Source organism: Ectopseudomonas oleovorans, assembly GCF_003052605.1.
GTDB classification, from domain to species: Bacteria; Pseudomonadota; Gammaproteobacteria; order Pseudomonadales; family Pseudomonadaceae; genus Aquipseudomonas; species Aquipseudomonas oleovorans_A.
Genome location: NZ_QASO01000048.1, coordinates 1 through 42,625, shown reverse-complemented (window position 1 = coordinate 42,625; position 42,625 = coordinate 1). Strand labels below are relative to the sequence as shown.

Here is a 42,625-nt window from a genome sequence, read left to right as displayed (position 1 = left end):
GTGGCTGGGTCGTGGAAATGCGACTACCTGGGGTATGGGATGAGTTGGCACTCGCAGCCTAGACTGCGAGTGGCAACCATGAGCCTGCGCCGTGTGCGCGACCGTCTCAGGGAACTGCTGCGAGGGGTGCGGGGCCACAAGATGGCGAATGTCATCGAGCGGGTAAACCCGGTGCTGCGAGGCTGGGCAGGCTACTTCAAGCTCAGCCAGAGCAAGCGTCCACTGGAAGAGCTGGATGGCTGGGTCAGGCACAAACTTCGCTGTGTCATCTGGCGGCAATGGAAGCAGCCCTCTACGAGGGCGCGCAACCTGATGCGCCTGGGATTGAGCGAGGAGCGTGCCTGCAAGTCGGCCTTCAATGGCCGAGGCCCGTGGTGGAACTCAGGAGCGCCGCATATGAATCAGGCGCTGCCGAAGAAGCTATGGGACAGACTTGGACTGGTCTCGATACTGGATACGATCAATCGGCTTAACCGCATGGCCTGAACCGCCGTGTACGGAACCGTACGCACGGTGGTGTGGGAGGACGGCGGCCGTGAGGCCGCCTCCTACCCGATCCTGCCATTCAAGGATGACTGCCGTAGGGTGCGTCGCGCGCGCCGCCGGTTGGTCTGCGTTACAGCTTCCACGCCCGGCGTAGCGTCTGCACCGCCTCGATGATTTGCGCCTCGGGCACCGCGGCAAAGCCCAGCACCAGTCCAGCGCGGGCCTCCTCGGCCGTTTCGCTGTCGGGCAGCCAGTAGTCGCTCAAGGGGGTCATCTCGATACCGGCTGCGCGGGCGGCGCCGATCAGCTCGCGTTCACGGGCCAGGCTCTCGACCCTGATGCTTAGATGCAGGCCGGCTTCCACGGCCGGCAACGGTGAGCATCCGGGAATCGCCTGCGGCCAGGCCTCGATCAGAGCGTCGCGGCGGCTGCGCGCCGCCTGGCGCATGCGCCGCACATGACGCTGGAAGTGTCCGGCAGCGACAAATTCGGCCATCACCGCCTGGGTGCCGACCTCCGAGTGGCGTATCTCCAGCGCCTGGCGCCTGGCGAAGGGCTCGGCCAGCGCGGGCGGCAGCACCAGATAGCCCAGGCGCAGCGCCGGGAAGGCGAGCTTGCCGAAGGTGCCGATGTAGATCACCCGCTGCTGCCCATCCAGCGCTGCCAGTGGCGCGAGCGGGGTGCCGCTGTAGCGGTACTCGCCGTCGTAGTCGTCCTCGATGATCCAGCCGTTGACGCGCTTGGCCCATTCCAGCAAGGCCAGGCGCCTGGGCAGCGACAGGGTGACGCCGGTGGGGTACTGGTGCGCGGGCGTGACATAGGCCAGCCGGCAGTCGTGCAGACGCTGCAGGGCGTCGACGTCCAGGCCGTCATGGTCCACCGCCACGCCGCACAGCTGCGCGCCGGCCACGGCGAAGGCATGGCCGGCCGCGCGGTAGCCGGGGTTTTCGATGGCCACGCGGTCGCCCGGTTGAATCAGCAACTGCGCGCAGAGGCTGATGGCCTGCTGCGAGCCGCAGGTGATCAATATCTGCTGCGTTTCGCAGGTCAGGCCGCGGCTGCTGCGCAGGTAGGCGGCGATCAGCTCGCGTAGCTGCAGGTCACCGGCCGGGTCGACATAGCCCAGCCGTGCCAGCGCGGGTTTGCGCCAGAAGCGCGCCTGCAGGCGTGACCAGGTCTCGAAGGGGAACAGATCGAAAGCCGGTACACCGATGCGAAAGGCGCGCGGCGCGCCGCTCGGCGGCAGCGGCAGGTGGTGCGTGTGCAGGCGCTGCAGTGCCGGGCTGGATGCCGCTGGCGTAACGGCTGGAGAGGGCGTGGGGCGACTGCGCGCCAGTTCGGCGACATAGGTGCCATCGCCGACCCGCCCGGCCACGTAGCCCTCGGCATACAGCTGGTCCAGCGCGCGGGTCACGGTGTTGCGCGAGATGCCCAGTAGCGCGGCCAGCTCACGGCTGGCCGGCAGGCGCGTGCCACTGGCCAGGCGGCCATCGAGGATGCGCACGCGCAAGGCCTGGTACAGCTGACGTGCCAAGCCCTGGCCGGGTTGCAGGCGAATACCGGAAAGGTCGAACGGCAATGAGGGCGAGCGGCTCATGAGGATTGCGATTGGCTCTATGAAAGTCATCCAAAATGGATCTTACATCAGGCCAATAGCCTGCCTAGCATGGCTTCATCACATCAGGAGATGCCGCCATGTACTGCCCCGCCGCCTTTCGTCAGGACGACCTGCCCAGCCTGCACGCGCAGATACAGTCCAGTGGACTGGCCATCGTGACCAGCACTGGCGCACAGGGCCTTCAAGCCAGCCATCTGCCGCTGTTGCTTGAACCTGGCGAAGGCGAGTTCGGCACCCTGTACGGCCACTTCGCCCGCGCCAATGGGCACTGGCGCGATCTGGCCGCTGGCGCCGAGGCACTGGTGGTATTCAGCGGTGCGGACGCCTACGTGCATCCCGGCTGGTACCCGGCCAAGGCCGAGCACGGCAAGGTGGTGCCGACCTGGAATTACATCGCCGTGCATGCCTGGGGCCAGGCCGAAGTGTTCGACGAGCCCGAGCGCCTGCTCGAGCTGGTCAGCCGCCTCAGCGACCGCCACGAACAAGGCCGCGCGCAGCCCTGGGCGGTCAGCGATGCGCCGCGCGAGTACATCGACGCCATGCTGCGCGCCATCGTCGGTTTCGCCCTGCCGATCCGCCGACTCGAAGGTAAATGGAAGCTCAGCCAGAACCGCTCAGCCAGCGACCAGGCCGGCGTGCGTACCGGCCTGGCAACGTCCAACAACCCGCGCGACCACGAATTGGCAGCGCAGATGAATCCCGCCGACTGATCACCAAAGGAAGGCCATCATGCTCGACATTCGCCCTGTCACCCCTGCCGATCACGCCGCCTGGATGCCGCTCTGGCAGGCTTACCAGCGCTTCTACCAGGCCGAGATCCCGGCAGAAACCAGCGCCCTCACCTGGCAGCGCTTTCTCGACCCGGCCGAGCCGATGCATGCCGCCCTGGCCTGGCGGGACGGCGAGGCAGTCGGCCTGGTGCATTTCATCTATCACCGCAGTTGCTGGACCACGGGGGACTACTGCTACCTGCAGGATCTGTTCGTCGCCGAGCACATTCGCGGTGGCGGCATCGGCCGCGCGCTGATCGAGCACGTTTACGCCGAGGCACGCGCTGCCGGTGCCAGTCGCGTGCATTGGCTGACTCAGGAAAGCAACTACCAGGGGCGTATGCTCTACGACCGCATCGGCGACCGCTCCGGTTTTATCCAATACAGAAAACTGCTCTGAGGCAGGCCTCACTCCATCTCGAACAATCCACCCCGCAGCTGCGCGCCGCCCAGGCGCTGGCGGATGTCGTCGTCGATGCGCGGGTCGTCGGGGGCGTAGAGCATCAACTGGCGATAGGCGTTGACCCGGTTGATCTCGTTGCCCAGGTACTGCCAGACCACGCGGGTGCAGGCCGGTGTACGCCGGTCGCCGCTGGAGACGCCGGTCTTGATGCCGTTGAGGCGGATGATGCGGCTCTTGAAGCTGGGAATCAGGATGGTCTGGCTCATCTCGTTGCCGGTGAGCGACTCGTAGTCCACCAGAAACAGGCGGTCCTGCAGGAAGAACGCCGTGCCCAGGTAGCGACAGCGCACCCAGTCCTCACTGCCGCCGCGTGTAGGTTCCTGGCGCTCCTGGCGTTCCTGGCGCTCGAACAGGTAGTTGCCGCGCTCCTCGCGCAGGTGCACCAGTGACAGCAGCACGTGCCCCGGCACCGACATGCAGTTGGAGTATTCGAAGTAGTAGCCGCAGTAGCGCTCCATCGGGCTGGCCTGACGGCGCAGTGGGGCGAACAGGTCCAGCAGTGGGTCGTTGCCGCTGTGCTGCTGCGCATCGCCGCTGCGGGCACCGATCAGGCGGGTGAACTGTTCGGCCGGCATGGCCAGCTCGAAGGGCTCTACGCCGAAGAAATCGCAGATGCGCTTGAGGTTGTGCGTGGTCGGCCGACTCTGCCCGGCCAGGTAGCGGTTGAACTGCGCACGGTTGATCGACAGCTTGCGACACACCTCGGCAATCGAGCGGTAATGGCTGCAGAGCAGTTTCAGGTTGCTGCCGAGGGAATCGGACATATGGCCGCTCCAGCTGATGCGAATGACGCGATTCTAGCATCAACTCGCATCAGGTCGCCGCGACCTGCGAAATTGTCCCGCGCGGCGCCTTCACCAAAGATTGCGCCACCCGCCCGGTGCGGCGCATTCCCATTCAGAACAACAAGAGAGAAAGCCTCCATGCTCGATCTTCTCAATGACCTCATCTGGAGCAAGCTGCTGATCGTGATGCTGATCGGCCTTGGTCTGTACTTCACCGTCGCCTCACGTTTCGTCCAGTTTCGCTACTTCAGCAGCATGTTCCGCATCTTCAGTGAGGCATTCAAACGCCAGCCGGGTCAGCTCAGCTCGTTCCAGGCACTGATGCTGTCGGTGGCTGGCCGCGTCGGCGCCGGCAACATCGCCGGTGTATCCGTGGCAATCATGCTCGGTGGCCCGGGCGCCATCTTCTGGATGTGGGTCGTGGCTCTGGTCGGCATGGCCACCAGCTACTTCGAGTGCTCCCTGGCGCAGCTGTACAAGCGGCGTGAACCGGATGGCACCTACCGTGGTGGCCCGGCCTTCTACATCCAGCACGGCCTCGGCCAGCGCTGGCTGGGTGTCGTCGTGTCGATCCTGCTGCTGGTGACCTTCGGCTTCGGCTTCAACGCCGTGCAGTCGTTCACCGTGGCCAGCTCGCTGCATGACACCTTCGGCCTGCCGACCATCGTCAGCGGCCTGATCCTGACCGGGGTGATCGGCGTGATCATCTTCGGCGGCATCAAGCGCATCGCCAGCATGGCCGACGTGCTGGTACCGATCATGGCGTTCTCCTACATCGGCATGGCGCTGGTGGTGATCGGCATGAACCTCAGTGAGGTGCCGGCTACCTTCGCCATGATCTTCAAAGCGGCCTTCGGCCTGGAGCCGGCCTTTGCCGGCGGCATCGGCGCGGCCATCATGATGGGCGTCAAGCGCGGCCTGTTCTCCAACGAAGCGGGGCTGGGCAGCGCGCCGAACGTGGCGGCGGTGGCCGAGGTCAAGCATCCGGCGGCGCAGGGCATCGTGCAGTCGCTGAGCGTGTTCATCGACACCCTGCTGGTGTGCACCAGCACCGCGCTGATCATCCTGCTCTCCGGCGTTTACCAGCCGGGCAGCGAAATGGCCGGTGTCGTCCTGACCCAGACCGCCCTGGCGGCCGAAGTCGGTGAGTGGGGCCGGGTGTTCGTCAGCATCGCCCTGCTGCTGTTCGTCTTCACCACCCTGATCTACAACTACTACCTGGGTGAAAACGCCCTGGGCTTCTTCAGCCAGAAGCGCGGCCCGGTGGTGATCTACCGCGTGCTGGTGGTGGCTCTGGTGCTGTGGGGCTCGGTGCAGGATCTGGGCACCGTGTTCGCCTTCGCCGACGTGACCATGGGCCTGCTGGCGATCTGCAACCTGATTGCCCTGGCACTGCTGTTCAAGGTGGGCCTGCGCCTGATGCGCGACTACGATGCTCAGATCAAGGCCGGGGTCGAGTCGCCGGTGTTCGATCCGCAGAAGTTCGCCGACCTGGATCTCGATCCCAAGGTCTGGCAGGCTCCGGCAGATGCTCCGGTAACCCACGCCGAACTGGGTGATCGCGTTTACCAGCGCTGATAGCCCCTGCTCGAAGAAGGGGGCGCTGCCTAATGCTGATCAGATAAGTTCGTCACCACCCCCTCCTACTTGCAGTAGAGGGGGCGCTTTTCGTAGGAGCCAGCTTGCTGGCGATGCTTTTTATGGCGGATCGCCGGCAAGCCGGCTCCTACAAAGATCGAGTGCAACGGCTTAACTGACTGACATTAGGGCGCTGCCCCCTTTTTTATCGCCCGCATTTCCCGAGGAGAGCCCATGGCGACCCCAGAAAAACTCCTGGTGCTGTACACCGGCGGCACCATCGGCATGCAGATGAGTGCAGACGGCCTGGCGCCGGCTTCGGGTTTCGAGGCGCGCATGCGCACCCAACAAGCCAGCGAGAACGCCAGCGAACTGCCGCAATGGACCTTCCGCGAGCTGCTGCCGCTGATCGACAGCGCCAACATGAACACCGGCCACTGGCTGGCGCTGCGTGACGAGATCGTCACCGCCGTGCAGACCGATGGCCACGACGCCGTGCTGGTACTGCATGGCACCGATACCCTGGCCTACAGCGCCGCCGCGCTGAGTTTTTTGCTCCTTGGCCTCGACGTACCGGTGGTGCTGACCGGCGCCATGCAGCCAGCCGGTGTCGATGGCGGCGATGCCTGGCCCAATCTGTTCGGTGCCATGCGTGCGCTGTACCGCGGCGTGAAGCCGGGCGTGCACCTGTACTTCAACGGGCAGCTACTGCATGGCGCACGTTGCTCGAAGTTGCGCAGCGATGCCTTCGACGCCTTCCAGGTGCTGCCGCGTCAGCGTCAGGCCGAGCGGGCAGAGGTCTCTGCACGGATCGACTATCGCCAAGCACGCAAGGCCGTGAACCTTGCCGTATTGCCGCTGCATCCGGCCATGCAGGCCGGGCATCTGCAAGCGCTGCTGACCAGCGGCGTGCAGGGGCTATTGCTGGAGTGTTACGGCAGCGGCACCGGCCCGGCCGGCGACGCGCAATTGATGAGCGTGCTGCGTGAAGCGCATCAGCGCGGCGTGGTATTGGCGGCGATCAGTCAGTGCCCGCAAGGCCATGTGCAGTTCGGCGTGTACGCGGCCGGCAGTCGTCTGGCCGAGGTGGGCCTGGTGTCCTGTGGCGGCATGACCCGCGAAGCCGCACTGGGCAAGCTGTTCGCCCTGCTCGGCGCCGGTTTGCCGCAAACGGAGGTTGAGCACTGGCTGGCGCGCGATCTCTGTGGTGAGATGAGCGACTGATCCACCTGCCCAAACAGAGGAAGGACGATGAGCATCGAAATTCGCCCTGTAGTCGCTGCCGATCACCAAGCCTGGTTGCCCTTGTGGCAGGGCTACCAGCGCTTCTACATGACCGAGATTCCAGCCGAGACCAGCGCCGTTACCTGGCAGCGCTTTCTCGACCCCGCCGAGCCCATGGGCGCCGCCCTGGCCTGGCGTGATGGGCAGGCTATTGGTTTGGTGCACTGGGTCATCCACCGCTCGACCTGGACCACCGGCGACTATTGCTACCTGCAGGACCTGTTCGTCGCCAAGGGTGAGCGCAGCGGTGGCATCGGGCGCAAGTTGATCCAGCATGTGTTTGAGCAGGCGAGCGCCGCCGGCTGCTCGCGGGTGCACTGGCTGACGCACGAGACCAACAGCCAGGCCAAGCTGCTGTACGAGCGCATCGGTGAGCGCTCGGGATTCGTGCAGTACCGCAAGCTGTTGTAAGGCCCCGCATCACGTGCGGGCGGCGATTGGCCGCGCTGGCCGCCCGACAGGACGCGCCATGCGCAGCAGCACTTATGCGCGGCTAAAAACACCGACCAGCCGATGCGCTCGCTGAGCAGCTCCAGCGCCTTGATCCCGGCCAGGGAGTTACCCGCAGCGTTCAACTCCGGTGACCACACGCACACACTGAACTGCCCGGGGACGACCGCGACGATGCCGCCGCCCACACCGCTCTTGCCCGGCAGGCCAACGCGGTAGGCGAAGTTGCCCGCTTCGTCATACAGGCCGCTGGTGGCCATGATGGCGTTGATCTGCTTGGTCTGGCGGGGCGACAGCACCTGCTCGCCGCTGTGCTGGCAGAAGCCTTCATTGGCCAGGAAGCCAAAGGCGCGCGCCAGGTCGACGCAGCTCATGCGCAGCGCGCAGCAGCTGAAGTAGCTGCGCAGCACGGCCTCGACTTCGTTATGAAAATTACCGAACGACTGCATCAGGTAGGCTGCTGCGGCGTTGCGCGCGCGGTGCTGGTACTCGGACTCGGCGACATGATTGTCCACCGTGACCTCGGGGTTGCCCGACAGGCGCCGGACGAAGTCGCGCATCGACAGCGCCGGTGCGGCGTAGCGCGACTGGTTGATGTCGCAGATCACCAGGGCACCGGCATTGATGAACGGATTGCGCGGCTTGCCACGCTCGAATTCGAGCTGCACCAGCGAGTTGAACGGCTGTCCGGACGGCTCATGGCCCAGGCGCTGCCAGATGCTCTCGCCGCTGTGGCCGATGGCCTGGACCAGGCTGAACACCTTGGAAATGCTTTGGATCGAGAAGGGCGTACGGGCATCGCCGGCGACATGCACCTGGCCGTCGTTGCCGTATACGGCGATGCCCAGTTGGTCAGGCACCACGCTGGCCAGCGCTGGAATGTAATCGGCCACCTTGCCCTGGCCGATCAGCGGGCGAACTTCATCGAGAATTTCGTTCAACAGCGCTTGCATGCTCAGGCTCGCGAGGGCGCCGGGCTTGCCCAGCATGTCTGAGCTAGACGCCCATTGACGGACACGAATCACAGCGCGCGGCTTGCTCTGCACGGTTCTGCGCCCTAGTCTCGGCCTCTTACTGTCGACGGCGTAGCCTGATGTCCACCGTTCTCAACGTCCTGCTGCCGATCTTCGGCCTGATCCTGGTCGGCTACATCTGCCGGCGAACCAATCGCCTGGGGCCGACTGCGGCATCGGAGATGAATCGCTTCGTGGTCTGGCTCGGCCTGCCGGCCCTGCTCTTCAGCCTCACGGCCAAGGCCGACTGGGCGCAGATCTGGCAGCCGGGGTTCCTGCTCGCCTTCACCGGCGGCATGCTCGCGGTGTTTCTGCTCACCCTGGTGTATCGCTGGAAAACCACCGGCAGCCTGGTCGACGCCAGTATCGACGGGCTTAGCGCCGGTTACGCCAACACCGGCTATATCGGCATTCCGCTGTGCGTGCTGGTACTGGGTGAGGACGGCATGGCGCCCGCGCTGATCGCCTCGCTGCTGGTGGTCTGCGTGCTGTTCGGCCTGGCGGTGGTGTGCATCGAGGTGGGTCTGCAGAGCAAGAAGGGGCTGGGCGGCGCCATCGTTCAGGTGGTCACCGCGCTGTTGAAGAACCCGCTGGTGATCGCACCACTGCTCGGTGCTGCCTGGGCCTTTGGTGGCGTGCAGATGCCCGCAGCGCTGGACGAGTTTCTGCGTCTGCTCGGCGCCGCCACCGTACCCTGTGCGCTGGTGTCGCTGGGCTTGTTCCTGGCGCAGCGGCAGAGCGGGCCGAGCGACGGTGCCTGGCCGCTGGTGGCGCTCAAGCTGGTGCTGCAACCGCTGGTGACCTGGTTCATCGCCTTCGTGCTGCTCGACCTGCCGCCGTTCTGGGCGCATGCCGCGTTGCTGCTCAGCGCACTGCCAACCGGCACCGGGCCGTTCATGCTCGCCGAGTATTACCAGCGCCAGGCGGCGCTGGTGTCGCGGGCGATCCTGTTTTCCACCCTCGGTTCGCTGCTGACCCTGTCGCTGATCCTGCTGGCGATCAGCCCTTGAGCTGCAGCTCAAGGCCCAGTTGCCGGGACAAGCAGGGCCAGCGCTGCCAGGCCGATGCGGTGTCCGGCGCCGCCAGGCGCTCGCGGTAGGCCTGCGCCGAGGGTTGCTCGAAGCTGGCGTCATCGAGCATACCGGTCAGGGCATGATGCACGGCTTCGTCGAGCTGGTTGGCAAAGGGCTCGCCAATCAACTGGTGGGCGATCAGGTTAGCGCGCGTGGTGTCCAGCGGGATCAGCGGCTGGCCGAAATGGGCGATGTAGCGGTCGTTGACCTCCTCCACCAGGCGATGCGCCAGATAGGCTTCATCGAGCAGACCCACGAGCCCTTCATGGCCTTGCATCAATGCCGGCGGCTGCAGGAAGAAATGCTCGGCGATCTTCAGCACGGGTTTTACCACCGCCTCGATCCCCGCCTCCTGCGCCACCTTGGCAGCGGCATCGAGCACATCCGGCACCTGCTCGATATAGGCGATGACGAAGGCCGTCAGCGCATCCGGGGCAGCGTCCTGCGGCAAGCGGATGGCGGGGTGCAGACCATCCAGCTGGGCCTGCAGCATGCGCGCGAGCACCTGGCTGCCATGTTCCTGCTGGCGCGCCTGGGCGATCAATTGACGAATGGCGACGGTGCTCATGACTACTCCTACATGTCTGGACATGGGCGTGAACCTTAGCCGGCCGTTGTGGCGTGCTAAGACGCGATTGTCATAACTTTTTCATACTTATGAGAGTTCGCTATATCCAACTGTTTCAGAATAGCTACACCCCGCATCAGCCGTGGGGTTTAGGACAAAGCTTGCGCGTCTTCAGCCATTTTTGTCTGAACGTTGCGAGGTAAACCTCGCTGTCTATACTCGATTTCGAAAGGCAGTACCTGATGGAACCGGACGGGCTTTGGCACGGGAGGTTTCGGCAGCAGTCGCCAGCAGTCGAGCGTGGCCCGCGGACAGTGATTCCGCCGTACAGGCTCATGGCAGTCGATCCCTTAGCCGCAGGCTCAGCCGGCGGGATAACAAGAACAATCAAGGGGAACCCGCAATGATGCGACATCCACGAGTCTGGATGGGCCTCCTGCTGTGGCTGGCATTGGGCTCGGCGCATGCGCAGTGGACGGTCAATATGACGCCCGGTGTCACTGACGTCAGCCGCTCCGTGTTCGATCTGCACATGACCATCTTCTGGATCTGCGTCGTGATCGGTGTGATCGTGTTCGGCGCCATGTTCTGGTCGATGATCATGCACCGCCGCTCCACCGGCCAGAAACCCGCGCATTTTCACGAAAGCACCACCGTCGAGATTCTCTGGACCGTGGTGCCGCTGGCCATCCTGGTGGTGATGGCGATTCCGGCGACCAAGACGCTGATCGAGATCTACGACACCTCGGAGTCCGAGCTGGATATCCAGGTCACCGGCTACCAGTGGAAGTGGCACTACAAATACCTGGGTCAGGACGTCGAGTTCTTCAGCAACCTGACCACGCCGCGTTCGCAGATCAACAACCGCGAAGCCAAGGGCGAACACTACCTGCTGGAAGTCGACGAGCCGCTGGTGGTGCCGGTGGGCACCAAGGTGCGCTTCCTGATCACCGCTGCCGACGTCATCCATTCCTGGTGGGTGCCGGCACTGGCGGTGAAGAAGGACGCCATCCCCGGTTTCATCAACGAATCCTGGACGCGCATCGAGGAGCCCGGCATCTACCGTGGCCAGTGCACCGAGCTGTGTGGCAAGGACCACGGTTTCATGCCGGTGGTGGTCGAGGCCAAGTCCAAGGAAGACTTCGATGCCTGGCTGGCCGAACGCAAGGAGGCTGCTGCCGCCGAGCGCGAGCTGACCAGCAAGGAATGGACCATGGAAGAGCTGATGACTCGCGGCGAGAAGGCCTATGTCACCGCCTGCGCGGCGTGCCACCAGCCTGGTGGCGAGGGCCTGCCGCCGATGTTCCCGGCCCTCAAGGGTTCGGCAATCGCCAAGGGGGACGCCGAGGCTCATATCGATATCGTCTACAACGGCAAGCCGGGCACCTCCATGGCGGCCTTCGGCAAGCAGCTGTCGCCGGTCGATCTGGCCGCCATCATCACCTACGAGCGCAATGCCTGGGGCAACAATGTCGGTGACATGGTCACGCCCAAGGACATCCTCGATTTCTCCAAGGCGCAGGAGTAAGGACATGAGTGCAGTGATCGACCACGGTCATACTGACCACCACCATGGCCCGGCCAAGGGCCTGATGCGCTGGGTGCTGACCACCAACCACAAGGACATCGGCACGATGTACCTGTGGTTCAGCTTCGCCATGTTCCTGCTCGGCGGCTCGATGGCCATGGTGATTCGCGCCGAGCTGTTCCAGCCGGGCCTGCAGATCGTGCAGCCGGAATTCTTCAACCAGATGACCACCATGCACGGCCTGATCATGGTCTTCGGTGCGGTGATGCCGGCCTTCGTTGGCCTCGCCAACTGGATGATCCCGCTGATGATCGGCGCGCCGGACATGGCCCTGCCACGCATGAACAACTTCAGCTTCTGGCTGTTGCCGGCGGCCTTCGGCCTGCTGGTCAGTACGCTGTTCATGGAGGGTGGCGGGCCGAACTTCGGCTGGACCTTCTATGCGCCGCTGTCGACCACCTACGGGCCGGAGAGCACCACCTTCTTCATCTTCGCCGTGCACCTGATGGGCATCAGCTCGATCATGGGGGCGATCAACGTGGTCGCCACCATCCTCAACCTGCGCGCGCCCGGCATGACGCTGATGAAGATGCCGCTGTTCGTCTGGACCTGGCTGATCACCGCCTTCCTGTTGATCGCGGTGATGCCGGTACTGGCTGGCTGCGTGACCATGATGCTGATGGACATTCACTTCGGCACCAGCTTCTTCAATGCTGCTGGCGGCGGTGATCCGGTCTTGTTCCAGCACGTATTCTGGTTCTTCGGCCACCCCGAGGTGTACATCATGATCCTGCCCGCCTTCGGTGCGGTCAGCTCGATCATCCCGGCCTTCGCGCGCAAGCCGCTGTTCGGCTACACCTCGATGGTCTACGCCACGGGGGCGATCGCCTTCCTGTCGTTCATCGTCTGGGCGCACCACATGTTCACCGTTGGCATCCCGCTGACCGGCGAGCTGTTCTTCATGTACGCCACCATGCTGATTGCCGTGCCCACCGGGGTGAAGGTGTTCAACTGGGCCAGCACCATGTGGCAGGGCTCGATGACCTTCGAGGCGCCGATGCTGTTCTCGGTGGCCTTCGTCATCCTGTTCACCATCGGTGGTTTCTCCGGGCTGATGCTGGCCATCGCCCCGGCGGACTTCCAGTACCACGACACCTACTTCGTGGTGGCGCACTTCCACTACGTGCTGGTACCCGGTGCGATCTTCGGCATCTTCGCCTCGGCCTACTACTGGCTGCCCAAGTGGACCGGCCACATGTATGACGAAACCCTGGCCAAGCTGCATTTCTGGATGAGCTTCATCGGCATGAACCTGGCGTTCTTCCCGATGCACTTCGTCGGCCTGGCCGGCATGCCACGGCGCATCCCCGACTACAACATGATGTTCGCCAACTTCAACATGGTCTCCAGCATCGGCGCCTTCATGTTCGGCGCCACCCAGTTGCTGTTCCTGTTCATCGTCATCAAGTGCATCCGTGGTGGCAAGCCGGCCCCGGCCAAACCCTGGGACGGTGCCGAAGGCCTGGAGTGGACGGTGCCGTCACCGGCGCCCTACCACACCTTCAGTACACCGCCGGAAGTGAAGTAGGAGGTCTGCCGTGAGCGAGGTCATTGCGACTCGTCGTCTGGTTAGCCGTCTGCTGGTCGTGGTGGTGGTGATGTTCTGCTTCGGCATCTTCGTCCTGCCGCCTTTCTACGACGCCATGTGCCGGGTGTTCGGCATCAACGGCAAGACGGCAGGGGCCTACCAGGGTGAGCAGATGATCGACGTGGCTCGAGAGGTGCGCGTGCAGTTTCTCGCCACCAATTCGGCCGGGATGATCTGGGAGTTCGGCCCGCAAGCGGACGAAATAGTGGTTCACCCGGGCGAAGTAGGCGACATGCTGTTCGTCGCCTACAACCCCAGCGACCAGCCGATGATGGCGCAGGCCGTCCCCAGCGTATCGCCATCGCGGGCGGCGGCCTTCTTTCACAAGACCGAGTGCTTCTGTTTCACCCAGCAGGTGCTGCAGCCGGGCGAACGCATCGAAATGCCGGTGCGCTTCATCGTCGACCGTGACCTGCCACAGGACGTGAAGCACCTGACGCTGGGCTACACGCTGTTCGATATCACGGCGAGCAAACCGCCAGTGGCACAGGCTCCATAAGGAGAACAACAATGTCGAGTCACGAAAGTCACGAGAACTATTACGTACCGGCGCAGAGCAAGTGGCCCATCGTCGCCACTATCGGCCTGCTGGTCAGCTTCTACGGTGTCGGTACCTGGTTCAACGATCTGTCGGCAGGCCGCGAAGGTTCCAACGGACCGCTGATCTTCTTCGTCGGCGGGCTGATTCTGGCCTGGATGCTGTTCGGCTGGTTCGGTAACGTCATCAAGGAAAGTCGTAGCGGTTTGTACAGCGCGCAGATGGACCGCTCCTTCCGCTGGGGCATGAGCTGGTTCATCTTCTCCGAGGTGATGTTCTTCGCCGCCTTCTTCGGCGCCCTGTTCTATATCCGTACCTGGGCCGGCCCCTGGCTTGGCGGCGAGGGTGACAAGGGCGTGGCCAACATGCTCTGGGAAGGTTTCGAATACAGCTGGCCGCTGTTGCAGAACCCCGACTCCAAGCTGTTCCCGCCGCCAACCGGGGTGATCGACCCCTGGCACCTGCCGCTGGTCAACACCATCTTGCTGGTGTCATCCAGCTTCACTATTACCCTGGCTCACCACGCGCTGAAGAAGAACCACCGTGGCCCGCTCAAGGCCTGGCTGGCGGCGACCATCGTCCTCGCCCTGGCGTTCCTGTTCTTTCAGGTCGAGGAATACATCGAGGCCTATACCGAGCTGGGGCTGACCCTGGGTTCGGGCATCTATGGTGCCACCTTCTTCATGCTCACCGGCTTCCACGGCGCGCATGTGACCTTGGGCACCATCATCCTGATCGTGATGCTGGTGCGCATCACGCGCGGGCATTTCGACGCCGATCAGCACTTCGGCTTCGAGGCGGCCGCCTGGTATTGGCACTTCGTCGATGTGGTCTGGCTGGGATTGTTCGTCTTCGTCTACGTACTGTAGCGGGGGCTACCACGTAACGTGGGACACCAGTTGCCCTGAGTAGAAGCCCCAGGCGACCAAGGCAACGGTAATGGCGGTAAGGCCGACACGGACAGTCAGCGCGCCGACCACGCGCGAACCATGGCCCTCATCCTTGACCAGGAAGAACAGGCCGCTGAACAGGCTGGCGATGGTTGCCAGCAGCATGAGGACGATCGCGGCCTTGAGCATGTGAGACTCCGGGGGATTGACGTGATGCATTGCAGTATAGCCAGCAACCCCGATCGTAACGGCAGGGCGCAATGAGCGCCTTCCGTCCCGGTTGGTTGCCCAGCGTGCTGGTTGCCCTGCTGCTGCCGGGGTTGCTCTGGCTGGGCTTCTGGCAGCTGCAGCGTGGCGAGGAGAAGCGCGCGCTGCTGGCCAGTTTCGAGGCGCGGCGCCAGGCAGAGCTGATCAGTCTCGAGCAACTCGAGCCTATGCCGGACCCCGCCTACCGCCGCGTCCACCTGCGCGGACACTTCGATACCGAGCACAGCCTGCTGCTCGATAGCCGCATCCGTGATGGCCATGCCGGTGTCGAGTTGCTGCAGCCTTTTTACGATCAGTCCAGCGGCCTCTGGGTGTTGCTCAACCGTGGCTGGCTACCCTGGCCGGACCGGCGCACGCCGCCGCATTTCGATAGCCCCGACGGCGTGCTGCAACTCACTGCCTGGGTCTACGTAGCGCCTTCTGGTGGTTTGAATTTGCGCTCCGGCGCAGCATCCGAAGGCTGGCCGCGACTGATCACGCAGGTCGAGGCCGACAGCCTCTGGCGTCAGCTGGGCCGTGGCGGCCTGCCTTTCGAGGTGCGCCTGGAGTCCGGGCCGGCCAGTTATCGCGTCGACTGGCCAATCGTGGCCATGAGTCCCAGCAAGCATCTGGGCTATGCGGTGCAGTGGTTCTCATTGGCTGCCGCGCTGCTTGGTCTGTTCATCTATCTCGGAATTCACAATGCACGGGAGCGTCGTCATGAACCCAGCCATCGCCATGCCTGAGGCACCGCGCAAGGGGCGTGGTCGCCTGCAATTGTTGTTGATCCTGGCCATTGCCATCGGCCCGATGTTCCTGGCCAGCGCCATGTACCAGTGGCGCTTCTGGGTGCCGGAGACGCGCAGCTACCACGGCGTGCTGATCGGCGATGGGCGCACCCTCGCCGATCTCGGTGTGCAGGGGCAGGTAGAGCCGTTGTGGCAGATTCTGGTGACAGCACCGGGCGCATGTGAGGCCGACTGTCAGCAGCTGGTCTACCTGGCGCGGCAGATCCAGATCGGTCTCAATCGCGAGACTGCCCGCGCCAGTCACGGCCTGGCGCTGGCCGAACCATTGCCGGCCGAGTACGACGCCACGCTCAAGCGCGAGTACCCGCAGCTTGGACGCTATCAGCTGGATCTGCAGGCCTACGACAAGGCCGCCGAGGCGTTAACGGGTGCACAGCTGTGGCTGGTCGATCCACACGGCAACCTGGTGCTGCGCTATCCGGCCGGCAGCAAGGGCAAGGCCATTCTCGATGATCTGCGCTACCTGCTGAAAATTTCCCTGATCGGTTGACGCCGCGCTCTGTCCATATCGACAGAGCGTCAGGCCCAGTGCCCAAGGAGTAGACATGCACAAGCCCGGTTACCGTCTAGCGTTGTTCGCGACCCTCCTGACCGTGGTGGTGGTGCTGCTAGGTGCCTACACCCGCCTTACCCATGCCGGCCTGGGCTGTCCGGATTGGCCGGGTTGCTATGGTTTTCTCGGCGTGCCGATGAGCGAGCACAAGCAGGCCATCGCCGAGGCGCGTTTCCCTGATGCACCGGTGGAGGTCGCCAAGGGCTGGTACGAGATGATCCATCGCTACTTCGCCGGCGCCCTGGGGCTGGTGATTCTCGTCATCGCTGCCCAGGCCGTGCGCCGTCGCGCGGAGCCCACCCAGCCGCTCAAGTTGCCGTTGGCGATTCTGGCGCTGGTGATCCTGCAGGGCGCATTCGGCATGTGGACGGTCACCCTGCAGCTGTGGCCGCAGGTGGTCACAGCTCATCTGCTCGGCGGTTTCGCCACGCTCAGTCTGTTGACCTTGCTCACTCTGCGTCTGTCTGGACGCTTCGCCCCGCTGCAGCTGCCAGGGCGCCTGCGGACATTGGCGGCGGCGTGCCTGCTGCTGGTGATCGGGCAGATCACCCTCGGCGGCTGGGTCAGCTCCAATTACGCTGCCGTCGCCTGCGTCGACCTACCTACCTGTCATGGCGAGTGGTGGCCTACGATGGATTTCGGCAAGGGCTTTCACCTGACCCAGCACATCGGCCCCAACTACCTGGGCGGACAACTCGACAGCGACGCGCGCACCGCCATTCACATGAGCCATCGCATCGGGGCGCTGCTGGTAACGCTGGCGCTGCTGGTGCTGGCCTGGCGGCTGCATGTGGCCGGGCTGTCGCGCCTGGCTGGCCTGCTGCTGCTGGCGCTGGCCGTGCAGGTGGGCCTGGGTATCAGCAACGTGATCTTCCACCTGCCGCTGCTGGTGGCGGTGGCGCACAACGCCGGCGGTGCGGCCCTGCTGCTGAGCATGGTGCTGATCAACTATCGCCTGCGCACGGCAGGTGAGCGCAGGCATGCCGTGCACACGCTCACCGATGCCCACGCGGCTCTGGCTTCCAACGGCCTGCTGCAGGCCGGTAAATAACGAATCAGGGAGAAATGCCATGGCGACCATCCTGCAAGCCCATGCCGAACCTGCCACCTGGCGTGATTATCTGGAGCTGACCAAACCGCGGGTGGTGATGCTGATGCTGATCACCTCGCTGGTCGGTATGTTCCTCGCTACCCGTGCCGGTGTGCCCTGGACCGTGCTGCTGTTCGGCAACCTCGGCATCGGTCTGTGCGCCGGCGCGGCGGCGGCGGTCAACCACGTGGTGGATCGACGGATCGACTCGATCATGGCGCGCACGCACAAACGTCCGGTCACCGCCGGTCGTGTCTCGCCGGTGGCGGCGTTGACCTTCGCGCTGCTGCTGGCCATCGCCGGCATGAGCCTGCTGATGGTGTTCACCAATGAGTTGGCTGCCTGGCTGACCCTGGCCTCATTGCTCGGCTATGCGGTGATCTACACCGGCTTTCTCAAGCGTGCCACGCCGCAGAACATCGTTATCGGTGGCCTGGCTGGCGCCGCGCCGCCGCTGCTGGGCTGGGTCGCCGTCACCGGACACCTGAGTGCCGAGCCGCTGCTGCTGGTGCTGATCATCTTCGCCTGGACGCCGCCGCACTTCTGGGCCCTGGCCATCCACCGCAAGGCCGAATACGCTAAGGCCGACATCCCCATGCTGCCGGTGACCCATGGCGAGCACTACACCAAGGTGCATATCCTGCTCTACACCCTGGTGATGTTCGCGGTGACCCTGCTGCCCTACGCCATTCACATGAGCGGGCCGCTGTACCTGGTCTGCGCCCTGCTGTTGGGCGGCCGCTTCCTGCACTGGGCCTGGGTGCTGTACCGTGACAGCAAACCGCACGCAGCGATCAACACCTTCAAGTACAGTATCTGGTACCTGTTCCTGCTGTTTATCGCGCTGCTGGCGGATCACTATCTGCTGCTGAATATCTAAGGTTTTTCATGACGCGTACCCACACAACGGTTTTCGTTCTTGTCGCCATCGTGGCCCTGGTGCTGGGGCTGACCGTCAACAAGGTGCTCAACAGCAAAAGCCAGGGTGACCCGGCGGCACTGCTCGATGCCGGTATCGTCCTGCTGCCGCAGAACCGCAGCCTGCCAGCGCTGAGCCTGATCGATCAGGACGGCAAGGAGGTCGCGGTGGATCAGCTCAAGGGCGACTGGACGCTGCTGTTCTTCGGCTACACCTTCTGCCCGGACATTTGCCCGGCGACCCTCGCCCAGCTGCGCCAACTGCAGACTCAGCTGACCGAAGAAACTCGCGCACGGCTGAACGTGGTGATGGTCAGCGTCGACCCGCATCGCGATACACCGGAGCAACTGAGCAAGTACCTGGGCTTCTTCAATGCCGGCTTCAAAGGCCTGACCGGCGAAGAGGAAACCCTGCAGAAATTTGCCAACTCGGTGAGCATTCCCTATATCCCGGCTGACACCAGCAAGGAAAACTACACCGTCGACCACAGCGGCAATCTGGTGATCATCGGCCCGGATGGTACCCAGCGCGGTTTCATCCGCGCGCCGATCAACAACGCCAAGCTGGCGGCGCAACTGCCGGGGCTGGTTTCGGGTAGCTGATCCGCTGGGGTGCGCCTACGCACCACCATCATCCAGGCTGCATGGCAAAGCATTTCCCGGATTTCATCCGGGCTACGGCCCCGACGCGTAGGGTGGGTTAGCGGCGCCGAACGCCAATATTGCAAACGCAGATAAGGGCAGTGCGCCGCGTAACCCACCAGGTGATGGATGGCATTGCGCCGATGGTGGGTGACGCCGCTGCAGGCACAGCGGGCGTTTCAAAAGGCGTGACAGGTGGTCAACCCGCCTTACGGAATGCGCCGATCTAGCTACAGTGCGAACGGCAGCGGCAGGTTGACCTGCTGGCGCTGTGCCAGGCGCCGCTGGAATTCGCCCGGATCATGAATCAGCACTTCCTGCCCGGCGAACGACTCGGCGGCGATCAGGCGCGACAGCCAGAAACGCACGCAAGCCACGCGCAGCATGGTCGGCCACAGCTGGGCCTCGGCAGCGCTGAAGGGCCGCAGCGCCGCATAAGCGCCGAGCAGCGCGCGGGCACGAGCGCCATCGAGGCTGCCGTCTTCGTGCGAGCACCAGTCATTGAGGGTGATGGCCAGGTCGTAGAGCATCGGCCCGGAGCAGGCGTTGTAGAAGTCGATCACCCCGGCCAGGTGGTTGCCGTCGAACAGCACGTTGTCGCGGAACAGGTCGGCATGCAGGTTGGCACGCGGCAGGGCGAGGATGCGCGGTTTCAGCTCGGCGATCTCGGCCAGCGCATCACGCAGTAGCGGTAACGCCTGTTCATCAAGCTTCAGCGCCTGACTCGGGCCTTCGGCGAGCATCCAGTCCAGGCCGCGGTCGCTGCGACGTTCCACCGGCTGTTCGCGAGTCGCCAGGTGGATGCGGGCCAGCAGGCTACCCACTTCCTGACAGTGATGCGCGTTGGCCTCGCGCACATGTTTGCCGGACAGCCGGGGCTGCAGCAGCGCCGGTTTCTCCGCCAGGCGGCGCAGCGCCTCGCCATCCTGCGTGCGCAGGGCATAGGGCACCGGCAGGCCGGCATCGTGCAGTACGTCGAGCAGCTCGATGAAGAACGGCAGGTCGGCCACCGGCCCGCGTTCGACCAGGGTCAGAACGTACTCACCCTGCTCCAGGCTGACGAAGAAGTTGCTGTTTTCGCTGCCCGCAGCAATGCCCTGGAAATCGCGCAACCGACCAAGCCCATAGGGCGCCAGGAAGACTTCGAGCTCATGACGCTCCAGGGGGGTGAATACCGACATATCAGACCTTAATGACTTACCAGCTAAAGATTTCCCAGGACGGGATCAGCATGTCCGGATCGTCCGAACGTACGAAGTTGCCGTCGCTGCCATCGGCGCGAACGAGAAAGTAGGGTTTACCGTTCTTCGGGATCACCTTGATGGCGTAGAGGAAGCCATTGACCCGGTATTCCTGAATGGTGCGGTCGCCATCCTGGCGAATGGTCACGTCGGGATCGGCGGAAACCGGATCCTCGGCTTGAGCGGCAAGCGGAAGACAGGCCATAAGGCCGACCAGCAACAGGCGATTAAGCGTACCCATGATAATCTTGCTCCTTTGTTTTTCACCGATGCAGCCATTCTACCGCTGCGCCCGCCGAAAAGGTTGATCCCGCGCATGAGCCAAGCCCCCCTCGTTCTGGTCGACGGTTCCTCGTACCTGTACCGCGCCTTCCACGCCCTGCCGCCGCTGACCACTTCCAAGGGCATGCCCACCGGAGCGGTAAAAGGCGTGCTGAACATGCTCAGGAGCCTGCGCAAGCAGTACCCGAACAGCCCCTTCGCCGTGGTCTTCGACGCCAAGGGCGGCACCTTTCGCGACGAGCTGTTCGCCGAGTACAAGGCCAATCGCCCGTCCATGCCGGACGAGTTGCGCGTCCAGGTCGAGCCGCTGCATGCCAGCGTGCGCGCCCTGGGTCTGCCGCTGCTGTGCGTCGAAGGCGTTGAAGCTGACGACGTGATCGGCACCCTGGCGCGCCAGGCGGCGGGGGAAAAGCGCGACGTGGTGATCTCCACCGGCGACAAGGACATGGCGCAGCTGGTCTGCCCGCACGTTACGCTGGTCAACACCATGACCGGAAGCGTCTATGACGAAGGTGGCGTGAAAGAGAAATTCGGTGTCGGCCCTGAGCTGATCATCGACTATCTGGCCCTGATGGGCGACAAGGTCGACAACATCCCCGGCGTGCCCGGCGTCGGCGAGAAGACCGCCCTCGGTCTGCTGGTCGGCATTGGCGGCGGTCTCGATATGCTCTACGCCAACCTCGACAAGGTCCCTGAGCTGCCGATCCGCGGCGCTAAGAACCTGCCGGCCAAGCTCGAAGAACACCGCGAGATGGCCTACCTGTCGTATCAACTGGCGACCATCAAGACCGACGTGCCGCTGAATATCGAGATCGACTCGCTGCATCCCGGCGAGCCGGATCAGGCCGCGCTGGTGGAGCTTTACGGCGAACTGGAATTCAAGAACTGGCTGGACGACCTGCTGCGGCAGAACAAGTCACTGGCGGCCAAGACTGCTGCGCCGGCTGAAGATCTGTTCGCCGAACCGACTGACGCAGCCGCCGAAGATGCCGCTGAACCCGAACCGGCAAGCACCGGTGATTACCAGCTTGTGCTGGAACAGGCGCAGTTCGATGCCTGGCTGCAGAAGTTGGAGAAGGCCGAGCTAATCGCCTTCGACAGCGAGACCACCAGCATCGACGCCCAACAGGCGCAACTGGTCGGTCTGTCCTTCGCGGTCAAGGCCGGCGAAGCGGCTTATATCCCGCTGGCCCACAGCTACATGGGCGTGCCGCAACAACTCGATCGCGATGCGGTACTCAAGGCACTCAAGCCGATTCTTGAGGACCCGGCCAAGGCCAAGGTCGGCCAGCACGCCAAGTACGACATCAATGTCCTGGCCAACGCCAGCACGCCGATTGCCGTGCAGGGCGTGGCTTTCGACACCATGCTCGAATCCTATGTGCTGGACTCCACCGCCACCCGCCACGACATGGACAGCCTGGCGCTGAAGTACCTGAACCACAGCACCATTCGTTTCGAGGACATCGCCGGCAAGGGCGCCAAGCAACTGACCTTCGACCAGATCGCTCTGGAGCAGGCCGGCCCCTACGCCGCCGAAGATGCCGACGTGACCTTGCGTCTGCATCAGGAGCTTTGGGGGCGCCTCGAAGCCGTGCCCTCCTTGGCCAAGGTGCTGCGCGAAATCGAGATCCCGCTGGTGCCGGTGCTGGCGCGTATCGAGCGCAACGGCGCGCTGGTCGACGCCAAGCTGCTTGGCGAGCAAAGTGTCGAGCTGGGCGAAAAACTGGTGGAGCTGGAGCGCAAGGCGTTCGAGATCGCCGGTGAGGAATTCAATCTGGCCTCACCCAAGCAACTCGGCGTGATCCTCTACGAAAAACTCGGCTACCCGGTGATCAGCAAGACTGCCAAGGGCCAGCCCTCCACCGCCGAAGCGGTACTGGCGGAACTGGCCGAGCAAGATTTCGAGCTGCCCAAGGTGCTGATGCAGTACCGCAGCTTGAGCAAGCTCAAGAGCACCTACACCGACAAGTTGCCGGAGCAGATCAACCCGCGCACGGGGCGTATCCATACCAGCTATCACCAGGCGGTCGCCGCTACTGGCCGCCTGTCGTCGAGCGACCCGAACCTGCAGAACATCCCGATCCGCACCGCCGAAGGCCGGCGCATCCGCCAGGCTTTCGTGGCGCCCAAGGGCTACAAGCTGATGGCGGCGGACTACTCGCAGATCGAGCTGCGCATCATGGCTCATCTGGCCAAGGACAAAGGTCTGCTCGATGCCTTCCACCATGACCTGGACGTGCACAGGGCCACTGCTGCCGAGGTGTTTGGTGTGGCACTGGAAGAGGTGACCAGCGACCAGCGGCGCAAGGCCAAGGCGATCAACTTCGGCCTGATCTACGGCATGAGCGCCTTCGGCCTGGCCAAGCAGATCGATGTCGAACGCAAGGAGGCGCAGGCTTACATCGACCGCTACTTCGCCCGTTACCCGGGGGTGCTGACCTACATGGAAAGCACCCGCGCGCAGGCTGCCGAGCAGGGCTATGTCGAGACGGTCTACGGCCGGCGCCTGTACCTGCCGGAAATCCACGCGCAGAACCAGGCCATGCGCAAGGGCGCCGAGCGCGCGGCGATCAACGCACCGATGCAGGGCACGGCGGCGGACATCATCAAGCGCGCCATGATCGCCGTGGATGGTTGGCTGCAGGACAGCGGCATCGACGCCCGCATCATCCTGCAGGTGCACGACGAACTGGTACTGGAAGTGCGTGAGGAACTGATCGACGAGGTCAGCGCCAAACTCAAGAGCCTGATGAGTGGTGCCGCCGACTTGGACGTACCGCTGTTGGTGGAAGTCGGTGTCGGCGCCAACTGGGACGAAGCGCATTAAGCCCCGTCGCCGCGGCCGCTTTAGCTTTTGGGTTTCAGGGAATCAAAAGGCGCTTTCTTATTGCAAATGGTTTTAAGGCGGCGATGAACTTTCTGTAAACCCACCCGGTCAGAGTTCATGAATGGCCGTTAAGCCCTTCAATGCTCCTTTGTTGTGTTAAGTGTTGGCAGACATCTGAACCCCGCCCTAGCGGTTCAGACCTTGAACCCCGAACTTCTCCCTCCCCATACGAAGCTCGGGGTTTTTTTTGCCTGTAAAAAGGCCGCTAGCGGCATTCTGATGACCCTCTCCCTCCGGGAGAGGGTGCCCGAAGGGCGGGAGAGGGTTTATCCGGCGATGCCGAGCGTCGCCTGAACCACCCTCTCCCCAGCCCTCTCCCATAAATGGGAGAGGGAGCAGACCGTGCATGCCGGGTGTGCGTCGCACCCTACTCCTGTTCCTCATCCTCTTGCGGCAATAGATCCAACCAACCGGCCAGTACCATCTGCGCTTCTTCCACGCCCATACGCTTAGGCGCCGAGAACAACTGGATGCTGATGCCCTCGCCCCACTGCTTGTGAATTTCCTGGCGCACCTTAAGCAAAGTGGTCTTCGCTGCGCCGAAAGCCAGTTTGTCGGCCTTGGTCAGCAGGATATGCAGCGGCATGCCACTGGCTACCGACCAGTCCAGCATCATACAGTCGAACTCGGTCAGCGGATGGCGGATATCCATCATCAACACCAGACCGCTCAAACTCTCGCGGCTGCCCAGATACGCTTCCAGATGTTTCTGCCAGTGCTGTTTGAGCGGGATCGGTACCTTGGCATAACCGTAACCGGGCAGGTCGACCAGGCGACGCTCGTCGTCCAGGCGGAAGAAGTTGAGCAACTGCGTACGTCCCGGTGTTTTCGAGGTGCGCGCCAGGCTGGCGTGGGTAAGGGTGTTGAGCGCGCTCGACTTGCCAGCGTTGGAGCGGCCGGCGAATGCCACCTCCAGGCCGCTGTCCTCGGGGCACTGGTCGACCTTGGCGGCACTGATGAGGAAGCTGGCCTGCTGGCACAGACCGATGATGGGATTTTTCGGGAGCATGGGGGTATCCGGTGGATGCCTCGATTCCTGTTCAGTGGTTCGAGGGCTTGCGACATTTCCGCGCACCTGCTGCACTCCAGAGGGAGCGGCAGGGAGCGTCGTTTCCGTTTCAGTATTGCCAGTATATAATGCCGCAGATTTTGTGTGCGCTTTGTCCCACCCGCAGGAACCCAATTGCCGGGAGCGATTACATCTCTGCTCGATAGAAAGCAGGACGCTCCCAACCCTGATGAGGTTGATCTGATGAAGAAAATGCTGCTTGCTGCTGCCGTTATGATGTTGTCGTTCAACGGCTATGCTGCTCAGGATCCGCAAGCTGTGTATGACCGTTCCTGTGGTGTATGTCACAACGGCCAGATTCCCACGGCGCCCCAGAAGGGCGACAAGGCCGCATGGGAGCCGCGTCTGGCCAAGGGCATGGATACACTGGTGCAGAGTGTCACCAATGGTTTGAATGCCATGCCGCCGCGCGGCCTGTGCATGGACTGCTCGGCCGAGGATTACCAGGCGGTCATCAAGCTGATGACCGAGTGAGTAAGCCCGCTCGATAACCCTTTCTCTCTTAGCCGTAATTGGATTAGCTGATGAACAAAGTACTCGTGAGTCTGCTGTTGACCCTGGGCCTCACTGGCGTGGCACAGGCTGCTGGCGATGCCGAAGCCGGTCAGGGCAAAGTCGCTGTCTGTGCTGCCTGCCATGGCGCCGATGGCAACAGCCCTGCACCAAACTTCCCCAAGCTGGCCGGTCAGGGCGAGCGTTACTTGCTCAAGCAGCTGCACGACATCAAGTCCGGTGCCCGTCCGGTGATCGAGATGACCGGCATGCTGGATAACCTCAGCGATCAGGACATGGCTGACATCGCCGCTTACTTCGCCAGTCAGAAGATGAGCGTTGGTGCTGCCGATCCCAAGCTGGTCGAGCGTGGTGAGGCGCTGTTCCGTGGCGGCAAACTGGAAGAAGGGATGCCGGCCTGCATTGGTTGCCATGCGCCTAACGGTGCCGGTCTTGCCGCCGCTGGTTACCCGCACCTGGGTGGTCAGCATGCGCAGTACACCGCCAAGCAACTGACCGATTTCCGTGAAGGCAACCGCACCAACGATGGCGACGCGATGATCATGCGGTCCATTGCGGCCAAGCTGAGCAACAAGGATATTGAAGCCGTGTCCAGCTTCATCCAGGGTCTGCACTGATAATTTGCTGCGCGTCGGCCCTGCGGCGTCAGAAACAGGATCGGAAGCCGCTTGCGGCTAAACCCCTTCAGGGCGGATCCGGAGGGGCGAACGGAGCGAGTCATGCGGATGTACAAAAGTACAGTCGCCCGCGACTCCGACCGTTCCTCTCCTGTTTCTTCCTTGCCGGGCTCTAGCTCGCGAAATTCTCAAAAGACCAAGGGCTTGTTGCTTTTGGCAAGACAAAGGGTGGCTGCGGCCGCCCTTTTTCGTATGTGCCATGGCTACAATGGGCGGAACCGGCCCAGCGGTAGCGAGTCATAGTCTCAAATCGCCACTTAGGGCGACGCTTATCCAGTTGAGGAGTACCCCCATGCGTAACCTGATTTTTGGCGCCGCTCTGGCGATCAGCGGCCTGTTCGGCCTTAGTGCCCATGCCGAACCGGTAGCCGGCCAGCAGTATGTCGAGCTGAAGAGCCCGGTGCCGGTGTCCAAGCCTGGCAAGGTCGAAGTGGTGGAGCTGTTCTGGTACGGCTGCCCGCACTGCTATCAGTTCGAAGCGACTCTCAACCCCTGGGTCGAGAAGCTGCCGGACGACGTCAATTTCGTCCGCGTGCCGGCGCTGTTCGGTGGCATCTGGAACGTGCATGGCCAGGCGTTCATCACCCTGGAAAGCATGAAGGTCGAGCACAAGGTGCATGACGCCGTGTTTAACGCCATCCACCAGGAGAAGAAGAAGCTGGCCTCGGCTGAAGAGTTCGCTGACTTCGTCGCCACCCAGGGCGTTGATCGCGATGCCTTCCTCAAGACCTTCAACTCCTTCGCCGTCAAAGGCCAGATGGAAAAGGCCAAGAAACTGGCCATGGCCTATCAGATCACTGGCGTGCCGGTGATGGTCGTCGGTGGCAAGTATCGCTTCGACCTGGGCTCTGCCGGTGGCCCGCAGCAGACGCTGGAAGTCGCCGATCACCTGATCGCCAAGGAGCGTGCCGCGCTCTAAGCGGCCGCAGGCGCGAAGCATGTTGCGCCGCTGGCGAAAGACACGTGCGGTTGGTCTGTGCGACCCGCAGATCAACCCGCACTGCTCGCCCCATGCCGACTGGCCAGCTGACGGCCTATTGCGCTTGCTCAGTTTCAATGTTCAGGTCGGCATCAATACCCAGCGTTACCACCACTACCTGACGCGCAGTTGGCAGCATCTGTTGCCTCATGCCGGGCGTGCCGGCAATCTTCAGCGCATCGGTGATCTGCTCGCCGATTTCGATCTGGTGGCGTTGCAGGAGGTCGATGGCGGCAGCCTGCGCTCGGGTTATATCAATCAGGTCGAGTACCTGGCCCAGCAGGGCGCCTTTCCCTTCTGGTACCAACAGCTCAATCGCAATCTCGGGCGCCTCGCCCAGCACAGCAACGGCGTGCTAAGCCGCTTGCGTCCCACCTTGCTGGAAGATCATCCACTGCCCGGGCCGCCTGGGCGCGGTGCGATCTTTCTGCGGCTGGGAGAGGGCGAGCACGCACTGGGCGTGGTGATGATGCACCTGGCCCTGGGCGCTCGTACCCGCACCCGGCAACTGGCCTATATCCGTGAGCGGGTCAGCGAGTTTCGCCATCTGGTGCTGATGGGCGACATGAATACCCATGCCGTCGACCTGCTGGAAAATTCGCCGCTGCGTGATCTTGGCCTGCTCGCGCCGCAGGTTGAGGCGACCTTCCCGAGTTGGCGACCGCAGCGCTGTCTTGACCATATCCTGCTCAGTTCCGAACTTGAACTGGGGCGTGTCGACGTACTCAGCCAGCCAATTTCCGATCACCTGCCGGTAGCCGTGGAAATTCGCTTGCCGGCAGCACAGAATGCTGCGCAACTGCCTATGCTGAAAACGCCATCTCCCGAGTAAGCCGTATGAGCGATGACGCGCAACGCTGGAAAGACAAGTACCTGAGCAGCCTTGAGCAGCAGGAAAAGCTTGACCGCCGCTGGGAGTCGCGCCTGGATCTGCTGCGCCGTGGTCTGGTGCGCAGCAGCCTGGCCGCCGAGGGCGCGGACAAGGCGGTCGATCAATGCATGCAGGAAATGCGCGAAATTCTTCGCCGCGACGATATGGACGCTGCATTGGGCGGCCTTATCCCGCGTCTGGAAAAGGCCGTGCTGGATTCCGAGCAGCGCCGTCAGCAGCGTGCCGGCGAGGCCGCCACGGCATTGGCGGGCCTGATCGAACAGTTGCAACGTCTGCAGCCGCCGCGTGAGGTACGCAAGGCACTCAAGTCACTCGGCAAACAACTGCAGGACGCCACCAGCCACCAGTATCTGTTGCCCGCATTGCTCAGCCAACTGAGCAACCTGCAAGGGCAGGCGCTGAGCGTTCTGCAAGCCCCGGTGCAGGAGCAACCCGGCTTGCTGCAGCGCCTCTTCGGCTCGCGTGTTGAAAGCAGCGAAGAGATCGCGAACACTGCACCTGCACCTGCACCTGCACCTGCACCTGCACCTGCACCTGCACCTGCACCTGCACCTGCACCTATATCTGAGCCTGCCACTGTCTCCGAGAGTGCAGAGCGCACGCCAGCGGTCCTCACGCCTGCGAGCGAGCCAGCGGCGGTTGCCAGCTTGGCAAAGAGAAAGCATCAGGCCAACGACGCCGCGCCCATGCTCGACAGCCTGCCACTGCCGCCTGGCCTGGTGCCGCCGGAGGATGCAGGCGACAGCCCGTTCTCCCTGCCCAGCAGCGAACCCGGATACAGCGCGGTGGCCCCGCATATCGCCAGCAGCTTGCGCAGCCTGCTCGACGAGCTGGAGTTGCCGGCACGTCATCAGCCGCAAGGCGATGCGCTGCGCCAGCGTCTGGAGGGCAACCTCAACTGGTACGAACTGGTACCCGTGCTGGACGATCTGGCTGTGCTGGTATTGGCAGTCACCGACAGTGGCCAGCGTGAGTTCGCCGGTTATCTCAAGCAGCTCAACGAGCGCCTGGCCGCCTTTATCAGCACCCTCAGTGAAGCGCATGAGGGTTATACCGCCTCGGTGGAAAGCACGCGCCACTTCAACCAGCAGTTGCGCGATCAGGTCAGCGACTTGCAGAACAGCGTGCAGGAGGCGGCCGATCTGGACGCGCTCAAGCAGGCGCTGGAGCAGCGTCTGGAGGGCCTGCTGCAGAGCGTCAGCAATCATCAGCGTCAGCGCGACAGTGGTGAGGATGACGTGGCGGAACGGCTGCAGGGCCTGGTCAAGCGTGTCGCTGAAATGGAGCTCGAGGCGCAACAGTTTCGCCAACATATCGAGGAGCAGCGGCAGAAATCGCTGCTCGACCCTCTGACCGGCTTGCCTAATCGCGCGGCCTGGAGCGAGCGCCTCGACCTGGAGACTGCCCGACGCCAGCGCTATGGCGGCCAGTTGCTGATGGCGGTGCTGGATGTCGATCACTTCAAGCGGATCAACGACGGCTACGGCCACCTGGCAGGTGATCGAGTGCTGAAGATCATCGCCGGGGAGCTCAGCAAGCGTTTGCGCAAGACCGACTTCATCGCCCGTTTTGGTGGCGAGGAGTTCGTTCTGCTGATTCCTGCAACGCCGCTGGAGGGAGGTGTCCAGCTTCTGGAAACCCTGCGCGCAGCAATCGAGGCTTGCCCGTTCCACTTCAAGGGTGAGCCGGTGACCATCACCTTCTCCGCCGGTATCGCCGAGTTTCGCAATGGCGAGGCGACCGAGGTCACCTTCGAACGTGCCGACCAGGCGCTATATCGCGCCAAGGGCGCGGGGCGTAACCGCGTCGAGCAGGCTGCCTGATCGCGTCTCCGTCGAGCCGCAGCGGCAGGCACCGCGGCTCCCGTACGAACCACTCACTCCTTCTAGGATGTTGCCTCGGCCGGGTCCCTGCTGGTTGCTCCAGCGGTTCGTGCCCGTGGTGCGTGATCGTCCTCGTCCTGCAACGGCACCTCATTGCCCTGAGCGTCGTACAGCTTGCCGCCGATGAAGTGGTCGCCATCGTGCAGGACGGCGATGTTGCGGTAGCGCAGGCTGCGCTCGGTGGCGAACAGCACGATGCCGGCGCACCTCGAACACCGGCACGCCGAAATGCAACGGAGTCGGGAAGGCCAACACCGGCCCTTCACTGACCTTGGAAAAGTCGGCCATGCCGAATGCCAGGGCGACCAGCGTGCCGATCACCATGGTCAGCAGGATCGACAGGCGCGAGATGGTGGCGCTGCCGACGAAAAGCGAGGCGGCGATCAGCAGGCTGATATCGGCAGGCGACAGACCGGCCGCCTGGCCGACGATCAGGGGCACTGCGACGATGCCGCCGTACATGGTCAGTACGTGCTGCAGGCCGTAGAGCAGATTGGAGCCGAGGCCAAGGTTTTCGTCCTCGGGGCGCTGGGTGGTGGAGGTCATGGAAAGCTATTTGCTGTTGTTCTTGTGCGGTCAATGCAGATATTTTGTTGAAATATTGGATGCTACTTTGTATGCATTTCTTCGGGTGTTGTTTCCTGGAACCATTACAGCGCTACCGGTCATAAAATTTCCACGCGCGCTAAAAATGTTCGAATCTGACCGTGCCCCGGCTCGCGAGGGGACCCCTTCAGGCCCTAGACTATGCGCACTAGACACCGGAGACGCCCATGGACATCTTCAGCATCGCCGTGCTGATCTTTTTGGTCACCGACCCTTTCGGCAATATCGCCATCTACATTGCCGCGCTGAAGAACGTCGAGCCGCGCAGACGGTTGTGGGTCGCCGCGCGCGAACTGCTGTTCGCCCTTGGTCTGTTGCTGCTGTTCCTCACCTTTGGTGACAAATTCCTCACCAGCCTCGGTCTGTCACGCGAGGCAACCGCGATTGCCGGCGCTATCATCCTGTTCGTCATCGCCATGCGCCTGATTTTCCCCAGCCCGCAGGGCCTGCTCGGCGACGTGCCGGATGGCGAGCCGATACTGGTGCCGTTGGCCACGCCGGCGGTCGCCGGACCTTCAGCGCTTGCGGTGCTGATGACCCTGCGCAACACCCACACCGGGCCGCTCTGGGAGCTCTACCTGGCGGTCATCCTGGCCTGGGCGGCGACGGCATTCATTCTGTTGCAGGCTTCGTTCCTGCAGCGTTTTCTTGGTAATCGCGGGTTGATGGCGGTAGAACGATTGATGGGCATGCTGTTGATCATGCTCAGCGTCGACCTGCTGCTGGACAACCTGCAGAGCGTATTCGGTCACGCATGAAGTCTCTTTGCCTTGCCCTAGTTCTTGTTCTGCTTGCCGGTTGTACCGGTGGTCTACGTATCGATGACAGTCACACCGCGACCGGTCAGAACAGCCGTGTGCAATACGTCGTGCTGCACTACACCTCTGCTGACCTGCAACGCTCGCTCGATCTGCTGACGCAGACCGAGGTGAGCAGCCACTACCTGATCGGTGATGCACCGCCGACCGTCTACCGCCTGGTGGACGAGAACCGTCGCGCCTGGCACGTCGGTGTCAGCGAATGGAAGGGGCGCACCTGGCTCAACAGCACCACGATCGGCATCGAGCTGGTCAACCAGGGCTACTACCAGACGCCGGCGGGGCGCTACTGGCAACCCTTCGCGCCGCAGCAGATCGATACCCTGATCGTGCTGCTCAAGGACATCGTCAAGCGTCACCAGCTACCGCTGGGCTCGATCATCGCGCACAGCGATGTGGCGCCGCAGCGCAAGGTCGATCCGGGCCCATTGTTCCCCTGGAAGCGTCTGGCCGACGAGGGCCTGGCGCCCTGGCCGAACGAAGACGCCGTGGCGCGCCAACAGGCGCTTTTCAGCACCAGCCTGCCCAGCGTGCAGTGGTTCCAGGAGCAGTTGGCGCAAAACGGTTACACGGTGCCGCAGCACGGTGAGCTGGATGAGGCGACGCGCAATGTCATTGCCGCCTTCCAGATGAAGTATCGCCCGGCCAACTACGACGGCCAGCCGGACGCCGAAACTGCAGCGCGGTTACTGGTGCTCAATCTGCAGGCGGCAGGATAGAGCTCAGCTAGGCGTGGTGCCGATCAGCCGAGAGTCGGCCAGCGCTGCGCTGAACGGTGGCGGCCTGGTATCGGGGTCCACGAGCATGCTCAAAAAGGCTGCTGACGAAGGATAGCGCACCAGCAGAAGCAGATCCCACTGCTCTTGCTTCGGTGCGATCAAAGCCAGGTGGGCGTCTGCCATCACCTGCACCTCACCACCCACCCCGCGGACCTTGCTCAGCGCGGTGCGGCTGTAGCGCGCATAGGCTTCGCGCCCGCTGCAGGGCGCATGGAGGCTGCCTGGTGTTGTAAGCAGCTTGGCTGTTGAAACGCAGCAGATTGAGCATCAGGATCGGTGTATCGCTGGGCGAACTCCAGCAGATTCTCGCGGTTGGGGTTGATGCTCGGCATGCAAGTTCCTCGGCTGGCGTTTTCCCTGAACCTCACGCCTGAAGCCGAGTGCGGCAAGTGCAATCGATCCGCCTGATAGCCGATCATCTGCTCAGCATGGTGCTGCGCTAGGGGCTGTTGCCGTTTCGCGCTAATCATTTGATATATAAGAGCAAACTCGTATCGTTGAAGCTCTGATTCAACATCGATACGAGTTTGCAATGCCCCGATTATTGCTCAGTGATGAGCATTGGTCGAAGCTGCGGAAAATTCTGCTGCACAAGGCCATCTACAACAAGCGTGATCTACGAATGACCGTGGAGGGCATGCTGTACCGCATGCGCACGGGATGTCCCTGGAGAGATCTACCCGAAGCGTTCGGGAACTGGAATAAGGTCGGATAGTGCTAAGTCTGTGAGCAATACGCACACAAACTTGCCAGTCCGGTATCACTCACACTTCTCCCAGACCATCCGAAGTGCTTTCTCTCTGCCGCCCTCGAACCTGTCGACGTTCATTTAACTGTCACATTCGTTTCATAGAGTGTTCACGTGGCCTGCAGATACTTGGGCCCGTTCCATCCAACACAACACCATCCTGCTAGGAGCAAGGCATGAAACTGAAGCGTTTGATGGCGGCCCTGACTTTCGCCGCCGCTGGCGTAAGCGCCGTATCTGCTGTAGCCGCCGTCGATCCGGCTCTGCCGACCTATGAAAAGACTTCCGGTGTATCGGGCAACCTGTCCAGCGTCGGTTCCGACTCGCTGGCCAACCTGATGACCCTGTGGGCAGAAGAGTTCAAGAAGAACTACCCCAACGTCAACATCCAGATCCAGGCCGCTGGTTCCTCCACTGCGCCACCCGCGCTGACCGAAGGTACCGCCAACATGGGGCCGATGAGCCGTCCGATGAAGGACAGCGAGATCCAGGCCTTCGAAGAGAAGTACGGTTACAAGCCGACCGCCGTTCCGGTTGCCATCGACGCCCTGGCCGTGTTCGTGCACAAGGACAACCCGATCAAGTCGCTGACCATGCAACAGGTCGACGCGATCTTCTCCAGCACCCGTCTGTGCGGTGGCGACAAGGACCTGAAAACCTGGGGTGACGTTGGTCTGACCGGCGAGTGGGCGAGCAAGCCGATCCAGCTGTTCGGTCGTAACTCGGTATCCGGCACCTACGGTTACTTCAAGGAAGAAGCCCTGTGCAAAGGTGACTTCAAGGCCAACGTCAACGAGCAGCCGGGTTCGGCTTCGGTTGTCCAGTCGATCTCCAGCACCCTGAACGCCATTGGTTACTCGGGTATCGGCTACAGGACCTCCAGCGTCCGCGCCGTGCCGCTGTCGAAGAAGGGCGGTGAAGCCTTCGAAGCGTCGGAAGAGAACGCTCTGGCTGGCAAGTTCCCGCTGGCTCGCTTCTTCTACGTCTACGTCAACAAGGCGCCGAACCAGCCGCTGAGCCCGCTGGATGCCGAGTTCATCAAGCTGGTGCTGTCCAAGCAGGGCCAGGATGTCGTGATGAAGGATGGTTACATCCCGCTGCCGTCCAAGGTCGCCGAGAAAGCGATGAAGGACTTGGGTCTGTAAGGCTTCCAGCCTGATGGCCTGGCGCTAGCTAGCGAGGCCATTCGACGAACCCGCCACCCCATGGGTGGCGGGCTTCGTCATGTCAGCAGACTGTAATCTTTCTGTCATACAAGCCCGCTAAATTGACAAGCCTGGGCAGCCGTATGCGCTGCAATCAAGCCCGCGCAGAGACTTCTCGCATGAATGACTTGGCAAACGAATCCATGAACCGTTCGCAGAACCCTCTAGGGATCGACTTCAACACGCCCGCCCTGCAACGCAAGCGCCGTCTGCGCGCGTTGAAGGACCGCATGGCGCGTTGGTACGTCTCCATCGGTGGTCTGGCGGTGCTCGGTGCCATCACCCTGATCTTCTTCTACCTCGCCCATGTCGTGCTGCCCATGTTCCAGGGCGCCGAGCTCGAGTCGCGCAAGGCTCAGCAACCGGCCTGGCTGGCCGAAGCTCAGGCGCCATTGCTTCTCGCCGTGGAAGAACAGAACCAGGTCGCCATGCGTCTGGATGCTTCCGGTGCCGTGCAGTTCTTCGCACTCAAGAATGGCGAGGCCCTGCAGCGTCTGCAGTTGCCGCTGCCGCAAGGTGTGACCGTCGCCTCCGTCGGTCAGGACCAGCCGGGTACGCGTCGCGTGGTATTGGGGCTGTCCAACGGCCAGGCGCTGATCCTGCAGCACAACTACAAGATCACCTATCCGGACAACGTGCGTACCATCGCGCCGCAGATCGACTTCCCCTATGGCGAGGCGCCGATCGAACTGGACCCGCAGGGGCGTCCGCTGGAGCATGTGGCGCTCAATCTCAACAGCGGTACGCTGATGCTGGCCGGCTCCACCAACAACGAGCTGCATCTGATCAGCCTCAGCCGTGAGGAAAACCTGTTCACCGGCGAGGTGAGCGTCAGCGAGCAGCGCATCAACCTGCCGCAGATCGGCGAGCCGGTCAGCCAACTGCTTATCGACCCCCGCCAGATGTGGCTGTACGTGTTCAATGGCGACTCCAGTGCCGACGTCTTCGATCTGCGCAAGCGCAGCCTCAATGGTCGTTACGAGCTGCTCAAGGATGCGTCCAATCGTGTGACCAGCGCCACCAGCCTGCTCGGCGGCATCTCGATCATGATCGGTGACGCCAAGGGTGGTATCCAGCAGTGGTTCATGGTGCGCGATCAGGACGGCAAGTCCACCTTCCAGTCGATCCGCAGCTTCCAGCTCGGCGACAGTGCGATCACCCAGATCCTCCCCGAGGAGCGTCGCAAGGGCTTCATGGCCCTGGATGCCGACGGTCGCCTGGGCATTTTCCATAGCACGGCGCACCGCACTCTGCTCAAGGAGCAGGTCGCCGAAGGCAGCGCCATCGCTGCTCTGTCGCCGCGCGCCAGTCGTGTGCTGGTCGAGTCGGACGGCAAGCTGCAGCGCTTCGTGGTGGATAACCCGCACCCGGAAATTTCCTGGAGTTCGCTGTGGGGCAAGGTCTGGTACGAAAGCTACCCGGAGCCTGACTATGTCTGGCAGTCGACCTCGGCCAACACCGATTTCGAGGCCAAGCTGAGCCTCTCGCCGCTGGCCTTCGGTACGCTCAAGGCAGCGTTCTACGCCATGCTCCTGGCGGCCCCTCTGGCCGTGGCTGCAGCGATCTACACCGCCTACTTCATGGCGCCGCGCATGCGCACCAAGGTCAAGCCGGTGATCGAGCTGATGGAGGCGCTACCGACGGTGATTCTCGGCTTCTTTGCCGGTCTGTTCCTCGCGCCGTTTTTGGAGAACCACTTACCCGGCATCTTCAGCCTCTTGTTGCTGACACCGGTGGGCATCCTGCTGTTCGGTTTCCTCTGGACCAAGCTGCCTGAGTCCATCCGCCACCGTGTTCCCGAAGGCTGGGAAGCGGCACTGCTGATTCCGGTGGTGGTCGCCGTGGGCTGGTTCTCCATCGCGATCAGTGGGCATCTGGAAAACTGGCTGTTTGACGGCAATATGCGCCTGTGGCTGACCAATGAGCTGGGTATTCCCTTCGATCAGCGCAACGCCCTGGTGGTGGGGCTGGCCATGGGCTTCGCGGTAATTCCGAACATCTACTCGATCGCCGAAGACGCCGTGTTCAGCGTGCCCAAGAGCCTGACCTTCGGCTCCCTGGCGCTCGGCGCCACGCCCTGGCAGACCCTGACCCGCGTGGTGATCCTCACCGCCAGCCCGGGCATTTTCTCGGCGCTGATGATCGGCATGGGCCGTGCGGTCGGCGAGACCATGATCGTGCTGATGGCCACCGGCAACACGCCGATCATGGACATCAACATCTTCGAAGGCATGCGCACCCTGGCGGCCAACGTCGCCGTGGAAATGCCCGAGTCGGAAGTCGGCGGCACTCATTACCGCGTGCTGTTCCTCGCCGCGTTGGTGCTGCTGCTGTTCACCTTCGTGATGAACACCCTGGCCGAACTGATCCGTCAGCGTCTGCGTACCCGATATTCGAGTCTGTAAAACATGCCTGTGCAGCAGGCCAACTGATGACCCTCTCCCATTCATGGGAGAGGGTGCCCCGAAGGGGCGGGAGAGGGTGGTGCAGGCGCGTGCCTAAGCCCTCTCCCCCAGCCCCTCTCCCGCAAGCGGGAGAGGGGAGCAAGATACTCCTCGCCCTTTAAGGGAGAGGTGCCCGCAGGGCGGGTGAGGGCAGTGCGAACAACGCCGCAACCCTCTCCCCCGGCCCCTCTCCCGCAAGCGGGAAAGGGGAGGTAAAGAATGATTTCATTCAAGGTGTGATGCCGTGAAACAGAACAACCTGAAATCCTGGTACAAGAGCGGCGCCCCGGGCGTGTGGATGAGCGGAGGCGCCGTTGCCATCGCCATCATCATGACCCTCGGTCTGCTGGCAGTGATTGCCTCTCGCGGCCTCGGCCACTTCTGGCCGGCAGATATTCTCGAAGCCGACTACCAGGTGCCTGGCCAGGAAGCCCGGGTGATGCTGGGTGAGGTGGTGCAGGTCGAGGAAGTGCCACGTGCCCGTCTCGCCGCAGCCGGCCTGCCGGTGGCCGAAGGTGGCGAATTCATGACCCGCGAATTGCTCAAGGTGGGTAACCGCGACCTGTTCGGTGCCGACTTCACCTGGGTGGTTGGCGAGTGGCTGAGCAACCCGCGCAAGCCGGCCGGCATTACTGTGCTGGAGCGCCGCGAGTGGGGCAACTTCTACGGCAACCTGGTCAACGTCAAGGAAAGTGGCCAGGTGGTCGCCGAGGGCGATGCGGCCTGGGCTGCATTGCAGGAGCGCCTGGATCGCGTCGACGACCTGCACGCACAGCTGGTGCGTCTGGAGAAGAAGGACATCGGCCGTATCAACCATGGCCTGGAGCGCATCCGTCTGGAAGGCCGCAAGCTGCAGCTGCAGGACAAGCTGGACGCCGCTGCCCAGGCTGACATGGATGCCCGTCGCGATGCACTGAATGCCGAGTACAAGGTGCTCGAAGAGCGCATGGTGGCGCTGACCCAGCAGATCAATCGCGACAGCGTGACCCTGGCCGCCAGTGATGGACGCCAGACCGAAATCGAACTGGGTAAGATCGTCCGCGCCTTCCGCCCGAACGCCATGAGCACCGTCGACAAGCTCGGCTTCTACGCCATGAAACTGTGGGAATTCGTCAGCGACGAGCCGCGTGAGGCCAACACCGAAGGCGGTATCTTCCCGGCGATCTTCGGCACCGTGCTGATGGTCATGCTGATGGCGGTGATCGTTACCCCATTTGGCGTGATCGCCGCGGTCTACCTGCGCGAATACGCGCATCAGGGCGCACTGACCCGGGTGATCCGCATTGCGGTGAACAACCTCGCCGGCGTACCGTCGATCGTCTACGGCGTGTTCGGCCTGGGCTTCTTCGTCTACGTGCTGGGTGGCTCGATCGACCAGCTGTTCTTCCCCGAATCCGCTCCGGCGCCGACCTTCGGCACCCCGGGCCTGATGTGGGCCTCGCTGACCCTGGCGATCCTCACCCTGCCGGTGGTCATCGTTGCCACCGAGGAAGGCCTGGCGCGGATTCCCCGTGCGGTGCGTGAAGGCTCGCTGGCGCTTGGCGCGACCAAGGCCGAGACGCTGTGGAAGGTGGTCATCCCGATGGCCAGCCCGGCGATGATGACCGGCCTGATCCTCGCCGTGGCACGTGCCGCCGGTGAGGTGGCGCCGCTGATGCTGGTGGGTGTGGTCAAGCTGGCGCCGACCCTGCCGCTCAACGGCAACTACCCGTACCTGCACCTGGATCAGAAGATCATGCACCTGGGCTTCCACATCTACGACGTCGGCTTCCAGAGCCCCAACGTCGAGGCCGCGCGTCCGCTGGTTTACGCCACTGCGCTGCTGCTGGTGATCGTTATCGCCCTGCTCAACCTGACTGCGGTCTATATCCGTAACCACCTGCGCGAGAAGTACAAGGCGCTGGATCACTAACGCAGCTACGAGTCGCGCACCGCCGGTGCGCAGCTTGCAGCTTGTAGCTACGAACGGAGTGAGTTTATGCAACACGAAACCCATACCCACGGTATCGATCTGGCCGCCCTCGGCCGCGACAAGCAGAGCCTCAACCTGGCCAACGAGACCACGGCCATCGAAGTGCCGGGTCTGAACCTGTACTACGGCCAGAAGCAGGCGCTGTTCGACGTCAAGATGGATATCCCCAAGCAGCGCGTGACCGCCTTCATCGGCCCGTCCGGCTGCGGCAAGTCGACCCTGCTGCGCACCTTCAACCGCATGAACGACCTGGTCGATGGTTGCCGCGTGGAAGGCGAGATCAACATCGACGGGCGCAATATCTACCGCAAGGGCGAGGACGTCGCCGAGCTGCGTCGCCGCGTCGGCATGGTGTTCCAGAAGCCCAACCCGTTCCCCAAGAGCATCTACGAGAACGTGGTGTATGGCCTGCGTATCCAGGGCATCAACAGCAAGCGCGTACTCGACGAGGCGGTGGAGTGGGCACTGAAGAGCGCCGCGTTGTGGGATGAGGTCAAGGACCGCCTGCACGACTCGGCCCTCGGCCTCTCCGGCGGTCAGCAACAGCGTCTGGTGATCGCCCGTACCGTGGCCGTGCAGCCGGAAGTGCTGCTGCTCGACGAACCCTGCTCGGCGCTCGACCCGATCTCCACGCTGAAGGTCGAAGAGCTGATTTACGAGCTCAAGAGCAAGTACACCATCGTCATCGTCACCCACAACATGCAGCAGGCGGCGCGCGTTTCCGACTACACCGCGTTCATGTACATGGGCAAGCTGATCGAGTTCGGCGACACCGACACGCTGTTCACCAACCCGGCCAAGAAGCAGACAGAAGACTACATCACCGGTCGTTACGGCTAAGGCCATGGCAAATACTCCCTGGCTTTGTCGGGCGCCGTACTGTCAGCGCGCGCCCTTCGCGCCAGAGAGCATTTTCCAAGGGCCTTAGTGCTGAAACTCAACGTGTAGGGTGCGCCGTGCGCACCATGGCCATCCAAGCCGGCAGCTTTCGCGGAGCGAAACATGATCAACAAAGATAACCTTACCCAGCACATCTCCCAGCAATTCAACGCCGAACTGGAGGAAGTGCGCAGCCACCTGCTGGCCATGGGCGGCCTGGTGGAAAAGCAGGTCAACGATGCCGTCACCGCGCTGATCGAGGCCGACTCCGGCCTGGCCCAGCAGGTGCGCGAGATCGACGACCAGATCAACCAGATGGAGCGCAACATCGATGAGGAGTGCATCCGCATGCTCGCCCGCCGTCAGCCGGCGGCCTCCGACCTGCGCTTGATCATCAGCATCTCCAAGTCGGTGATCGACCTCGAGCGTATCGGCGACGAATCGACCAAGATCGCCAAGCGCGCCATCCTCCTCAGCGAGGAAGGCGAGGCGCCCAAGGGTTACGTCGAGATCCGCCACATCGGCGACCAGGTGCGCAAGATGGTGCAGGACGCTCTCGACGCTTTCGCCCGTTTCGACGCCGACCTGGCCCTGGCCGTGGCCCAGCACGACAAGACCGTCGACCGCGAGTACAAGACCGCGCTGCGTGAACTGGTCACCTACATGATGGAAGATCCGCGTTCGATCTCCCGCGTGCTCAATGTGATCTGGGCGCTGCGCTCGCTGGAACGCATTGGCGATCATGCGCGCAACATCGCCGAACTGGTGATCTACCTGGTGCGTGGCACCGATGTGCGCCACATCGGCCTGACTCGTATGCGTGAAGAGGTCGAGGGCAAGTCCAGGGACTGACGCCTGCTTCGTGCTGACGGCCCGGGCTTGCCCGGGCCGTTTCGCTTGCGCGATTTGTTGCACGTCCGGCGTTTTCCGTTGGCCTTAGGCCACTGGCCATGACTATGCTTACCGCTATTCGTACAGGAGTGGTCGATGAGCAAAGTCAGTGTGCTGGTGGTGGATGACGCAACCTTTATCCGTGATCTGGTCAAGAAAGGGCTGCGCGATAATTTCCCCGGCGTACAGATCGAGGAAGCGATCAATGGCCGCAAGGCCCAGCAGATGTTGAGCCGTCAGGTGGTCGACCTGATCCTCTGTGACTGGGAAATGCCGGAGATGTCCGGCCTCGAACTGTTGACCTGGTGCCGCGAGCAGGACAACCTGAAAACCACGCCCTTCATCATGGTCACCAGCCGTGGCGACAAGGAGAACGTGGTGCAGGCGATCCAGGCCGGTGTTTCCGACTACATCGGCAAGCCTTTCTCCAATGAGCAACTGGTGACCAAGGTGAAGAAGGCCCTGCAGCGCGCTGGCAAGCTGCAGGCGCTGATGTCCAGTGCGCCGTCGAAGATGCTGAGCACGGGTGGATTCGCCAACGACTCGCTGGCCGCACTCACCGGTGGCAAGGCCGAGGTGGTAAAGACCAGTGCACCAGCGCCGGCAGCTGCCGCCCCTGCGGCACCGAGTGTCGCACCTGCCCCGGCCGCCGCAAGCAAGTCGCCGGCCGGTCGTGGCCAGGGTCAGCTGCGTTTGCCAGCGGGCAGTATGGCCTGCGTGATCAAGGCGCTGAGCCTCAAGGAGGCATTGCTGGTGGTCAAGCGCACCAAGCAGCTGCCGCAGGTGCTGGAGAGTGCAGTGCTCGACCTGGAACAGGGCGAAGCAGCGGAAACCGCACGGCTCAATGGCTACCTGCACGCAGTGGCGGCATTCGAACCCAAACCCGACAGCGAATGGCTGCAACTGACCTTTCGCTTCGTCGACCGCGATCCGCAGAAGCTCGACTACCTGTCGCGGCTGATCGCCCGTGGCACCGCGCAGAAGCATTTCAGTCCTGGCGCGTAGTGCACCACAGCGATTATCTGTATCTGCTCGAAGGCTCTGGTTGGCGCTGGTCGCCCGGCGCTGTCCCCGCACCATCTTCTGCTACGCATTGCCTCGGCGTACGCCGTTATCTTCCTCGCTGACACGCTGCTGGGCTTGCCAACCCGTAGTCCGGGTGCAGTCAAGGGCGCTATGCCGACCAATGGCGGTGAGCCGGTTCACAGCCTGACGGTCGGTGTCTCGCGCACTCCGTGCTGCGCTGCTAGTCTTGCTAACCCGGATATCAAAAAGCCATAAGATCCGAGTCGTTATGCTAGCAGCTTGTCGGACTTGACCCCGCAAGAAAGGATAGAGCGGGATCAAGGTGCTTTTTGACGCGTTGCCGTTCCTTTCAGACATCTGAGTCCGCTGGCGCGACCCCAAGGACGTATCTGCACGCCTGGGCCGCCGTTTGAGCGGCCTCAGGGCGTACCTTTCTACCTTTACGCGGCACGCAGTACATGCAGGCGCTTGATGTTCCAGGCCATGGTCACCAAGCTCCATTCACCTTGAGCCTTGGCGAGTCCGCGCATGCTCATTTGCCGCCAGCCCATCACCCGCTTGATGATGCCGAACACCGGCTCAACCGTCTGCTTGCGCAGTTTGTACAGCGCTCGGCCACTTTGCGTGCTCAGGCAATGGGCCATCTGCTCGACCGGGTCGCTCGTCTGCGGTGACGGCGAGTCGGCGGCAAAGCGCTCCAGCACGGGCAAATGATGCGATTCGCGCTTGAGCGCCAGCAGCGGTTCGATCTCGGCTGCGTGGCAGGCGCTCACGTTGGCTTGGCTGAAGAAGCCGTTGTCCGCAATCAGCGTTTGCACCTCGCCCAGCGCGGCGGGCAAGGCCGCAATGCGCTGCAGCGTAGGGACCACTTCGCGCTTGTCGTTGCTGGCCTGGGTGACATGCTGTGTGATGACCAGCATCGTCTCGACATCCACCCCGGCCTGAGCGTTGTAGCTCTGCTCGAAGCCGCCGCTTGAGGCGGGCATGATGCGCGATTCTTCATCGGTTAGATTGACTTGATCGCTGTCTTTGGGGCCGGCCGCAGGTGGTTCGGGATCCTTGCCCCGCGGCTTCTTGCCGGCCTTGCGTTGGGCCTGACGCTTGGCCGTCTTGACCTCGAATTCCTGCTGCTCGACGGCGTGTCGCTCAGCCGCGCGCTGCTCGATCTTGGCCTTGGCCTGGGCAATGGCGCTGAGCCGATCTTCACGCCGGGCAATCTCGGCCGGTACATCCATGCCATCGGGCACGGCGGCACGGTCACTGTTCTCGGCCAGCGTCAACAACTGCTGGACTTCCTCGCGTAACTGCACCTCGATCCTGTTGGCATAGCCCCAGGACAAGGCTTTGTGCTTACTGGCATTGGCATCGATCTTGGTGCCGTCGAGCGCAATGTGGCCAAGCTTGAGCAGCTTCATCTCACGTGCCAGCAGCAGCACCTGGACGAACAGCGATTCGACCGCCGTCAGGAAGCGCCGACGGAACGTGGCCAGGGTGTCGTGGTCGGGGTGAGTGTTGGCCGCCACATAGCGAAACGCCACCGAGTCGTAGGTCGCGCGCTCGATCTTGCGGCTGGAGTGCACGCCGTTGGCGTAGCCGTAGATCAGCAGGCCAAGCAGCACGGCCGGATGGTGTGCGGCCGACCCCCGGCCGGCGTATTGGCCGGTCAGTTCGCGCAGATCGAGTTGCTCGATGACCTCAACCACGAATCGCGCCAAGTGATCATTCGGCAACCATTCGTCTACCGAGGGCGGCAGCAGGTACGCGGTGTCACGGTCAACTGGGACAAAACGGCTCATAGGGACGGGCTCTCGGTAGCAGAGCCCCGATTGTCGCGGATACCCCCAACGCGCGGAAGACTTGGAAAGTCCGACAGACTCCTAG

Annotated in this window: 38 protein-coding genes and 4 pseudogenes; 31 read left to right on the top strand and 11 right to left on the bottom strand. The window is 62.9% G+C overall.

The window, feature by feature from the left end; genetic code table 11:
• Positions 1-486: group II intron maturase-specific domain-containing protein (locus DBO86_RS09175; RefSeq protein ID WP_279630231.1), on the top strand; the 486-nt coding region annotated here is incomplete at its 5' end.
• Positions 487-616: 130 nt separating this feature from the next.
• Here the strand turns inward: DBO86_RS09175 and pdxR are convergent.
• Positions 617-2,083: a MocR-like pyridoxine biosynthesis transcription factor PdxR gene (gene pdxR / locus DBO86_RS09170; RefSeq protein ID WP_108233513.1), complete on the bottom strand. Its 1,467-nt coding sequence runs from the start codon at positions 2,081-2,083 to the stop codon at positions 617-619.
• A 98-nt stretch (positions 2,084-2,181) separates the two neighbouring features.
• Here pdxR and DBO86_RS09165 point away from each other — a divergent pair, with 98 nt between their 5' ends.
• Entirely contained in the window at positions 2,182-2,814 is a 633-nt protein-coding gene (locus DBO86_RS09165; protein ID WP_108233512.1) for an FMN-binding negative transcriptional regulator, read from the top strand.
• A 19-nt stretch (positions 2,815-2,833) separates the two neighbouring features.
• Positions 2,834-3,274 carry a GNAT family N-acetyltransferase gene (locus tag DBO86_RS09160; protein ID WP_108233511.1) on the top strand — a complete coding sequence of 147 codons (441 nt, stop codon included), beginning with the start codon at positions 2,834-2,836 and terminating at the stop codon, positions 3,272-3,274.
• A gap of 8 nt (positions 3,275-3,282) precedes the next feature.
• On the opposite strand, the gene DBO86_RS09155 is transcribed toward DBO86_RS09160, so the two are convergent.
• A complete protein-coding gene (locus DBO86_RS09155; RefSeq protein ID WP_108233510.1) occupies positions 3,283-4,101 on the bottom strand; it encodes a helix-turn-helix domain-containing protein in 819 nt (272 codons plus the stop codon).
• 159 nt (positions 4,102-4,260) lie between these two features.
• Between DBO86_RS09155 and DBO86_RS09150 the strand changes: the two genes are divergently transcribed.
• The 3 genes from DBO86_RS09150 to DBO86_RS09140 all read left to right on the top strand — a co-directional run bounded on the left by DBO86_RS09150 (position 4,261) and on the right by DBO86_RS09140 (position 7,395).
• Complete coding sequence (locus DBO86_RS09150; protein ID WP_108233509.1) at positions 4,261-5,700, top strand: alanine/glycine:cation symporter family protein; 1,440 nt, start codon at positions 4,261-4,263, stop codon at positions 5,698-5,700.
• A 234-nt stretch (positions 5,701-5,934) separates the two neighbouring features.
• A complete protein-coding gene (locus DBO86_RS09145) occupies positions 5,935-6,924 on the top strand; it encodes an asparaginase (protein ID WP_084341733.1) in 990 nt (329 codons plus the stop codon).
• A 27-nt stretch (positions 6,925-6,951) separates the two neighbouring features.
• The gene (locus tag DBO86_RS09140; RefSeq protein WP_074857161.1) at positions 6,952-7,395 is read left to right on the top strand and encodes a GNAT family N-acetyltransferase; all 444 of its coding nucleotides are present in this window, start codon (positions 6,952-6,954) and stop codon (positions 7,393-7,395) included.
• Positions 7,396-7,481: 86 nt separating this feature from the next.
• On the opposite strand, the pseudogene glsB reads toward DBO86_RS09140, so the two are convergent.
• Positions 7,482-8,387 (bottom strand): annotated as a pseudogene (gene glsB, locus DBO86_RS09135) (glutaminase B); the annotation flags it as partial.
• A gap of 140 nt (positions 8,388-8,527) precedes the next feature.
• Here glsB and DBO86_RS09130 point away from each other — a divergent pair.
• Positions 8,528-9,457: an AEC family transporter gene (locus DBO86_RS09130; protein WP_108233508.1), complete on the top strand. Its 930-nt coding sequence runs from the start codon at positions 8,528-8,530 to the stop codon at positions 9,455-9,457.
• Here DBO86_RS09130 and DBO86_RS09125 read toward each other — a convergent pair.
• On the bottom strand, positions 9,447-10,088 hold the full coding sequence (locus DBO86_RS09125; protein ID WP_108233507.1) for a hypothetical protein: 642 nt from the start codon (positions 10,086-10,088) through the stop codon (positions 9,447-9,449). The two genes, DBO86_RS09130 and DBO86_RS09125, sit on opposite strands and share 11 nt — an antisense overlap.
• A gap of 403 nt (positions 10,089-10,491) precedes the next feature.
• Here DBO86_RS09125 and coxB point away from each other — a divergent pair, with 403 nt between their 5' ends.
• The 4 genes from coxB to DBO86_RS09105 are packed head-to-tail and all read left to right on the top strand — an operon-like array spanning position 10,492 to position 14,671.
• Positions 10,492-11,616, top strand: coding sequence for a cytochrome c oxidase subunit II (gene coxB, locus DBO86_RS09120; protein ID WP_108233506.1), 1,125 nt, complete (start codon positions 10,492-10,494; stop codon positions 11,614-11,616).
• Between the two features lie 4 nt (positions 11,617-11,620).
• Complete coding sequence (gene ctaD, locus DBO86_RS09115) at positions 11,621-13,204, top strand: cytochrome c oxidase subunit I (protein WP_108233505.1); 1,584 nt, start codon at positions 11,621-11,623, stop codon at positions 13,202-13,204.
• Positions 13,205-13,214: 10 nt separating this feature from the next.
• Positions 13,215-13,763, top strand: a complete 549-nt coding sequence (locus tag DBO86_RS09110) for a cytochrome c oxidase assembly protein (protein WP_108233504.1) — start codon at positions 13,215-13,217, stop codon at positions 13,761-13,763.
• Between the two features lie 11 nt (positions 13,764-13,774).
• Positions 13,775-14,671 carry a cytochrome c oxidase subunit 3 gene (locus DBO86_RS09105; RefSeq protein ID WP_021487545.1) on the top strand — a complete coding sequence of 299 codons (897 nt, stop codon included), beginning with the start codon at positions 13,775-13,777 and terminating at the stop codon, positions 14,669-14,671.
• Between the two features lie 6 nt (positions 14,672-14,677).
• Here DBO86_RS09105 and DBO86_RS09100 read toward each other — a convergent pair whose 3' ends face one another.
• A complete protein-coding gene (locus DBO86_RS09100; protein ID WP_021487546.1) occupies positions 14,678-14,881 on the bottom strand; it encodes a twin transmembrane helix small protein in 204 nt (67 codons plus the stop codon).
• A gap of 71 nt (positions 14,882-14,952) precedes the next feature.
• Here DBO86_RS09100 and DBO86_RS09095 point away from each other — a divergent pair, with 71 nt between their 5' ends.
• The 5 genes from DBO86_RS09095 to DBO86_RS09075 are packed head-to-tail and all read left to right on the top strand — an operon-like array spanning position 14,953 to position 18,911.
• Positions 14,953-15,684: an SURF1 family protein gene (locus DBO86_RS09095; RefSeq protein ID WP_108233503.1), complete on the top strand. Its 732-nt coding sequence runs from the start codon at positions 14,953-14,955 to the stop codon at positions 15,682-15,684.
• Complete coding sequence (locus DBO86_RS09090) at positions 15,659-16,237, top strand: hypothetical protein (protein WP_108233502.1); 579 nt, start codon at positions 15,659-15,661, stop codon at positions 16,235-16,237. The genes DBO86_RS09095 and DBO86_RS09090 overlap by 26 nt, the downstream gene beginning before the upstream one ends.
• Before the next feature lie 55 nt (positions 16,238-16,292).
• On the top strand, positions 16,293-17,351 hold the full coding sequence (locus tag DBO86_RS09085; RefSeq protein ID WP_108233501.1) for a COX15/CtaA family protein: 1,059 nt from the start codon (positions 16,293-16,295) through the stop codon (positions 17,349-17,351).
• 19 nt (positions 17,352-17,370) lie between these two features.
• Positions 17,371-18,270, top strand: coding sequence for a heme o synthase (cyoE, locus tag DBO86_RS09080; protein ID WP_108233500.1), 900 nt, complete (start codon positions 17,371-17,373; stop codon positions 18,268-18,270).
• Positions 18,271-18,278: 8 nt separating this feature from the next.
• Positions 18,279-18,911 (top strand): SCO family protein, encoded by a 633-nt coding sequence (locus DBO86_RS09075; protein WP_108233499.1) that lies wholly within the window; start codon positions 18,279-18,281, stop codon positions 18,909-18,911.
• A 269-nt stretch (positions 18,912-19,180) separates the two neighbouring features.
• On the opposite strand, the gene DBO86_RS09070 is transcribed toward DBO86_RS09075, so the two are convergent.
• Together DBO86_RS09070 and DBO86_RS09065 are read right to left on the bottom strand one after the other, a co-directional pair.
• Complete coding sequence (locus DBO86_RS09070; RefSeq protein WP_108233498.1) at positions 19,181-20,131, bottom strand: homoserine kinase; 951 nt, start codon at positions 20,129-20,131, stop codon at positions 19,181-19,183.
• A gap of 16 nt (positions 20,132-20,147) precedes the next feature.
• Positions 20,148-20,432 carry a DUF2782 domain-containing protein gene (locus DBO86_RS09065; RefSeq protein WP_045733646.1) on the bottom strand — a complete coding sequence of 95 codons (285 nt, stop codon included), beginning with the start codon at positions 20,430-20,432 and terminating at the stop codon, positions 20,148-20,150.
• Between the two features lie 75 nt (positions 20,433-20,507).
• Here DBO86_RS09065 and polA point away from each other — a divergent pair, with 75 nt between their 5' ends.
• Complete coding sequence (gene polA, locus DBO86_RS09060) at positions 20,508-23,303, top strand: DNA polymerase I (protein ID WP_108233514.1); 2,796 nt, start codon at positions 20,508-20,510, stop codon at positions 23,301-23,303.
• Between the two features lie 427 nt (positions 23,304-23,730).
• On the opposite strand, the gene yihA is transcribed toward polA, so the two are convergent.
• On the bottom strand, positions 23,731-24,372 hold the full coding sequence (gene yihA, locus DBO86_RS09055) for a ribosome biogenesis GTP-binding protein YihA/YsxC (RefSeq protein ID WP_074857132.1): 642 nt from the start codon (positions 24,370-24,372) through the stop codon (positions 23,731-23,733).
• 243 nt (positions 24,373-24,615) lie between these two features.
• Between yihA and DBO86_RS09050 the strand changes: the two genes are divergently transcribed.
• From DBO86_RS09050 to DBO86_RS09030, 5 genes are all read left to right on the top strand, one after another.
• Positions 24,616-24,906, top strand: a complete 291-nt coding sequence (locus tag DBO86_RS09050; RefSeq protein ID WP_004423033.1) for a c-type cytochrome — start codon at positions 24,616-24,618, stop codon at positions 24,904-24,906.
• A gap of 50 nt (positions 24,907-24,956) precedes the next feature.
• Entirely contained in the window at positions 24,957-25,562 is a 606-nt protein-coding gene (locus DBO86_RS09045) for a c-type cytochrome (protein ID WP_074857130.1), read from the top strand.
• Positions 25,563-25,914: 352 nt separating this feature from the next.
• A complete protein-coding gene (locus tag DBO86_RS09040) occupies positions 25,915-26,541 on the top strand; it encodes a thiol:disulfide interchange protein DsbA/DsbL (protein ID WP_108233497.1) in 627 nt (208 codons plus the stop codon).
• A gap of 19 nt (positions 26,542-26,560) precedes the next feature.
• The gene (locus DBO86_RS09035; RefSeq protein ID WP_108233496.1) at positions 26,561-27,433 is read left to right on the top strand and encodes an endonuclease/exonuclease/phosphatase family protein; all 873 of its coding nucleotides are present in this window, start codon (positions 26,561-26,563) and stop codon (positions 27,431-27,433) included.
• Between the two features lie 5 nt (positions 27,434-27,438).
• Positions 27,439-29,316: a GGDEF domain-containing protein gene (locus DBO86_RS09030; protein WP_108233495.1), complete on the top strand. Its 1,878-nt coding sequence runs from the start codon at positions 27,439-27,441 to the stop codon at positions 29,314-29,316.
• 264 nt (positions 29,317-29,580) lie between these two features.
• Here the strand turns inward: DBO86_RS09030 and DBO86_RS26550 are convergent.
• Positions 29,581-29,922: pseudogene (locus tag DBO86_RS26550) on the bottom strand (solute carrier family 23 protein); the annotation flags it as partial.
• Positions 29,923-30,149: 227 nt separating this feature from the next.
• Between DBO86_RS26550 and DBO86_RS09020 the strand changes: the two are divergent.
• Positions 30,150-30,740: a MarC family protein gene (locus tag DBO86_RS09020; RefSeq protein ID WP_074857113.1), complete on the top strand. Its 591-nt coding sequence runs from the start codon at positions 30,150-30,152 to the stop codon at positions 30,738-30,740.
• Entirely contained in the window at positions 30,737-31,519 is a 783-nt protein-coding gene (locus tag DBO86_RS09015) for an N-acetylmuramoyl-L-alanine amidase (RefSeq protein WP_004423043.1), read from the top strand. The genes DBO86_RS09020 and DBO86_RS09015 overlap by 4 nt, the downstream gene beginning before the upstream one ends.
• Positions 31,520-31,522: 3 nt before the next feature.
• Here DBO86_RS09015 and DBO86_RS27230 read toward each other — a convergent pair.
• Positions 31,523-31,911 (bottom strand): annotated as a pseudogene (locus DBO86_RS27230) (DUF1330 domain-containing protein).
• Positions 31,912-32,111: 200 nt separating this feature from the next.
• On the opposite strand from DBO86_RS27230, the pseudogene DBO86_RS09005 reads away from it, so the two are divergent.
• The 7 genes and pseudogenes from DBO86_RS09005 to DBO86_RS08975 form a co-directional block, all read left to right on the top strand.
• A pseudogene (locus DBO86_RS09005) lies at positions 32,112-32,288 on the top strand (transposase); the annotation flags it as partial.
• 215 nt (positions 32,289-32,503) lie between these two features.
• Positions 32,504-33,472 carry a PstS family phosphate ABC transporter substrate-binding protein gene (locus tag DBO86_RS09000; RefSeq protein ID WP_108233494.1) on the top strand — a complete coding sequence of 323 codons (969 nt, stop codon included), beginning with the start codon at positions 32,504-32,506 and terminating at the stop codon, positions 33,470-33,472.
• Between the two features lie 179 nt (positions 33,473-33,651).
• Entirely contained in the window at positions 33,652-35,937 is a 2,286-nt protein-coding gene (locus DBO86_RS08995) for an ABC transporter permease subunit (RefSeq protein ID WP_108233493.1), read from the top strand.
• A gap of 283 nt (positions 35,938-36,220) precedes the next feature.
• A complete protein-coding gene (gene pstA / locus DBO86_RS08990) occupies positions 36,221-37,888 on the top strand; it encodes a phosphate ABC transporter permease PstA (RefSeq protein WP_108233492.1) in 1,668 nt (555 codons plus the stop codon).
• A 66-nt stretch (positions 37,889-37,954) separates the two neighbouring features.
• On the top strand, positions 37,955-38,788 hold the full coding sequence (gene pstB / locus DBO86_RS08985) for a phosphate ABC transporter ATP-binding protein PstB (RefSeq protein WP_045733663.1): 834 nt from the start codon (positions 37,955-37,957) through the stop codon (positions 38,786-38,788).
• Positions 38,789-38,950: 162 nt separating this feature from the next.
• Positions 38,951-39,679 (top strand): phosphate signaling complex protein PhoU, encoded by a 729-nt coding sequence (phoU, locus tag DBO86_RS08980; protein ID WP_108233491.1) that lies wholly within the window; start codon positions 38,951-38,953, stop codon positions 39,677-39,679.
• A gap of 135 nt (positions 39,680-39,814) precedes the next feature.
• On the top strand, positions 39,815-40,723 hold the full coding sequence (locus DBO86_RS08975; protein ID WP_108233490.1) for a response regulator: 909 nt from the start codon (positions 39,815-39,817) through the stop codon (positions 40,721-40,723).
• A gap of 461 nt (positions 40,724-41,184) precedes the next feature.
• On the opposite strand, the gene DBO86_RS08970 is transcribed toward DBO86_RS08975, so the two are convergent.
• Positions 41,185-42,540, bottom strand: coding sequence for an IS1182 family transposase (locus DBO86_RS08970; protein ID WP_042858280.1), 1,356 nt, complete (start codon positions 42,538-42,540; stop codon positions 41,185-41,187).
• Positions 42,541-42,625 lie beyond the last annotated feature (85 nt).

Coding starts and splice junctions, on each gene's coding strand:
- pdxR (WP_108233513.1), bottom strand. CDS start 2,083: ATGAGCCGCTCGCCCTCATTGCCGTTCGACCTTTCCGGTATTCGCCTG.
- DBO86_RS09165 (WP_108233512.1), top strand. CDS start 2,182: ATGTACTGCCCCGCCGCCTTTCGTCAGGACGACCTGCCCAGCCTGCAC.
- DBO86_RS09160 (WP_108233511.1), top strand. CDS start 2,834: ATGCTCGACATTCGCCCTGTCACCCCTGCCGATCACGCCGCCTGGATG.
- DBO86_RS09155 (WP_108233510.1), bottom strand. CDS start 4,101: ATGTCCGATTCCCTCGGCAGCAACCTGAAACTGCTCTGCAGCCATTAC.
- DBO86_RS09150 (WP_108233509.1), top strand. CDS start 4,261: ATGCTCGATCTTCTCAATGACCTCATCTGGAGCAAGCTGCTGATCGTG.
- DBO86_RS09145 (WP_084341733.1), top strand. CDS start 5,935: ATGGCGACCCCAGAAAAACTCCTGGTGCTGTACACCGGCGGCACCATC.
- DBO86_RS09140 (WP_074857161.1), top strand. CDS start 6,952: ATGAGCATCGAAATTCGCCCTGTAGTCGCTGCCGATCACCAAGCCTGG.
- DBO86_RS09130 (WP_108233508.1), top strand. CDS start 8,528: ATGTCCACCGTTCTCAACGTCCTGCTGCCGATCTTCGGCCTGATCCTG.
- DBO86_RS09125 (WP_108233507.1), bottom strand. CDS start 10,088: ATGAGCACCGTCGCCATTCGTCAATTGATCGCCCAGGCGCGCCAGCAG.
- coxB (WP_108233506.1), top strand. CDS start 10,492: ATGATGCGACATCCACGAGTCTGGATGGGCCTCCTGCTGTGGCTGGCA.
- ctaD (WP_108233505.1), top strand. CDS start 11,621: ATGAGTGCAGTGATCGACCACGGTCATACTGACCACCACCATGGCCCG.
- DBO86_RS09105 (WP_021487545.1), top strand. CDS start 13,775: ATGTCGAGTCACGAAAGTCACGAGAACTATTACGTACCGGCGCAGAGC.
- DBO86_RS09100 (WP_021487546.1), bottom strand. CDS start 14,881: ATGCTCAAGGCCGCGATCGTCCTCATGCTGCTGGCAACCATCGCCAGC.
- DBO86_RS09095 (WP_108233503.1), top strand. CDS start 14,953: ATGAGCGCCTTCCGTCCCGGTTGGTTGCCCAGCGTGCTGGTTGCCCTG.
- DBO86_RS09090 (WP_108233502.1), top strand. CDS start 15,659: ATGAACCCAGCCATCGCCATGCCTGAGGCACCGCGCAAGGGGCGTGGT.
- DBO86_RS09085 (WP_108233501.1), top strand. CDS start 16,293: ATGCACAAGCCCGGTTACCGTCTAGCGTTGTTCGCGACCCTCCTGACC.
- cyoE (WP_108233500.1), top strand. CDS start 17,371: ATGGCGACCATCCTGCAAGCCCATGCCGAACCTGCCACCTGGCGTGAT.
- DBO86_RS09075 (WP_108233499.1), top strand. CDS start 18,279: ATGACGCGTACCCACACAACGGTTTTCGTTCTTGTCGCCATCGTGGCC.
- DBO86_RS09070 (WP_108233498.1), bottom strand. CDS start 20,131: ATGTCGGTATTCACCCCCCTGGAGCGTCATGAGCTCGAAGTCTTCCTG.
- DBO86_RS09065 (WP_045733646.1), bottom strand. CDS start 20,432: ATGGGTACGCTTAATCGCCTGTTGCTGGTCGGCCTTATGGCCTGTCTT.
- polA (WP_108233514.1), top strand. CDS start 20,508: ATGAGCCAAGCCCCCCTCGTTCTGGTCGACGGTTCCTCGTACCTGTAC.
- yihA (WP_074857132.1), bottom strand. CDS start 24,372: ATGCTCCCGAAAAATCCCATCATCGGTCTGTGCCAGCAGGCCAGCTTC.
- DBO86_RS09050 (WP_004423033.1), top strand. CDS start 24,616: ATGAAGAAAATGCTGCTTGCTGCTGCCGTTATGATGTTGTCGTTCAAC.
- DBO86_RS09045 (WP_074857130.1), top strand. CDS start 24,957: ATGAACAAAGTACTCGTGAGTCTGCTGTTGACCCTGGGCCTCACTGGC.
- DBO86_RS09040 (WP_108233497.1), top strand. CDS start 25,915: ATGCGTAACCTGATTTTTGGCGCCGCTCTGGCGATCAGCGGCCTGTTC.
- DBO86_RS09035 (WP_108233496.1), top strand. CDS start 26,561: ATGTTGCGCCGCTGGCGAAAGACACGTGCGGTTGGTCTGTGCGACCCG.
- DBO86_RS09030 (WP_108233495.1), top strand. CDS start 27,439: ATGAGCGATGACGCGCAACGCTGGAAAGACAAGTACCTGAGCAGCCTT.
- DBO86_RS09020 (WP_074857113.1), top strand. CDS start 30,150: ATGGACATCTTCAGCATCGCCGTGCTGATCTTTTTGGTCACCGACCCT.
- DBO86_RS09015 (WP_004423043.1), top strand. CDS start 30,737: ATGAAGTCTCTTTGCCTTGCCCTAGTTCTTGTTCTGCTTGCCGGTTGT.
- DBO86_RS09000 (WP_108233494.1), top strand. CDS start 32,504: ATGAAACTGAAGCGTTTGATGGCGGCCCTGACTTTCGCCGCCGCTGGC.
- DBO86_RS08995 (WP_108233493.1), top strand. CDS start 33,652: ATGAATGACTTGGCAAACGAATCCATGAACCGTTCGCAGAACCCTCTA.
- pstB (WP_045733663.1), top strand. CDS start 37,955: ATGCAACACGAAACCCATACCCACGGTATCGATCTGGCCGCCCTCGGC.
- phoU (WP_108233491.1), top strand. CDS start 38,951: ATGATCAACAAAGATAACCTTACCCAGCACATCTCCCAGCAATTCAAC.
- DBO86_RS08975 (WP_108233490.1), top strand. CDS start 39,815: ATGAGCAAAGTCAGTGTGCTGGTGGTGGATGACGCAACCTTTATCCGT.
- DBO86_RS08970 (WP_042858280.1), bottom strand. CDS start 42,540: ATGAGCCGTTTTGTCCCAGTTGACCGTGACACCGCGTACCTGCTGCCG.